General features: G+C 45.8%; 43 protein-coding genes (2 of these 43 running past the window's edge). 28 read left to right on the forward strand and 15 right to left on the reverse strand.

Translation table 11 applies throughout. The features are described from left to right. The 3 genes from B0I27_RS01455 to B0I27_RS01465 form a co-directional block, all read right to left on the reverse strand. Window positions 1-313: the 5' portion of an HAD family hydrolase gene (locus B0I27_RS01455; RefSeq protein ID WP_106290656.1), read on the reverse strand. 1,673 nt of this gene lie to the left of the window's left edge; only the first 313 of its 1,986 coding nucleotides appear in the window; it begins with the start codon at window positions 311-313; its stop codon lies off the left edge, out of view. A 318-nt stretch (window positions 314-631) separates the two neighbouring features. Next, a complete protein-coding gene (locus B0I27_RS01460) occupies window positions 632-1,120 on the reverse strand; it encodes a hypothetical protein (RefSeq protein ID WP_106290658.1) in 489 nt (162 codons plus the stop codon). Between the two features lie 12 nt (window positions 1,121-1,132). Beyond that, the gene (locus B0I27_RS01465; RefSeq protein ID WP_106290660.1) at window positions 1,133-2,287 is read right to left on the reverse strand and encodes a zinc-dependent alcohol dehydrogenase; all 1,155 of its coding nucleotides are present in this window, start codon (window positions 2,285-2,287) and stop codon (window positions 1,133-1,135) included. A gap of 183 nt (window positions 2,288-2,470) precedes the next feature. Between B0I27_RS01465 and B0I27_RS01470 the strand changes: the two genes are divergently transcribed. From B0I27_RS01470 to B0I27_RS01480, 3 genes are all read left to right on the forward strand, one after another. Then, window positions 2,471-3,646: a baeRF7 domain-containing protein gene (locus B0I27_RS01470; protein ID WP_106290662.1), complete on the forward strand. Its 1,176-nt coding sequence runs from the start codon at window positions 2,471-2,473 to the stop codon at window positions 3,644-3,646. A gap of 134 nt (window positions 3,647-3,780) precedes the next feature. Continuing rightward, window positions 3,781-4,539: an OBAP family protein gene (locus B0I27_RS01475; protein WP_106291209.1), complete on the forward strand. Its 759-nt coding sequence runs from the start codon at window positions 3,781-3,783 to the stop codon at window positions 4,537-4,539. A 13-nt stretch (window positions 4,540-4,552) separates the two neighbouring features. Next, the gene (locus B0I27_RS01480) at window positions 4,553-5,428 is read left to right on the forward strand and encodes a cyanophycinase (RefSeq protein ID WP_106290664.1); all 876 of its coding nucleotides are present in this window, start codon (window positions 4,553-4,555) and stop codon (window positions 5,426-5,428) included. Between the two features lie 4 nt (window positions 5,429-5,432). On the opposite strand, the gene B0I27_RS01485 is transcribed toward B0I27_RS01480, so the two are convergent. Next, complete coding sequence (locus tag B0I27_RS01485) at window positions 5,433-7,316, reverse strand: family 1 glycosylhydrolase (protein ID WP_106290666.1); 1,884 nt, start codon at window positions 7,314-7,316, stop codon at window positions 5,433-5,435. Between the two features lie 72 nt (window positions 7,317-7,388). Continuing rightward, complete coding sequence (locus B0I27_RS01490) at window positions 7,389-8,522, reverse strand: glycosyltransferase family 1 protein (RefSeq protein ID WP_106290668.1); 1,134 nt, start codon at window positions 8,520-8,522, stop codon at window positions 7,389-7,391. Between the two features lie 28 nt (window positions 8,523-8,550). Between B0I27_RS01490 and B0I27_RS01495 the strand changes: the two genes are divergently transcribed. The 11 genes from B0I27_RS01495 (at window position 8,551) to rhaM (ending at window position 28,500) form a co-directional block, all read left to right on the forward strand. After that, window positions 8,551-9,849: a family 1 glycosylhydrolase gene (locus B0I27_RS01495; RefSeq protein WP_219904959.1), complete on the forward strand. Its 1,299-nt coding sequence runs from the start codon at window positions 8,551-8,553 to the stop codon at window positions 9,847-9,849. Between the two features lie 598 nt (window positions 9,850-10,447). Continuing rightward, window positions 10,448-12,898, forward strand: coding sequence for a hypothetical protein (locus B0I27_RS01500; RefSeq protein ID WP_106290670.1), 2,451 nt, complete (start codon window positions 10,448-10,450; stop codon window positions 12,896-12,898). Window positions 12,899-12,956: 58 nt separating this feature from the next. Continuing rightward, window positions 12,957-14,072, forward strand: a complete 1,116-nt coding sequence (locus tag B0I27_RS01505; RefSeq protein ID WP_106290672.1) for a metallophosphoesterase — start codon at window positions 12,957-12,959, stop codon at window positions 14,070-14,072. Between the two features lie 143 nt (window positions 14,073-14,215). Further along, window positions 14,216-15,559: a glycoside hydrolase family 88/105 protein gene (locus B0I27_RS01510; protein WP_106290673.1), complete on the forward strand. Its 1,344-nt coding sequence runs from the start codon at window positions 14,216-14,218 to the stop codon at window positions 15,557-15,559. Window positions 15,560-15,569: 10 nt separating this feature from the next. Next, complete coding sequence (locus tag B0I27_RS01515) at window positions 15,570-17,987, forward strand: glycoside hydrolase family 95 protein (RefSeq protein WP_106290675.1); 2,418 nt, start codon at window positions 15,570-15,572, stop codon at window positions 17,985-17,987. 8 nt (window positions 17,988-17,995) lie between these two features. Next, window positions 17,996-19,312, forward strand: coding sequence for a rhamnogalacturonan acetylesterase (locus B0I27_RS01520; protein WP_106290677.1), 1,317 nt, complete (start codon window positions 17,996-17,998; stop codon window positions 19,310-19,312). A gap of 82 nt (window positions 19,313-19,394) precedes the next feature. Further along, a complete protein-coding gene (locus B0I27_RS01525) occupies window positions 19,395-22,268 on the forward strand; it encodes a glycoside hydrolase family 2 protein (RefSeq protein ID WP_106291213.1) in 2,874 nt (957 codons plus the stop codon). A 140-nt stretch (window positions 22,269-22,408) separates the two neighbouring features. Then, entirely contained in the window at window positions 22,409-24,322 is a 1,914-nt protein-coding gene (locus tag B0I27_RS01530; RefSeq protein WP_106290679.1) for a rhamnogalacturonan lyase, read from the forward strand. A gap of 47 nt (window positions 24,323-24,369) precedes the next feature. Next, window positions 24,370-25,134, forward strand: coding sequence for a rhamnogalacturonan acetylesterase (locus tag B0I27_RS01535; RefSeq protein WP_106291215.1), 765 nt, complete (start codon window positions 24,370-24,372; stop codon window positions 25,132-25,134). A 26-nt stretch (window positions 25,135-25,160) separates the two neighbouring features. Continuing rightward, window positions 25,161-28,178 (forward strand): glycoside hydrolase family 2 protein, encoded by a 3,018-nt coding sequence (locus B0I27_RS01540; RefSeq protein ID WP_106290681.1) that lies wholly within the window; start codon window positions 25,161-25,163, stop codon window positions 28,176-28,178. 7 nt (window positions 28,179-28,185) lie between these two features. Beyond that, window positions 28,186-28,500 carry an L-rhamnose mutarotase gene (rhaM, locus tag B0I27_RS01545; protein ID WP_106290683.1) on the forward strand — a complete coding sequence of 105 codons (315 nt, stop codon included), beginning with the start codon at window positions 28,186-28,188 and terminating at the stop codon, window positions 28,498-28,500. Here the strand turns inward: rhaM and B0I27_RS01550 are convergent. Both B0I27_RS01550 and B0I27_RS01555 read right to left on the reverse strand, forming a co-directional pair. After that, window positions 28,497-30,152 carry a M1 family metallopeptidase gene (locus tag B0I27_RS01550; protein WP_106290685.1) on the reverse strand — a complete coding sequence of 552 codons (1,656 nt, stop codon included), beginning with the start codon at window positions 30,150-30,152 and terminating at the stop codon, window positions 28,497-28,499. The two genes, rhaM and B0I27_RS01550, sit on opposite strands and share 4 nt — an antisense overlap. 31 nt (window positions 30,153-30,183) lie before the next feature. Further along, a complete protein-coding gene (locus B0I27_RS01555; protein ID WP_106290687.1) occupies window positions 30,184-31,311 on the reverse strand; it encodes a metallophosphoesterase family protein in 1,128 nt (375 codons plus the stop codon). A 125-nt stretch (window positions 31,312-31,436) separates the two neighbouring features. Here B0I27_RS01555 and B0I27_RS01560 point away from each other — a divergent pair, with 125 nt between their 5' ends. Continuing rightward, window positions 31,437-32,213 carry a trypsin-like serine peptidase gene (locus tag B0I27_RS01560; RefSeq protein ID WP_106290689.1) on the forward strand — a complete coding sequence of 259 codons (777 nt, stop codon included), beginning with the start codon at window positions 31,437-31,439 and terminating at the stop codon, window positions 32,211-32,213. 1 nt (window position 32,214) lies between these two features. Here the strand turns inward: B0I27_RS01560 and B0I27_RS01565 are convergent, their stop codons facing one another. Next, the gene (locus B0I27_RS01565; protein ID WP_106290691.1) at window positions 32,215-33,015 is read right to left on the reverse strand and encodes a DUF3298 and DUF4163 domain-containing protein; all 801 of its coding nucleotides are present in this window, start codon (window positions 33,013-33,015) and stop codon (window positions 32,215-32,217) included. Between the two features lies 1 nt (window position 33,016). Continuing rightward, the gene (locus B0I27_RS01570) at window positions 33,017-34,429 is read right to left on the reverse strand and encodes a PQQ-dependent sugar dehydrogenase (protein WP_106291217.1); all 1,413 of its coding nucleotides are present in this window, start codon (window positions 34,427-34,429) and stop codon (window positions 33,017-33,019) included. Between the two features lie 204 nt (window positions 34,430-34,633). On the opposite strand from B0I27_RS01570, the gene B0I27_RS01575 reads away from it, so the two are divergent. Both B0I27_RS01575 and B0I27_RS01580 read left to right on the forward strand, forming a co-directional pair. Beyond that, window positions 34,634-35,650 (forward strand): aldo/keto reductase, encoded by a 1,017-nt coding sequence (locus B0I27_RS01575; RefSeq protein ID WP_106290693.1) that lies wholly within the window; start codon window positions 34,634-34,636, stop codon window positions 35,648-35,650. A gap of 112 nt (window positions 35,651-35,762) precedes the next feature. Further along, window positions 35,763-36,740: a c-type cytochrome gene (locus B0I27_RS01580; RefSeq protein ID WP_106290695.1), complete on the forward strand. Its 978-nt coding sequence runs from the start codon at window positions 35,763-35,765 to the stop codon at window positions 36,738-36,740. On the opposite strand, the gene B0I27_RS01585 is transcribed toward B0I27_RS01580, so the two are convergent. From B0I27_RS01585 to B0I27_RS01600, 4 genes are all read right to left on the reverse strand, one after another. Next, window positions 36,730-38,070 carry a pectate lyase family protein gene (locus B0I27_RS01585; RefSeq protein WP_219904960.1) on the reverse strand — a complete coding sequence of 447 codons (1,341 nt, stop codon included), beginning with the start codon at window positions 38,068-38,070 and terminating at the stop codon, window positions 36,730-36,732. The two genes, B0I27_RS01580 and B0I27_RS01585, sit on opposite strands and share 11 nt — an antisense overlap. A gap of 111 nt (window positions 38,071-38,181) precedes the next feature. Then, on the reverse strand, window positions 38,182-39,738 hold the full coding sequence (locus tag B0I27_RS01590; RefSeq protein ID WP_106290697.1) for a DUF4957 domain-containing protein: 1,557 nt from the start codon (window positions 39,736-39,738) through the stop codon (window positions 38,182-38,184). A 10-nt stretch (window positions 39,739-39,748) separates the two neighbouring features. Next, window positions 39,749-41,527: a RagB/SusD family nutrient uptake outer membrane protein gene (locus B0I27_RS01595; protein WP_106290699.1), complete on the reverse strand. Its 1,779-nt coding sequence runs from the start codon at window positions 41,525-41,527 to the stop codon at window positions 39,749-39,751. Window positions 41,528-41,548: 21 nt separating this feature from the next. Continuing rightward, window positions 41,549-44,725 (reverse strand): SusC/RagA family TonB-linked outer membrane protein, encoded by a 3,177-nt coding sequence (locus B0I27_RS01600; protein ID WP_106290701.1) that lies wholly within the window; start codon window positions 44,723-44,725, stop codon window positions 41,549-41,551. A gap of 433 nt (window positions 44,726-45,158) precedes the next feature. Here B0I27_RS01600 and B0I27_RS01605 point away from each other — a divergent pair, with 433 nt between their 5' ends. The 4 genes from B0I27_RS01605 (at window position 45,159) to B0I27_RS01620 (ending at window position 48,971) form a co-directional block, all read left to right on the forward strand. Beyond that, window positions 45,159-47,285: a type IA DNA topoisomerase gene (locus B0I27_RS01605; RefSeq protein ID WP_106290703.1), complete on the forward strand. Its 2,127-nt coding sequence runs from the start codon at window positions 45,159-45,161 to the stop codon at window positions 47,283-47,285. Next, entirely contained in the window at window positions 47,285-47,827 is a 543-nt protein-coding gene (locus tag B0I27_RS01610) for a hypothetical protein (protein ID WP_106290705.1), read from the forward strand. The genes B0I27_RS01605 and B0I27_RS01610 overlap by 1 nt, the downstream gene beginning before the upstream one ends. 221 nt (window positions 47,828-48,048) lie before the next feature. Next, on the forward strand, window positions 48,049-48,279 hold the full coding sequence (locus B0I27_RS01615) for a hypothetical protein (RefSeq protein WP_106290707.1): 231 nt from the start codon (window positions 48,049-48,051) through the stop codon (window positions 48,277-48,279). A 71-nt stretch (window positions 48,280-48,350) separates the two neighbouring features. Beyond that, window positions 48,351-48,971, forward strand: coding sequence for a hypothetical protein (locus tag B0I27_RS01620; protein ID WP_106290709.1), 621 nt, complete (start codon window positions 48,351-48,353; stop codon window positions 48,969-48,971). 87 nt (window positions 48,972-49,058) lie between these two features. Here B0I27_RS01620 and B0I27_RS17360 read toward each other — a convergent pair whose 3' ends face one another. Then, a complete protein-coding gene (locus B0I27_RS17360) occupies window positions 49,059-49,250 on the reverse strand; it encodes a hypothetical protein (protein ID WP_146133074.1) in 192 nt (63 codons plus the stop codon). 209 nt (window positions 49,251-49,459) lie between these two features. Between B0I27_RS17360 and B0I27_RS01625 the strand changes: the two genes are divergently transcribed. Beyond that, window positions 49,460-50,761 carry a DEAD/DEAH box helicase gene (locus tag B0I27_RS01625; RefSeq protein WP_106290711.1) on the forward strand — a complete coding sequence of 434 codons (1,302 nt, stop codon included), beginning with the start codon at window positions 49,460-49,462 and terminating at the stop codon, window positions 50,759-50,761. 44 nt (window positions 50,762-50,805) lie between these two features. On the opposite strand, the gene B0I27_RS01630 is transcribed toward B0I27_RS01625, so the two are convergent. After that, on the reverse strand, window positions 50,806-51,021 hold the full coding sequence (locus B0I27_RS01630) for a hypothetical protein (protein WP_106290713.1): 216 nt from the start codon (window positions 51,019-51,021) through the stop codon (window positions 50,806-50,808). A 116-nt stretch (window positions 51,022-51,137) separates the two neighbouring features. Between B0I27_RS01630 and gap the strand changes: the two genes are divergently transcribed. From gap to B0I27_RS01660, 6 genes are all read left to right on the forward strand, one after another. Then, window positions 51,138-52,139 carry a type I glyceraldehyde-3-phosphate dehydrogenase gene (gene gap, locus B0I27_RS01635; RefSeq protein WP_106290715.1) on the forward strand — a complete coding sequence of 334 codons (1,002 nt, stop codon included), beginning with the start codon at window positions 51,138-51,140 and terminating at the stop codon, window positions 52,137-52,139. A 45-nt stretch (window positions 52,140-52,184) separates the two neighbouring features. Continuing rightward, entirely contained in the window at window positions 52,185-53,375 is a 1,191-nt protein-coding gene (locus B0I27_RS01640) for a phosphoglycerate kinase (RefSeq protein WP_106290717.1), read from the forward strand. A 558-nt stretch (window positions 53,376-53,933) separates the two neighbouring features. Further along, window positions 53,934-54,398, forward strand: coding sequence for a division/cell wall cluster transcriptional repressor MraZ (mraZ, locus tag B0I27_RS01645; RefSeq protein WP_106290720.1), 465 nt, complete (start codon window positions 53,934-53,936; stop codon window positions 54,396-54,398). After that, window positions 54,391-55,293: a 16S rRNA (cytosine(1402)-N(4))-methyltransferase RsmH gene (gene rsmH, locus B0I27_RS01650; protein WP_106291221.1), complete on the forward strand. Its 903-nt coding sequence runs from the start codon at window positions 54,391-54,393 to the stop codon at window positions 55,291-55,293. The genes mraZ and rsmH overlap by 8 nt, the downstream gene beginning before the upstream one ends. Window positions 55,294-55,319: 26 nt before the next feature. After that, the gene (locus B0I27_RS01655; protein WP_106290722.1) at window positions 55,320-55,730 is read left to right on the forward strand and encodes an FtsL-like putative cell division protein; all 411 of its coding nucleotides are present in this window, start codon (window positions 55,320-55,322) and stop codon (window positions 55,728-55,730) included. Between the two features lie 59 nt (window positions 55,731-55,789). After that, window positions 55,790-57,671, forward strand: partial view of a penicillin-binding protein gene (locus B0I27_RS01660; protein ID WP_106290724.1) — the 5' portion only. It continues 215 nt past the right edge of the window; the window shows 1,882 of its 2,097 coding nt (coding positions 1-1,882); its start codon is at window positions 55,790-55,792; the stop codon falls past the right edge of the window.

Genomic DNA, 57,671 nt, shown 5'->3' on the forward strand with positions numbered 1-57,671 from the left:
GCTTGATACTCTTCAGACTTGAAAGTTCCCATTTGATTTCAATCTGCTCCATTTGTTCGCGGAAATCTTCGGAGATCCGGAGCCTTCGACATATAAGCCGGTATATATCTGATAAGGAGATCTCTTCGGTTGTGGTCGCGGTGCGGGCTTCTGATTCTGCCGAAATTCGGAGTTGAATCCACTTCTCCGGTGGCATCGTTATAATATTTTTGCTATTCAGCTCTTGAGCCACTGAGTGAAACAGGTCGACAGGCTTGGAGTAACATCGTGTAAGTAGCGTATCAAAGATGTCGAACGAATAAATTTTCTTCATAGGGTGCACATAGAACAGTCCCAAAAATACTTTTTGATTTTCTTACGTTCTTACTGTTCCTGACGCTTGTATAACTATGTGTAAAGATTAAGGTAAATGTGAACGGGTCTTTGCATCATCTAAAAGTGTCATCAAGATCATTTTTCTATCAGCTTTTCCTGCGGATATTTGATTCAAAACGAAATACTTATGGAAACTCTAAGAAAAATATTTGAATACTTACACGGGGTTCTGACAAACCTTGATTAAGAAGCAGACGGTCAGCGGCCGTTGTCAGAACGATAGAGAAAAAGGCGGGAGGTTTCAACCCCCGCTTTTCTATTTAGACTTTTTGCTGATCTTCAGCACCAGGACCGCAGTGAGTGCAAGCCCTACCGCAATCTTCGTTAAAGCCGCTTTGCGGTTATACTTCCATTCAGCGTTCCATCCCCGCTCGGCGAAGATGTTGGGAATATGTCCTCTTTTTAAATCGTCAACGATCCCTTCGACTACGTTTATGCGGTCGGCGAGGATAAGCGGAAGCCAGTGTCCGTAGTGATTTTCGCTATATTCAAAGGCCTTCCTGCGGATCATTCCACTCAGTCCGGAAGGTGGCGTAGACGTTCCGAAGACAGCAGTAATGTTGGGGCGCTCATTCGAGTGCAGCACCTCCACGTCGACGAACTGCTGGGTTGGGCGCTCCCAGGTATAGCCTTTATGTTCTTCATTGCTGCGTTTTTTCATTGGATATGTGGGATCATTCTTAGGATCGGCATCAATCGCCCAGCCGTTCTTGTCCCTGTGCTTTTCTTCTAGTGAATTTTCCATTGTTCGTTTGTTTTAAAGCCGGGCTGCCGGCGGAATAAGGATTGGCTTTATACAGTTGTCGAGCTTCGCTGAGAATATATGGTATGCGTCAGCAGCTTCTTCCAGCGGAATGCGGTGTGTAATAATTCCCTTTGGATTAAGACGTCCGGCCTGCACATGTTCAATCATCTTAGGTAACAGCCTTTTGACGGAAGCCTGGTTTGCACGGATGGTAATACCCTTGTTGACGACATTTCCAATCGGTACCAGATTATCCGTCGGTCCGTACACCCCGACAATGGAAACAATTCCACCCTTCTTTACAGCGTTGATAGCCCAGTGAAGAGCAGTGGCAGATCCTGCCTGAAGGAGCATTTTTCGTCCGGTTATGGTCTGCATGGTATTACCGGCGGCATCGCCACCCACAGCGTCAATACATACGTCGGCCCCCATCCAGTCGGTGGTTTTCTTGATAAATACCACAGGATCTTCCAGAGATCTGAAATTATACGCTTCGCAGTCGGCGTAGTTTCGTGCAAACTCCAGTCTGTATTCCAGATGATCTATGACGATCACTCTGCCAGCACCAAATAACCAGGAGCATTTTGCTGCCATGATGCCAATGGGGCCCGCCCCAAAAATAACTACCGTATCGCCTTTTTGAATGCCGGCCATTTCTGCGGCCTGGTAGGCGGTCGGCACCACGTCAGTCAGCAATACCGCATCATCCGGGTCCATTCCATCCGGAATAACGGTTGGTCCGACATTGGCGTAAGGAACGCGGACATACTCGGCCTGGCCGCCGTCATAACCTCCGGCCGTATGGGAATATCCGAAGATACCACCCACCGCTGTTGCCTGCGGATTTGATTCGTGGCAATTGCCATAAAGCTCTTGCTTGCAGAACGCGCATTTGCCACAGGCAATGTTAAAGGGAACCATGACATGATCGCCCACTTTAAGTTTGGTTACTCCCGGACCAATATCCTCAACCACGCCAATGAATTCATGGCCAAAGGTCATACCGACACGGGTATCGGGTACCAGTCCGCCGTAGAGGTGAAGGTCGGATCCGCATATGCAGGATCGGGTCACACGAACGATAGCGTCGTCCGGATGCAGGATTTCCGGATATGGTTTCTGGTCAACGCGGATTCTAAAGGGACCGCGATAATTCGTCGCTAACATAGAAGTCCTTTCTTCCTTAAAAATTGCATGTTTTTCATCTTTTGATTGTTAGGTAAGTAGATGAATAGAAAACGCATTACATCCGATGATGTTTTCCGCATTATGAATTAGCGTGAGTTGGAAAATAAAAATAATTAAAGCAGGCTAATGGAATTTTTGTTGCTATTGAAAACATCTATTACTATGGGAAAAACTAAAAAAGAAGATTTAATAAAAGAAGAATTTACAGAACTCACTAATTATAAGGCTTCGACCTGTATATCTGTTTATTTGCCGACACATAAATCCGGCGCGGAGATCAACGAAAAACAGGATCTGATCGTATTTAAGAATAATTTACAGGAGTGCGCGAGACAGTTGGCTGCCCAGGGGAAGGAGAAGCCGGAAATAGACCAGTTGCTGCAACCGGCGTATGAGCTTCTGAAGCACGAAACTTTCTGGTATCAGCTTTCCGAAGGCCTGGCCGTTTTCATTGCCGACGGCTTTTTTAAGACGTATTGCGTACCGATGAAGGTAAAGGAAGAGCTTCATGTGAACAGTTCATTTTATTTGAGCCCCTTGATTCCTTATATCACCCATACCGCGTACTTCTACCTCCTGGTGTTCAGCAAGGATGCCTGCAGTTTTTATAAAGGAAATGGATATGGCATGCAGAAGGTTGAAGTGGAGGGTCTCCCTCTCGGTATGAATGACGTGATCCACTTCGAAGAAAAGGATGAACGTAAGCTATTCCGCGGCGGCGGCAATGCTCCTGGTGCAGAGGCGAATTTCCACGGTCATGGAAGTGGGCTTGCCGACGAAAAGGAGTATATAGCTCAATATCTTAAAGAGGTAGATCAGACCTTGTGGACCGAGGTACTGGCTAATGAGAAGGCGCCCCTGATCCTTTCATCGGTGGAGTATATGGTTGGCTATTACCGGCAGAACTCACGCTATAAGCATATCGCGGAAGAAAGCATTACGGGCAATTACGATCATGAAGGCCTGAATGCGCTCTACGAAAGAGCCAGGAAAATCGCTGAGCCGCTTTTAAAAGAAGACGTGAAGAAGGCGCTGCTTAATTATTATAATCAGGTGGCGACAGATCTTACTACTTCTATGCCTGAGAAGATCATCCCGGCAAGCTACTATGCCCAGATTTCTGACCTCTTCGTACTGGAGAACTTCCATGTATGGGGTACGTTCAATGAAGCTGATAACAAACTTGTTGTTCATCCGGAAAAGCAGGAGGGAGATGAATGTCTGGTTAACAGGGCCATAGTAAATACCTTGTCAAATGGAGGGGCAGTTTATGTTCTTCCACAGGAAAAGATGCCAAAAGAAAGTTCGATGGCTGCTTTCCTGAGATTTAAGGCTTAGTTTGTCACATAGAGAACAGGTATTTATCGCCCTGCGGTGTGTTTTACGCAGCAGTCGGTGATAAATACCTCTTTCTTTGCTTTAATAAACCATTGAGAGCTGAGGGTGTTAATTTTCTGATTTACCTGCTCACTATGAAGAATGTACCTATCCTGCTTTGTGCAGCTGTTTACCTTGCTTCCTGCGGAGGAAATAACACTCCATCGAATGTACAGGCACCGGGTGATGAAAAAACGGCTAAAGACCGGCTGTTAGAAACCGGCGCTGACCTGTTACAGAACAAGAATCCTCTCAGGCATTTTAATACCTATCTGGATGGTTTTCACTTCTACAATGGTAACCCTGAAGCCCAGATGGAAGCTCATCATTATGTGCAACAGCTTAATGAGGATGTTCATCAGGCCATCATTTTTGATGGCAATGGTAAAGATGCCAAGATCATGGGCATCGAATACATTATTTCGGAAGCCTTATTCAAAAAGCTTCCGGAAGAGGAGAAAAAGTTATGGCACAGCCACCAGTACGAGGTAAAGTCGGGTACTCTCATAGCACCCGGCATTCCGCAGGCTGCTGAGCATGAATTGATGGAGAAGCTCGTATCCACTTATGGCAAGACAATCCATACCTGGCATACCGATCAGGAGCGATCTCTACCCCTGGGATCGCCCATGCTGATGATGGGCTTCACGAAGGATGGTCAAATACACCCGCATCTTGTCGAAGAAAGAGATAAGCGTTTCGGAGTATCAACAGCTGAGATCCGCGAGCAGCGCAAGGATATCGTCGCTCCACCCGTAGCGAAAGGAGCGAATGCCTGGGAAAGGGCTGAGATCAGACAATTTATGATCAGCAATAAGGCCGATTCGGCGCAGCATAAACATCAGATCAAATAAAAGCTTATTATCCATGAGAAGAGAGAATAATCAGTTTTCGGCCCCTGTGCCAAACGGGATTCTATATCTCGTAGGCGGACACGAAGACAAGGGGGACCAGGAACAAGAGAAGGCAGGTGCTACACAGCCCCTGGAGGTTCTAAAAGCATTTATCGGACTGATAGAGAACGAGGACCCCATCGTTGAACTGGTTACTACAGGAAGTGCTGAGGGAGACGCTTCTTTTGCCGACTATAAAAGTGCTTTTGACAAGCTGGGTTTAAGTCGGGTAGGCCATATACATCATGATATCAGGTCAGAAATTCTGGGAGATGAGCTTAAAAACGACATCGTCGAACGCGTCTCCAAAGCTGATGCAGTTTACTTTAGCGGTGGCGACCAGTTGAAGCTTACCTCCATATACGGCGGGACGAGATTTTTAAGCACACTTAAAGAACGATATATTTCCGATCGTTTGATTGTGGGGGGTACAAGCGCCGGTGCGATGGCCCTATCCACTCCGATGATCTATGCAGGGAATAAGGAAGTGCAGCAGATTGCGGGGGGTATCAAGGTCACGACCGGACTGGAGTTCCTGAAAGATGTGTGTATTGACACTCACTTTATAGACCGCAGCCGATTCGTTCGGATGGCCCAGGTGATTGCCAGTAATCCTGCATGTATAGGCATGGGGATCGAGGAAGATACTGCAGTCATTGTTCGCGAAGGACGCAGGGCTGAAGTTGTTGGCAGCGGAATTGTTATCCTGATTGAAGGTTTTGGTATAAGCGATTCAAATATCATGGATCACGGCTCAACTGAAAAGATATACATCCATGATTTAAATGTAAGCATGTTGTCTGCCGGTTGCCATTATAAAATACCGCGGAACAATCCCCCTCACTGGTAACTTCTTAAAGATACACCCGTACATTGGTATCCCTTTCTATTGATGCCGGCAATTCCTGCTGTTTCGGATTTACCAAATGCCAAATCCCCCTCTCATCGTCAAGAAGCAGGTCAAGGGTGCTGTTGACCAGCTCCCTTACGTCGGTAGATGTGAAGGAGACCCACTGCACCCGCTTAGACGATAGCTTTGGGCTTTGGTGCCATTCAGAACTTAAAAATACGCCTGTACGGATCATAAGCGCATCCTGATTCTGCAGCATTACATAATGCTCGGTCAGTAGATCCAGAGAGAATGTAACCATTCTTATGTTGTGCGCTTTAGTGAAGGCGGCCAGGGCTCCCGACTTCCTTGCTGTATTAAGATCGGGTCCGGCCCCAGCGTTTTTTCGGTATTGTGGATGACTGTCGGCCACATCAACGACCGCCCAGATCTCCCTCGGGCACAGGTCTTTGGGATTTATTTCCGCTGAGAGCCTAAGTTGCGTTCGGCTAATCAGCATATACGGTATATTTCGAAGCTCACACAAGCGGACGAATGTACTACCCATTACACCTGATTTCGCGACGATGAGCAGGGCCGGTCCTGCTGACACCGGTTTGGTTGATCTTAAGGGAATGGTCTTATGGTACAATACCCGAACATCGCGTTCCCACCATCCCTTTTGCTTCAGCAAAGGATGCTTTGGAAGGATACCTGCAGCGGCCTCCCGAATCAGAGTGCTCATAGCTGTGGGCCTTGGTGTTCCCGATGAAACGTCGAAAACGCCTGCTTCGTAGTCGCCACATTCTTGCCTGAGGAGGCAATTCCACCCGAAGGAGCCGAGCAGCGCCCATGCGGTCACTGCCCGGATATCCGCTTGTTCTTTCTCGAGCCGGCGGGCATCCTCAAGTACACGGCTAAACCATCTCATCTGTTCTTCGCGTGTGCAATGAAGATGCACTTCAGTGACAGCGATCGGAAGCCTGTATCTGTTCCAAACCTCCTTTAATATTCGATAGGGGCCGTACGCTTTTTTACAGCCTACCCTGACTAGCTCTACATCCGCATACCGATGTTTTCCATTCCCTCCGTGTGTATGTTCAGGATATATAGCGAGCTTTTCGTCTATATATCTTTCTGAGGTGAGATAGTGGTTAATGCCGACAATATCTGGCGGGCAGGGATTGTTGAGAAAGAAACTCAGATCTTCGCTCGTGATGCCATTGTCAGTCAGATGTTTATATAGTGCATGGTTCTCATCAACTTTGCCGCAAAGAAGGTCCAGGCTTAGCCATCTCCTGTGATTCTCAAAATCAGCCTGATAACGTAATGCCCGGGTGCTATGTGTTCTGCCCATATCTTCGGTTTGAACAAGCATTGCTTCGGGATTCACCTCCTTTATCGTCTGCATGGCCAGAACGGTGGCCTTGCATTCGTTGATGAGAATCCGCAGAAATGTCTCAGCACTCGAGCCATGAGGATGCCAGATTCCGTAAAGCCCGCAAAATCGGGCGGTTGTCAATGGTTCGTTTACGGGAGTGTAATATTTAATCCAGGGAAATTTTTTGGCGACCTTGCCCGCGTAGTCGGCGAGTCCTGTTGCAAAAGATTCATCGGCTATACTTACGTATGCCGGACCGCTGCCGTGATGAACCAGGCCAACAATAGGTTCAACATCTAATTCCAGCAATCGTGACAACCTTATTGACGTGGCCGTCCAGTCGATCTCTTGTCCGCTCTCAGGCTGATGTTTTTCCCAAAGAACGGGATACCTTAATTTTTTTATGCCGAGGCCGGCAAGCAGATCCAGATCCTCAAGGCGATTATAGTGACCTGAATACTCCAGCTGGTCCATGTACTTGTCTCCAACGCGGTTGATCGTACATTCAATTCCTCCCCAAATCTCCATGTCTTAAAAAAATTATGTCGCCCCTTTTCAGGTGCGACAGGCTTGTGTCTTGTCCTTCAAAAAGCAGCGGGCTTAGCTTGCGAGCGAAATCTTTCCCTTATTTTTCAACGTACACTGTATCTTGTCCGTCATTGATGCGTAGGTGTTATCCCAGCAATTGTCGGCAAGGAACGCATCAGATCTGCTGAGCCATTGAGATTTGTTGCTTATCGCCAGTTCCTGCGTAGCATATGCAATAAACTCCTCTGCCGTACTGCCTATATGAACAAGCTTGTTAACGCCGTATGGATGAACGACGTCTCTGATAGGAGTTGAAATTACAGGGCGACCGGCACTCATGTATTCGGGAGTCTTGGTCGGACTGATAAATCGCGTAGATTCGTTCAATAAGAAGGGAATAAGGGCAATATCCCATCCCGAGAGATATGCAGGTAATTCGTCATAGCTTTTTTGTCCCAGATAGTGAATGTTTGCATTTCTCGGCAAAATGTCCGGAGAAATCTTCACAACCGGACCAATCAGCACGAGTTGCCAATCCGGGCGTGCGTCGGCCATTTGCCTGATCAGTTCGATATCGAACCTCTCGTCAATCACTCCATAAAAACCCAGTTTAACGCCTTTGATCTTCGCCTGATCCTCGGGTTCAGCAATTTTTCCCCTGGCTGCGGCAAAGTGATCCTTATCGATACTGCTTGGGAAGGGGAAGATGTTTGCGTGCTGATTTTTCTTGGCTTCGTACAAGGCGTGGCCACCCGTGAATACGATATCAGCTTTATTCATCAGTTGTTTTTCGAGGTCTTTTAGCTTCGCCGGCGCATTCTTGAATGCAGAAAGCTCATCCATGCAATCGAATATGGTGATTTTCGGATTGTACTTCGACGTGAAGTTCAGGGCCATAGGGGTATAGTACCAGAAGGCAAAGTCTTCTACTGTTTTCGTTGCGAAAAATTTGTCGAGCAATTGGGTTAAAACAGTGTCAACAGCGGCTTCTTCGGAGTTTGAAATCAAGGGAACTCCCACCCATAGATTAGGGAGCTTCCTGGTAAACTGAATCGTTGACTCAGGTTCATCTGTGAACATAGGCTCCTCCAGAAAATAGACAATGCAGTCGTTTGCAAAACGACTCAGCAGATGTTGCGGACGTTGGTATACAAAGTCCCATCTCAAGTGCGAAAAGCACATTAAATAAGGCGGTATGTTTTTCATAGTTGTAGTAATTAATTAATTAACGCAAATGATTGAGAATGGTTTTAGTGAGAAAATCAAAACGCAAAGCACTGAAAGATTGTTAGATATCGATAATCAGCTGCTTATGAATGTTAAAAATAAATTTATGTTTGCCACAGGGATAGAGAATAGCTATCCCATGATTACGCTTCCAGACGGTACAAGAAAGCGCGTCGATGAAATGGAGAAATGCGGTCATTATAAATACTGGAGGGAAGATTTTAATCTGGTAAAAGAAATGGGAATTGAGTTTTTGCGCTATGGTCCGCCATATTTCAGCGTGAACACTGGTCCCGGGCAATATGACTGGAGCTTTGTCGATGAGACGTTCAGGTATCTGGAAGAACTGGGGATCACGCCTATTGTAGATCTGTGTCATTTCGGCCTACCCGATTGGCTCGAGAATTTTCAGAATCCTGACTTTCCCGTTCATTTCGAAGAGTATGCACTTGCCTTTGCCAAACGATATCCATACATACAGTTTTATACCCCGGTAAATGAGATCTTCGTGACCGCTGCTTTCTCAGGGCAGTATGGCTGGTGGAATGAAAAAGGGACGTCTGATCTAACGTTTGTAACTGCGCTTAAGCACCTCTGTAAGGCGAACGTGCTGGCGATGAATGCGATTCTCACCGTTCAGCCCGACGCAATTTTCGTCCAGAGCGAGTCGTCTGAGTATTTCCATCCGGAGACTCCCGACTGCGATCGTCTGGCAACTTTTTTAAATCAACGTCGCTTCCTTTCGCTGGATCTCAGTTATGGTTATCCCATCAGCGTGTCCATGTATGAGTATCTACTTGAAAACGGTATGACGAAGGAGGAATATCAGTGGTTTGAAAGTAGTGTGATAAAGGGGAGTTGTGTGATGGGGAACGACTATTACGTAACCAATGAACATATGGTTCATGAAGACGGATCGACCTCTGCAGCAGGGGAGATTTTTGGGTACTATGTAATTACGCACCAGTATTACAGCCGGTACAAGCTTCCTATTATGCACACGGAGACTAATATTGCTGAGCCTAATGCGGTACGGTGGCTTCAAACGCAATGGGCAAATGTTAGAAGATTAAAGCGTGATGGCATACCCATATACGGTTTTACATGGTATAGCCTTACGGATCAGGTCGACTGGGACTCAGCTCTGCGAGATGACGCCGGAAGAGTGAACAGTCTTGGATTATATGATCTCGACAGGAAAATAAGACCCGTAGGACAGGCTTATAAGGAACTCATCAGGCAATGGCGACCAGCCCTTGAGGACGAGAAATATGTTCTGCACTTTAAGTCGGGGATATATCGATAAACAGGGCGGAAAAAGAGATTAGGACAATTTCTTTTTCCGCTTTTTTCTAAAATTTAACTTTAATTTACTTTCTACTATTTCATTGGTAGAGATGATTTCTTTAGTGCAATACCATGACCCACGAGAGACATAACTTGCCTCCGGTTGGTTATGCTGATTAAGTTCTGGCAACATCTTCATCAGGTGATCACTCGCTCCATATCCGCTTTTCATAACTTTCTGTATTTGATTGTCTTAACAACTGTACTAGTCCATTGTTTCAAAAGAAATCTTTTTTGTTGATAAATGAGCATGACTGCAGTTATCGTTACCATAATTACTCAATGGTTGTGTATTCGCGTTAGGAAATTTGCGTTTAAGAACCGCTATTGTCGTATAGCGATACGCGCATCATCTCTTAATTAGGGATCTCGGAATAAACGCGTTAAGGATTTAAGGAAAGCTCGACAGGCTCTGAGAGTACTCCAAACCAATCACTTTATGCACTCTCGTTCTTTCACGGGGATTCTCATTATGGTTCTCATAATTGTAATGTACTGATAATCATGTGCAATCTTTGGTAGTTTTACCCTAATGAATTACATGAATTATTCACAGTATGAAGCATAAGACAAGAGGATACTATTCGATTTTTACCTTATCAGCTATTTGTGGTTTTGTATGGATTGCGCCTGAGGGCTTGAACGCACAGAGCGCGTATACGGCTCCCCAGGATACAGTTCGAATAAGGCGTACTGCCGATGAACCCATTACAACCTATCGTGAATCGACAACACCATTTTCTGATTCGCGACTTGTTGGTGCAGCAGTCAAGGCAGCCGCTATTCTTGCCGACACCCTTAAATATGATACTGAAAAAGGTGCGCCTGTAGAGTCAGTATTTTCAAAGGGAGATCTGGAATACGTTGCACAACAGGGCATGAATGGCACGATTGCGCTATTTGAGCTAGTAAACAGCCACTTGCCTAAGGGTAAATTTCTGGCTTTCAGAACCGATTCGCAGCGAGTGGTAACGGCCGAAAATCCGCTTGCGCTGAAGGATTTAAAAGTCCTGATATCAGCGAACCCTGTCAATAAGCAGGCTAACGGGTCACAATGGCGGGAACATGTGTATCAGGCTTATATGGCCAGAGATTATGCGACCAGTTTACATAATACCATAACGATAACGTCTGCCACGAGGGAAATACGTGAGACCCCTGAGCTGCAACTGATCGACTTCGATGGTGGGCCGATCTCCCTGGCGGAAATACTCAGAAGGGAGCAGGCCAAAACGAAAGATAAGATAAAAGCAGAAAAGGCTGCGGTTGCAGAATTCCGTTCAAGAACATATCCAGGAAACAGGATGTCCAAGGAGCACGCGAATGAAAACTACAAGCGGGCATTGTTCGAGCTTATGCGGTTGCAAGAAGGTGATATGAATCGCCACCCTGAAACCAGAGCGTTAATTGCCGCATTAAAGGGGGACCTCAGCAAAGGAGCCGGGAGTCGGGTAGTTCAGGCGCTGAAGGGAAGCAGCTTCTTTGATAGCAATGTTCCGGGGAATCTAGGTCCGGTCCTGCTGACCGAAACAGAGGTTATAAATCCAGACAAAATGCAGGAAGAATCAGAATCCAAAGCCATGGAGCTCATGATGCTGACTTCGCTGCATTATGGTGAACGGGATGCTGTAAAGCTTTTCAAGCGTTTGCTGGAGGGTAAAGGTGCAGTTCCGGCAAGTCAGACAGGCGATTTCTCAGTAAAACGACTCGGACAGTTGAGAGATCACGGAACCGAAAAACTTAAGTCGCTTGGTTATGGTGAAGACAAGTCTGCAGGTATTACCAGCTCAGACCTCGTGTTATTGGCAGTAGCAGCTCCGCAACCGCCTGTAGCTCTTGCTACTCCGGGGTATTTAAGTCTTCAGACCGCAGGGGAAAGCATCATCAACTATTATTCAGTTGTTGAGATTCATGAGAATAAGCTTGCGATCGCGTTTAATCCGAGGATCAGGCTCGGCAGCCGTCATATTGAGCACAGGAGTTCTTACGATCCGGTTGACTTTGTGCCGGAAGTAATTAATGGTGCAGATATTGGTCAGACCGGTTCACGCATCGTCTTGAATGGTGTGGAAATGAGGCTGGAGTCGGATATTTATCTCTCCAACCTCCGCAAATTAACTGAGAAAGGCGTAAAGCCTTTTGTCTACCCACAGTTTGGCATCATCGCCGGCTTTGGTAACCGAAAAGTAGGATACGACGACAGAACCCTTATTGGTCCGCATGGACGAGTTCCTCAGTTTAGCACAAACTATTGGAATTGGGGAGGGCATATCGGTTTAAATGTAGGTCCTTTTCTTTTATCAGCAGACGCGACCGTCTTATCGACACCTGAACGAACAGATGCATACGAAAGGTTTTTCGATCTTTCGAATGGAATGACCTATTACCGCTATGGCGTGCTTCTGCACGTGTTTAACAGACCTTTGGGTAAGATTAGCCAAACCGAGCGTTTCCGCTTTTTAGTGGACGCAGAGTTTGCAGGGGAAACCAACAACGAGGGTACTCCTAATCGTACGCACACCCAAAGCGGTGCCGCACAAACGGGAAGCGGTGAGTGGAGACGTGATTATGATCGTGCCCATCCGGGTGGAATATATAATCATGAAGTGGCTACACAAATGATTCTGAATGGAGATGTTAAGGGTTCTTATGCCGCAAGTAACTTTGCTGCCATCCATTTGGGCATCCAAAAACAGGGTTTCCTGTTAAAGGGTACTTTGGGATTGTATAATACCAGAGCAATCGAAGGATACAGTGAAGGCGGCGGTGAGTGGGCCAACAAGCTATTTCAAAATACTATCAAAGGTCATCTGTTTGGCGGAGCAAGCCTGACCTACTCGTTCGACTCACGAAGCTGGTCGGAAAGCAGGAAGAAAACATCCTCGTACAAGTCAACCAGGGAAGGGAAGTCTGATGAGGTAAATGAAGAGTCTTCTTCATCTTCAAGGTCTGTATCCAGAATAAGGGACCATGCTATTTTTACCGGCAGGAAATCGGCAGGAAAATAAGTAGATTCTTAAGTCACTGGTGCCGTAAACACTCTCTGTGCTGATGTGTTCATAAGGCATGCGCAAATTCTTACAGCGAGTTCTGTCGGGACCAGTGATTAGACTGGCAAACAAATATTCTTCAAGGCCAGATAAGAGGCGGGTGCATGACGCCTTAACGGCTCTCTATGAAAAGATCCTGGAAGATCCGGGGCATCGGGGATTGGTGATAGATTTTCACCAATCCTCAAAAATGATTGTGTTTTCCGATCAGCACAAAGGGAGCCGGAATTTCCGTGATGATTTCTTATTGGCCGAAAAGAATTATCTCGCGGCCTTGCAATACTACAATGAACATGAGTTTACATACTGCAACCTGGGTGATAGCGAAGAACTTTGGGAAAATACGGTTGAAGGTATTCTGAAACACAATAAACATACCTTTCATGCCGAAAGTATGTTTCTCAAGCGAAATGCGTTCATTAAGGTATTTGGGAATCATGACCTTTACTGGGACAACGACCCCTTGGCATCGCTTAACCTTTACCGTGCATACGGACAAAGAGTCAAGGTCTACGAAGGTGTCATCATTCGAATGGAAATCAAAGGGAGAAAGCTAGATGTTTTTCTTACCCATGGGCATCAGGGTGATCTTCAGAGTGACGGTAACTGGTTCAGTAAGTGGTTTGTTTCAATGGTCTGGGGGCCACTTCAGGCTTTTCTTAGAATAAATCCTAACACACCAGCCTACGACAATAAGCTCAAATCAGAACACAATCAGATCATGTACGACTGGACTGCGATGCAGCAAAATCTTGTTCTCATAACAGGACATACCCATCAGCCGGTGTTTAATTCCCTGACTCACCTGGAACGCATGTACATTCGCTTACAAGAAGCAAGGAGGGACGGGAAGATGGAGCAGGCAAGAGAGATAGAAGCGCAGATGTCGGCCGGAAAAATCAGTGGAGATGCTTCCCCCAGGCTGGACTACTCGAAAAATACCTACTTCAATACGGGTTGCGGATGTTTTGATGACGGTGACATCACCGGAATAGAACTTGACAGCGGTATGATCAGACTTGTTGAGTGGAAGACGATCGAAGGACAATCTAAACGTGTGGTTCTGGAAGAATCTCCACTGGAAGCGTTGCTGGATTCCACGGTTGTGCCGACAATAGCGGGAGAAAATTAGCTGATTTTCGATTGCTATCAAGTGTAACAACTGTGTTTCAATCGATGCGGTGTCTCGATTTTGTAATGATGACAGGATGCAACAGGACGGAAGCCAACTAAAAACTTTTTAGTTTAGATTACGATTATAAACCAGCTAAACCAATGAAGGTAATTTGTATTGCTTGCATTCTGCAGATAGTCAGTACTGTGGCTTTCGGCCAGGTACAACCTACCGGCAACGATGTTACTACTCCTCTGCATTTGTTAAAACCCGATTATCCTGTAAAATATGGTGAAACCAAGCCTCAGGACATTAAAATTGTGCTAGACAGGTTATACACTTATGTCGATGCTGCAACACCCATGCAATTAATAAATAAGGCTTCAGGCGAAGTAGTGCACAATCTTAAAAAGGCTGATCAGAACTCTATTTTTAAGCAGGGCGATTTTCGTTTGATCAGCTATGAATGGGGGGTAACTTACACAGGGATGCTTCTGGCCGGACAGGTTACCGGCGACAAAAAGTTCAGCGAATACACGGCAAAGCGAGTTGATTTCATTTCTGAGGTAGCGTCAAATTACCGTCCGCTTTTTAAAACGAACCCAAAGGCTGAAACACCGGTACGATCGGTTCTTGATCCACATGCCCTCGATGATGCGGGTTCCATGTGTGCTGCCATTATTAAAACTTCAATGTCCGGTTCGTTAAAATCAGAGGTCCGCCCGCTGATAGACAATTATATAAACTATATTATGACCAGGGAGTTTCGCCTGACAGACGGAACTCTGGCACGCAACCGGCCGCAGCCCAATACACTATGGTTAGACGATCTTTACATGAGCCTTCCCGCTTTAGTACAGATGGGAAAACTGACCGGAGAAACGAAGTACTTTGACGAAGCTGTCAAACAGTTTGAGTTGTTTTCCGGACGGATGTACAATAAGGAGAATGGGCTTTATATGCATGGCTGGGTTCAGGATATGAATCCGCATCCACAGTTTCACTGGGCTAGAGCGAATGGTTGGGCGCTGCTTACTAAAATTGAATTACTGGATGCTCTCCCTGATGGATATGCAGGAAGAGAGAAAATATCAGGCCAGTTAAAAACACATATTAAAGCGCTCGCGTCTCTCCAGCACGGAACCGGGTTCTGGCACCAGCTGCTGGATAAAAATGATTCTTATCTCGAAACGTCTGCTACCGCTATTTATGCCTACTGCATCGCTCATGCGGTGAACAAGGGGTGGTTGGATGTAAAAGCATATGGGCCGATGGCCTTGTTGGCCTGGAATGCAGTGAGTTCAAAGGTGAATGCCAGGGGTCAGGTTGAGGGTACCTGCGTAGGTACGGGTATGGGCTTTGACCCGGCGTTTTACTATTATCGACCGGTGAACAATTATGCTGCTCATGGTTACGGCCCTGTTTTGCTGGCTGGTGCCGAGATGATCCGCCTTTTGCAAAACCATCCTTACGAGGTTAACGACAGTTCTATACAAATTTATTAAATAATAGCCGATGAAGCGGTCTTCAATGTCCTTCTTTCTGATGCTGGTAATCCATGCCAGTTTAGCACAAGACAAAGACTTGGTTCTTTGGTATGATAAGCCTGCGAAAGAGTGGAACGAAGCACTGCCAGTGGGCAACGGCCGTCTGGGCGCGATGATCTTCGGCAGACCCGGGGAGGAATTAATTCAGCTTAACGAGGAGACCTTGTGGACGGGTGGTCCTGTCGATCTGAATCCTAATCCAGACGCTCCAAAGTACCTGGAGCCATTGAGAAAGGCGCTGTTTAGCGACAGTATTGACAAAGCCGTTTCGCTTCTAAAGAAAATGCAGGGCCCCGATACGGAAATGTATCAGCCACTTGGCGACATTCTTATCAAACACCATTTTAAAGGTGCTCCCGGCAATTATTACAGAGACCTAAACATCACAAAAGCTACCTCAGCAACCCGCTTCACAGCAGAGGGTGTGAACTATTCACGTGAGGTATTCGCTTCTGCGCCTGATCAAATCATAGTTATTCATTTAAAAGCCGACAGAAAGAAGGCGCTTAACTTCTCTGTCGGGGTGCAGCATGAGCTTAAATATCAAACAACGGTTTCCAATGATAAGCACTTGGTGTTGGCAGGAAAGGCGAGGGTTGATAGTTATGGTAAAAAAGTGTCAGGATCGTTTAGCTATGAAGATAGTCAACGGCAAAATGGTATGCGCTATCAGTTCAGGATTAAGGCAATATCCCCCGATGGTAAAATTAACAGTACTGATTCTTCTCTGGTTATCTCAGAGGCATCAGAAGTTACATTATACGTTTCGGCAGCAACCAGTTTTAACGGATTTGATAAATCCCCCGACAGAGATGGCATAGACGAGCAGAGGCGGGCATCAGACTATTTGAACGCCGCGTCGAAGAAGAGTTACAGTCAACTGTTACATGCACATATTGCAGATTATCAACGTTACTTTAACCGAGTAAGTCTTGATTTAGCATCTGGAAAAGCTAAAGAACTGCCCATTGACCAGCGATTGGTTCGATACAGAGAGGGGGAAGCTGACCTCGCGCTTGAGGAGCTTTATTTTCAGTTCGGCAGATATTTGTTAATCTCAAGCTCCAGACCAGGTGGTATTCCTGCCAACCTTCAAGGGATCTGGAATAATTCCATAAGCCCACCCTGGAGAAGTAATTTTACAACCAATATCAATCTGCAGATGAATTACTGGCCGGCGGAAATGACTAACCTCTCCGAGTTGACGGAACCTCTGACCGCTCACATAAAGAGGATGGCAAAGAACGGAGCGCATACGGCCAGGTATTATTATAATGCGCGCGGTTGGGCAGCTCATCATAATTCGGATATCTGGGCGCAGACCAATCCGGTAGGAGAGGGCTCGGGCGATCCGAAGTGGGCCAACTGGTCCCTTGCAAGCCCCTGGCTTAGTCAGCATCTGTTTGAACACTATCGGTTTACAGCAGATAAAGATTACCTCAAAAATACAGCATATCCCCTGATGAAAGGCGCAGCAGACTTTTGTCTGGACTGGCTGGTAGAAAAGGACGGTATTCTGGTTACAGCACCCTCCACGTCTCCGGAAAATGTTTATATCATGCCAAATGGAACAAAAGGAACAGTAACAGTAGCCTCAGCGATGGATATGGAGATCATCTGGGATCTTTTTACAAACGTTATAGAGGCTTCTGAAGTTCTTGGAACCGACCGTGAATACGCTTCATTGTTGAAACAAAAAAGAGCGATGTTAAGTCCTCTGAAGGTCGGGAAAAAGGGTAACCTGGTTGAATGGTTTGGCGATTGGGAAGACGAAGATCCACAGCACAGACATATATCACACTTGTTTGGCCTGCATCCGGGAAGGCAAATATCGCCGCTCATTGACAAGAAATTTGCTGAAGCCAGTCGTAAAACCCTTGAAGTTAGAGGGGATGAAGGAACTGGCTGGAGCAAAGCATGGAAGATCAATTTTTGGGCAAGAATGCTCGACGGCAATCATGCCTATAAAATGTATCAGGAGCTGCTGAAAGTTTCCACGCTGAATAACCTATTTGACACACATCCGCCATTTCAGATAGACGGTAATTTCGGCGCTACAGCCGGTATTACTGAGATGCTTCTGCAGAGCCATCTGAATGAGATCCAGTTGCTGCCTGCCCTGCCTGAAAAATGGGCAGAGGGGCACGTTAAGGGTCTGATTGCGCGCGGTGCCTTCGAGCTGGAGATGGTTTGGAAAGGCGGTAAACTTAGGAAGGCCTTTGTAATTTCCAAAGCGGGTGGGCAGTGCAGGCTTCGTACCAATCAGAAAATTGTCGTTAAGGGCTTAAAGGCAAACTTCCGGCTGGCTAACGAACTCGTTACTCCTCAATATATCACAACGTTCGATACCAGGAAGGGCAATGTTTACGAAATAACAGTCAATTGATATTATACATGAACAAATTCGATAGGTTTCTGATTGTTTTCTCTCTGATTGCTTTTCAAGGGTACGCTCAATATCGCGATGACCTGCAGAATGGCAAATCCTGGAAATTTGATACCGGATCAAAAAATGTCGGCCCCGGATATACAGGGGTCAGTACGACTGATGTTTACTCCGATGGCAGAGGCTATGGATTTGACTTTTCTTCTCAACCGAAATCCGTCTTCAGAAAAGGGAAAAATCCGTTAAAAAGCGACTTTGTAACATCTGATAAACCATTTTATTTCTCGGTCAGGGTTCCTGAGGGGAACTACAAAGTCACCCTTACGCTCGGTGATACCAAGTCTCCTGCCAAAGCTACCGTGAAAGCGGAGTCCAGGAGACTAATGCTGGAGCACCTGGAAACGAAGGCTGGCGGGCATATAAGAAAAAGCTTCATCGTCAATGTGAAAGACAGGAAGATAGCCGCTAATCGGGAAGTGCATTTAAAACCCAGGGAGCTAACTAAGCTGGATTGGGATGATAAACTCACTCTCGAATTCGATGCTAACACTGCTCTGAACGCGATCGAAATTGAAAAAACAGATAGCCAGATTACTGTCTACCTTGCGGGAAACTCCACGGTGGTTAATCAGGAGGAAGAGCCCTGGGCTTCGTGGGGACAAATGATTCCGCGTTTTTTCAGACCCGGCGTCGCAATTGCTAACCACGCGGAGTCAGGTTTGTCTTTGGGTAGCTTTATTGGGAGCAGGCGTCTGGAAAAGGTACTGAGTGTCATTAAACCGGGTGATTATGTTTTTGTAGAGTTCGGACATAACGATGAAAAAGAAAAAGGTCCGAATGACGGACCCTATAAGTCTTACACAGAACGATTAAAAATATTCTCCAGGGAAGTGAGAGCAGCTAAGGCGAATCTGGTGATCTTAACGCCGACAGCGCGCCGATCTTTTGATGCCTCGGGAAAGATGGTTAATTCCCATGGCGAATACCCCGATGCTGCACGAAAGGTAGCTTCGGAAGAAGGGGTTCCCTTGATCGATCTTACCGCCCTGACCACGCGGATGTATGAAGCCCTTGGGCCTGAAGGGTCAAAAAGTGCTTTTGTAATTTATCCGGAAAGGAATTTGAATGACAACACCCATTTCAACCCGTATGGGGCCTATCAGATTGCAAAGATTGTAGCTCAGGAGATCAAAGGACAAAATCTCAAGCTCGCTGAATTTCTGGTCGATATGCCGGCGTTTGACAGTGCTTCTCCTGATCATGTTGCGTCTTTCAAATGGCCCCCAAGTCCCCATGTGAGTATTGTTAAGCCCGATGGTAATTAAGCGGCTCTTATTGGATCATAATATATTTAGCTTACCGTGCCTTTTTAGAATGCATGGTTTTATCGAAACAAACATTAACAAAATGGTAAAAGGTTTTAGAAAGAACATCCTGACAGTATTTTTAAGTATCTCCTTTGCATTGCAAGGCATGGCTCAGGTGAGCGATAGGAAGGAAATACAGTACATTTCCGGTGTAGATAACAAGAACACGGTGACCTGGGATTTTTGGGTTACGGGCGGTAGGAAAAGTGGTGTCTGGTCAAAGATTGAAGTTCCTTCGCATTGGGAACAACAGGGCTTCGGATCATATAATTACGGGCGCGACTATGTTACCTATGGTAAGAATTTCCGTTTTGCTGATGAAAAAGGGATCTATAAACACCAGTTCACGGTTCCCTCCAACTGGCAGGGGAAGGACGTCTTCATCGTCTTCGAGGGGTCTATGACCGATACCGAAGTGAAGATCAACGGAAAGCTGGCAGGTCCGGTTCATCAGGGCTCCTTCTATCGATTTAAGTACAATATCTCTGATAAGCTAAGTTTCGGCAAGGCTAATCAGATCGAAGTGATGGTAAGCAAGATGTCTGCAGACAACTCTGTAAATAATGCCGAGCGCCTGGCTGACTATTGGATATTTGGGGGGATCTTCCGGCCCGTTTATCTGGAGGCAGTTCCGAAAGAACATATCGAGTATACGGCTATTGACGCAAAGGCGGATGGGTCTTTTGCTATGAATGTGTTTCTGAAAAATGCGGAAGCCGGGCGTAATATCGTCGCGGAAATTAAAGATGCTGCAGGAAAAGTTGTAGCTACTGCCAGTGCCAGAACACAGGAAAGAGATTCGGTGCTTATGTTGAAAACAAAGCTCAGCAAACCACTGCAGTGGACGGCTGAAACACCGCATCTTTATCGTGCTGATGTCAGCATTCGTAACGCGGGCAATGTGCTCTACAAAACGACTGAAAAGTTTGGATTCCGGACAATCGAAATACGTAAAGGAGACGGTATCTATGTAAACGGAACCAAGATCAAGATGAAGGGTGTTAATCGTCATGTCTGGTGGCCGGAAACGGGACGCTCCATCAACAAGGAGATCGATCTTAATGATGTTAAGCTGATCAAGGAGATGAATATGAACGCTGTTCGTTGTTCTCATTATCCTCCTGACAAGTCTTTTCTTGAGTATTGCGATTCCTTAGGCTTGTATGTTTTGGATGAGCTTGCGGGCTGGCAAAAAGCGTACAGCACCAAGGCCGGTAAGCCCCTGGTGAAGCAGATGGTTATCAGAGATGTTAACCACCCCTCAATTATCTTCTGGAGCAACGGCAACGAGGGTGGCCATAACTTTGATCTCATAAAAGAATATGCTAAGTATGATCTTTCTAGCCGTCCGGTTATCCATGGTCACCACAGACCAGGAAATGCTCTCAATGGCATAGACTGTAACCATTACGAAGATTATTATAGCACTCAAAAAATTCTCGCCGACACCAATATATACATGCCTACAGAGTTTCTGCATTCTCAGGATGACGGTGGCGGGGCAGTGGCTTTGAACGAGTTCTGGGATCTCCACTGGTATGCTAAGAAGGGTGCAGGCGGATTTATATGGGATCTCGCTGACGAGGGAATTGTACGTACCGATCAGAATGGTATAATCGATGTAAATGGAGTAAATGCACCCGACGGATTAGTAGGGCCATACCGCGAAAAGGAAGGGAGCGTGAATGCCATCAGAGAAATTTATTCACCCGTTAAAATCACCTTGAAAGAACTTCCTGACAACTTCAAAGGCGAGATACCGGTAGAAAACAGGTTCCACTTTACAAATATAAACCAGTGCACCTTTAAATGGGAGCTGGTGAATTTTAAGAAGAGAGATGATCAGACCTCGGGATACACGGTTGCTAAGGAGGGATCGGCAACAGCTCCTTCTATTGCACCGGTGGCCAGGGGCGTGCTTAAGCTGAAGCTGCCAGGAGACTGGAAGAGCTATGATGCGCTTACATTGTCTGCTTATGATCCATCAAAAAATGAAGTGTATAAATGGGTGTGGAAAGTGAAGAAGAACAGCCAACTGCTTGACGGATTATTAGTTACTACGGGGTCTGAACAGGTCGCTGTTTCTGAAGCTGATAGTTTGATAACCTTAAAGGCTAGCGGTATATCAGTTTCTATAAATAAGAAAAATGGAAGGCTCGCTGATCTGGCAAACGATTTTTCCGCTAAGCTATCATTCAATAACGGACCGGTATTGGTGAGCGGAAATGCTGTATTCTCGTCCATCAGGCATTTTAAAGAAGGTGATGGTCACGTTGTCGAGGCTAGCTATACCGGCGATATGAAATATGTACGCTGGAAGATGTACGGTAGCGGCTGGCTCGAAATGACGTATGAATATACTCTGAACGGAACGTATCCTTTCACGGGTGTTTCTTTCAATTATCCGGAAAACTTTGTGCTGGGTGCAAAATGGTTGGGTAAAGGACCTTACCGCGTTTGGAAAAACAGAATGCAGGGCGTCACACACAACGTTTGGGAGAACCGATATAACAACACGCATACAGGAAGCGCACCCTGGATTTACCCGGAGTTTAAAGGGTACTATGGTGATATCGCCTGGATGGAGTTGAATACGGTGCAAGGGAAATTTACAGTCGCTAGTCGGGATAACGATTTGTTTGTCCGCTTATTCGACTTTTACGCGGTATCAGGGGCCAGGCCGGCTCCTGAATTGCCAAGTGGTGATATCTCTTTCCTCGACGGCATTCCGCCAGCCGGAAGCAAGCTTGCGTTGAATGTCAGCTATAATACCTCGGCACTCGGCCCCGAGAGCGAGCCTAATAAGGTCGCAGGGACTACGAAGCGGACATTGTATTTCTACTTTGGCTTGCCGAAGCCAACTACTGAGAATAAGCAGTTTGTTATGCCAAAAGAAAATATCCTGACGGATTAGCAGGTCAGAGAAAAGAAATCAGGCAAGGGTCTAAGAATAAGATCCTTGCCTGTAAATATTAACCATAGATCTGTAAGATACAAACCTCAGCAGATATCAAAAACCGTACTACAAACAAGTAAGTCATTTATAAGCCAGTTATGAAACTAAAAGCCCTGATTTTAACCGGATTATTGGTTAGCTCCTGCCTGATTTCCAGCGCCCAACGTCTGATGGAGAATCTGGGGCGTGGGCTGGTAGCGATAAACAAGGGGAATGGTGTTGTATACCTGGGATGGCGCTTGCTGGGGACGGATTCTGAGGATATTGCTTTTAATCTTTACCGCTCAACCAACGGAAGCAAGCCCCTGAAGTTAAACTCGCTGCCGCTCACTCTAACCACTGATTTCGAAGATAGCAGGGCGGACCTTTCGAAACACAATTCTTATTTCGTCAAGACAGTTATTAAGGGAAAGGAGACCGAGACAAGTGATCCCTTCTTGCTTGCAGCTAATCCTCCAGCTGTCCCTTATCTTTCGGTGCCCTTACAAACGCCGGCCGGCTATACTCCTAACGATGCGTCGGTGGGTGATCTCGACGGTGATGGCGAATATGAGATTATTATCCATCAGGTAGGGGTTGGCCGGGATAATTCCCATGCTGGTATTACCTCAGCTCCGATACTGGAGGCTTACAAACTGGACGGCACTTTCCTCTGGAGGATTAATCTGGGTAGGAATATCCGGGAAGGCGCACACTATACTCAGTTTATGGTGTACGACCTGGACGGAGATGGAAAAGCAGAGATCGCATGCAAGACCGCTGATGGAACAATTGACGGACAGGGTAACTGCATCGGCGACTCTACCAAAGATTGGAGGAATAGCCGTGGCTATATTTTAAAAGGGCCTGAATACCTCACTGTTTTCGATGGTCTTACCGGTGCTGCAGTCAGCACAGTGAAATACCTGCCGGGAAGGCATCCTGATAAGGAAGATCCTGATCAGGAAGAGATGGCGGCAGTCTGGGGCGATGGTAATGGAAACCGCATGGACCGATTCCTGGGAGGGGTCGCTTACCTGGATGGCAGGAACGCCAGCCTGATTATGTGCCGAGGTTACTACACTCGTTCGGTCATTGCCGCTTGGGACTTTAAAGATAAAAAGCTTACAAGCCGTTGGATTTTTGACAGTGATGCCTCGGCCGAAAATCGCAAGTATCGCGGACAGGGGAACCACAGTCTGACTATAGCAGATGTAGACGCGGATGGAAAGGATGAGATCGTGTATGGAGCGATGACCCTGGATGATGATGGGCGAGGGCTCTATAGTACCGGCATAGGTCACGGAGATGCACTGCATGTTTCAGATCTTGACCCCTCAAGGCCCGGGCTTGAGGTCTTCGATATTCAGGAGCGCTTTGGAGACGCAGGTGCGAGCTTCAGAGACGCAAGAACCGGAGAGGTGATATGGAAAAAAGCCTCAATTAAAGCGGGTGATGATGGCGAGGGGCCGGGTCGCGGCCTATCCCTGGATGTAGATCCGCGATATGAGGGCTTCGAATCATGGGTGGCGGGAGCTGGTATCACCGGAATGTTTGACGTCAGGGGAAATAAGATTTCAGAGGGGAATCCTTCTGTGAACTTCGGAATCTTCTGGGATGAAGACATGTTGAGTGAACTTTTAAATTCAACTACCGTTAGCAAGTGGGACTATCTCGCCGGAAAATCAAACGTCTTGTTTGACGCTGCGTCTTATGATTGTGTCAGCAACAACGGCACAAAGTCTACACCCGCGCTAAGCGCAGATTTGTTTGGCGACTGGCGTGAAGAAGTGATGTTCAGAACACGAGACGGAAAGGAACTTAGAATCTTTACCACCACGATTCCAGCTAAAAACAGACTATTCACCTTCATGCACGATCCGCAATATCGTCAGAGCATAGCCTGGCAAAACGTAGCATACAATCAGCCGCCTCATACGGGTTTTTACATCGGTCCGAACATGAAACCACCTAAACGACCCAATATAGAGGTCACGAAACGGCATAAGCAAGCAAAAATATCTCAAAAATAGTCTTATCGATATTTCAAGAACTAATGAAGAAGCTAAGCAAAAGCATAATGCCATTATACTGGAGGCTCCCATTTATGTTGGTAGTCGTCCTGACGAGTCTGGCCTTTACCTTTTCTCAACGACCCGCCCTTTATATAATCGGCGATTCGACTGTAAGAAATACGAATGACTCCTTTATGGGCTGGGGCACTGCAATTCAATCGTTGTTTGATACCACCAGAATCGATTTGCGCAACCAGGCGATGGCTGGGAGAAGTACGCGAACCTTCGTTAAGGAGGGTCGTTGGTCTGCCGTGTCTTCTCAATTGAAGCCAGGAGATTATGTGATGATGCAGTTCGGACATAACGAGGGTAGTAAGCCCGATACCACTAGAGGCGGATACCGAGGAGTATTAAGAGGTATTGGTGAAGAAACCAAAGAACTTATCTGGCCAGATGGAACGCCTGAGACCGTGCATACCTATGGCTGGTATATTCGTCAGTTTATACGTGATACGAAATCCAAAGGCGCCACCCCGATTGTTCTGTCTATGATCCCCAGAAACAGCTGGAAGGAGGGTATGATCGTGCGGGCAGATCAGGATTTCGGTCTATGGGCCAGTCAGGTGGCAGAGCAAGAGGGCGCTTACTTCATCGATTTGAATAAGATTACGGCAGACCGATATCAGAAAATGGGTCCTGACAAGGTCAAGCAGCTCTTTCCAACTGACCATACCCACACGAATTCAAAAGGCGCGCTGATTAATGCCGAGTCGGTGATGAAAGGCCTGAAAAAGCAGAAGCAAATAGGGCTTCACTCTTTCCTGAAGTAAGATCCTCAATACACGACATACTATCTATGGTTTCGATAATTAAAATTCCTATCCTTTTTCTCCTGTTTTGCTTCTTCGTGCTTGCAGAAAGTGTATTCGCTCAACGAAGTAAGTATAACTTCAACTCCGGCTGGAAGTATAAGGTCGCTGACCTCCAAGGTGCCCAAGGTCCAGGGTTCGACGACTCCGGCTGGAAGGCAGTTACCCTGCCCCATGCTTTCAATGAAGATGAAGCGTTCAGAGTCGCTATTGACAAGCATAGTACAGGGATCGTATGGTATAGAAAGGGGTTCAGATTACCTGCCGGGCAAGATGATCGTAAGGTGTTTCTCGAATTTGAGGGTATACGTCAGGCGGGTGACTTTTATTTAAACGGTCAATATATAGGCAAGCATGAGAATGGAGCCATGGCTTTTGGCCTCGATATTACCAACCAGGTCAAGTATAATGGAGCGGAGAATATCCTTGCCGTTCGGATTGATAACTCCTGGGAATATAAAGAAGTGGCTACGCAGACCAAGTTTCAATGGATCGACAAGAATTTTAATGCAAACTACGGAGGGATCCCTAAGAACGTCTTTTTGCATATAACAGACAGGCTATACCAAACGCTACCTCTATATTCCAATTTGAAGACACAAGGCGTTTATATTTTCGCCAGGGACTTTGATATAGCAGGCAAATCGGCTACAATCACTGCAGAATCGGAGGTCCGCAATGAGTTTCCAACAGCGAAGAGCTTCCACTTCGAAGTCGAGGTGACCGACTTGCAGGGGAAGTCAGTTAAAGTGTTTCATGGCGGTATTACGCAGATCGAGGCGGGTGAGACCAGTAAGGTCAGCGCATCTGCAAGACTAGAACAACTTGAATTCTGGAGTTGGGGTTATGGCTACCTGTATACGGTGACCACCCGCCTGAAATCTGATGGAAAGGTTATTGATGCCGTTAACACCAAAACCGGGTTCAGAAAGACAGATTTTTCCGACGGGATGGTTCGTTTGAACGACCGGGTTCTTCAGATGAAAGGATATGCCCAGCGCACCAGTAATGAGTGGCCTGCAATAGGGATGTCCGTGCCTGCATGGGTGTCTGACTTCAGTAATCGGTTAATGGTCAAAAGCAATGCCAACCTCGTGAGATGGATGCATATCACCCCCTGGAAGCAGGATGTTGAATCTTGCGATAGGGTGGGCCTGATACAGGCCATGCAGGCCGGTGACGCAGAAAGGGACGTCGAAGGCATCCGATGGACGCAGCGTACAGCGCTGATGCGTGATGCGATTATCTACAACAGAAACAGTCCGAGCATACTGTTCTACGAATCAGGTAATGAATCTATCAGCGAAGCGCATATGCAGGAAATGAAGGCTATTCGCGACCAATATGATCCTCAGGGTGGGAGGGCAGCCGGATCCAGAGAGATGCTTGATAGCAAGGTTGCCGAATATGGGGGCGAAATGCTGTATATTAATAAAAGTGCCCGGATTCCTATGTGGGCAATGGAATATTCGAGGGATGAAGGGTTACGCAAGTATTGGGACGAATATTCTCCCCCCTATCACAAGGACGGAGACGGGCCGCTTCATAAGGGACAAGACGCTAGTATCTATAATCGTAATCAGGACTCACACGCAATAGAGAACGTCGCCCGATGGTTCGACTACTGGCTTGAGCGTCCGGGCACGGGAGAGCGCTCCAGTGCCGGTGGTGTAAATATTATTTTTTCTGATTCCAACACGCATTACAGAGGAGCGGAAAATTACCGCCGGAGCGGCGAGGTCGATGCCATGCGTTTACCTAAAGACGGCTACTTCGCACATCAGGTAATGTGGGACGGCTGGGTTGACATAGAACAACCACGCATTCACATCATCGGACACTGGAACTATGCGCCCGGTACAAAGAAAGATGTTCAGGTTATATCGGGTGCAGAGAAGGTAGAACTGTTCATCAATGGCTCATCGCAAGGTTTCGGAAAGCAAAGTAAACGGTTCTTGTACACATTTAATGATGTTGCCTGGGTGTCCGGTACGGTGACGGCGGTTGGGTATGATGAAGCCGGAAAGGAGCTCTGCAGGAAAGAAATCAGTACAGCGGCGAAGCCTCATTCTGTTCGATTGACACTGCAACAGGGTCCGGGGGGCTTCAAGGCAGATGGTGCGGACCTTTCATTCGTTGATGTAGAAGTAGTGGACGCAAAAGGTAATCGCTGCCCTACTGCTCTTAATCTGATCAGGTTTGAACTTGAAGGACCTGCGGAGTGGCGTGGTGGAATAGCCCAGGGTCCGGGTAACTATATTCTCTCCAAAACGCTGCCTGTGGAATGCGGCGTAAACAGGGTGCTTATCCGTTCTACAACACAGCCGGGAAAGATCAAACTAAGAGCATCGGCGGAAGGTTTGAAGCCGGACGCTATAAGCTTTGTTTCAAAGGCAGTTAAGGAAAGGAATGGCTTGTCAGATGAATTGCCTGGTTCGGAATTACCCGTATATCTCGACCGGGGGCCGACCCCATCAAGTCCTTCATACATCGTTTCGCGTAAAGCACTTCAAATTGTCAGCGCAAAGGCTGGGTCCAATCAGAATAAGGCGGCTATGAGTTATGATGACAATGAATTGTCCGACTGGTTTAATGATGGAAACTTGTCTACAGCATGGATCAACTACGAGCTTGATCGCCCGGCTCCAATTAGCGAGGTGACGTTAAAAATGAATAATTTCCGCACGAGAAGCTACCCGCTACGTATCACCATAGACGGTAAGGAAGTATACCGGGATTCTACGCAACGAAGCCTGGGATACTTCACCGCGAAGTTCAAACCTACTTCAGGTAAAAGTCTCAGGATTGAGCTTCTTGATTCAAAAGCGGAGGCCAGAGACTTTTTTGGGATGGTCGAAGTGACGGGTAAGAAACTGGATGATGGGGTTGTTCGTGATGACAAAAATGCGCGCGGAAGAATCAGCATCGTCGAAATTGAGATCTACGAACGCATAACAGAAAGTTCTGGTCTTTTGAAGAATAAAACCATACATACCCCCAAATAAACCAACTATGCAAACCATCGCATTTAAAATGAAACTGAAGCCCGGGTTTAAAGAAGAATACCGCAAAAGACATAACGCAATATGGCCTGAACTAACAGAACTGCTGAAAAATAATGGGATCTATGATTATTCCATTTTTCTCGATGAGGAGACCGACATACTTTTCGCCGTCCAAAAGCAGAAGTCGGGACAATCGTCCCAGGATCTGGGAGATACAGAGATTGTAAAGCGCTGGTGGGCCTATATGGCAGATATCATGGACACCAACTCCGATAATTCTCCCCTCAGCGTCCCATTAACGCCGGTATTCCGTATGGACTAATTTGTCCGTTCGATATAGAAGTTTGCGGTGTCCACTTCGATATTCTGAAGCGTCAGGCCGCTAATCTTCAGCGGAACATAAGCATTCGAGGTGAGTGTCACGAAACGATATTCACCTCCCTTTTTACGGATCCGTATCGGCATTGAGAATCCCTTAACATCGCTTTTCCAGCGAGCCTCGATACGGTCTCCATTCTTCTTTATCTCCAGCCTGGGCAGATTGGAATAATAGAGATATTGCCTGAATATTGGCTGGAGATCTATTCCCGAGGTCTTGCTCATATATTTGACGATCTCTTCCGTGGTTACCGTCTTATGATAAAACGTTTTGTTTAGCCCACGTAAAATCATCCGCCACTTACTGTCGTCGTTAATCATCGTACGTATGGTGTGAAGAATATTGCTCCCCTTAGAATACATATCACCGGAGCCTTCCTTATTGACGTGATAGTGTCCAATAATGGGACTTTTATTTTCGATATTCTTTCGGGTGCCTGCTATGTATTCCTGACCGGCTTTCTTCCCAAACTGGCTCTCAACATAGAGCCCTTCAGAGTAGCTTGTAAAGCCTTCATGAATCCACATATCTGCAATGTCGCGGCACGTTATATTATTACCAAACCACTCATGACCCGTTTCATGAATGATTATAAAATCCCACTTCTTTCCCCATCCACTGTCTGACAGGTCGTTTCCAAGGTATCCGTTCTGGTAGCCATTGCCATAAGCAACAGCGCTTTGATGTTCCATTCCCAGATACGGTGTTTCAATTAGTTTATATCCATCCCGGTAAAAAGGATAAGGCCCAAACCAATGCTCAAAGCTCTTCATCATCGGCTTTACATTCCGAGGGAAGTGCACCTTAGCTTTTTCCAGACTGGCAGGCAATACCCAATAATCCAGACTCAACAATCCTTCTTCGCCCTGATAAGAATCACTGAAATGCACATAGTCGCCCACGTTCATCGCTACGCTGTAGTTGTTGATGGGATTGCTGACGAACCAGTCGAATCGCGTGGATCCATCAGGTTCTTCTTCAATCTGTCTCAGACGGCCATTTGAAATGTTTTTAAGACCCCGGGGGACACTTACACTGATCAGCATACTGTCTGGCTCATCCGAAAGATGATCCTTGGTTGGCCACCACGAACTGGCACCCAGCCCCTGTACAGCGGTAGATACCCAAGGCTTTCCTGCCGGGTCGGTAGAAAAGATGAATCCACCATCCCAGGGAGCCTTTTTCGCAACAATAGGATTGCCGGAATAAAAGACAGTGAATGAATCACGGGTCCCGTTTTTTATCACTTCGGGGAAATCAATAAATACCGCATTTAATTCCCTGGTGAACGGCAGTGTGAGGCCTTTGTACACTATCTTTTCGATCTTAAGGTTGTCGAAGAGATCAATTTGCAGCTTCGCGAAGTCCTCTTTTGCCGTAAATCTAAACTCATTGGAGCCACTGATGAAACGCTTTTCTATATTCAGCTTAACAGTAAGGTGGTAGTAGTTTACGTCATAACACGACCTTAGCGTCGTGAGCTTTCCCCGAAGCGAATCCGCACGGCTGAATGATTTTTTTCCAATCATCAGCTGTGCTGTACCGCGAGAAGGCGCGATCAGAAGGGTGAATAAAAAGATATATATGAACTTCATTAATACGATACGACAGCGTGTAAGATAGGCATTACCGGACGATTTTCACCTCGAATGTCTCAAAGAGCGAGGCTTTTCCATCGCTGCTTTTCGACGTATTGTGTGGTATAGTATAGTAATTTCCGCGAACGAACAGTTCCATGCCCTGCCGTTCTACAGAAAGTTTTAAAAATCCATGCTGTTTGAAGCAGTAATTCTGAAGCACGATATTATCAAAAAGCGGACTTTGATCGCTGAACGCCTTATCCGCAGGGTCTGCAATAGGGTGAAGTTCGTCGTATCCTCCCGCGCCCGCTACCACATAGGTAACCGGTTTCCGGTCATAGGTTTTTATAAAGCGCTGGTAATTATGAACGTGTCCGCTAAATACCATGTCCGGTAACACACCAGCTTCATTGAAGGCACTTTCGAGAAATTCGATCATCGGATAACTGGATCCATGATTGATGTCGGCTGAGTATGGCGCGTGATGCAGACACACAAATAACGCTTTATCGGGAAACTTCGCAGCATGGACTAACTCTTTGATGAACCAGTCTCTCTGTTCTTTGCTGATCACCCCATATTTGGGCACATTACTATGTAAACCAATGATGGTCGCCAGAGGTGATTCCAGGGTCCAGTACACGTGTGGTTGAACAGAACTGACCCTTTTATCATTCTGGCAAAACGATATCTCTCTGGATTCTGTATCGCAAAAGACGCTGCTAAATGCCTGAAGACTCGGGTAAGGATCCTTCGCTAGCGGATTGACATCGCTGTCGTGGTTACCTGCAATAGCGAATATTGGCGCCGGGTACTTAGAGTAGGCTTTGAAGAACTGCTTAGGATATTCAGATTGTTCGCCGTAGTTATAAACGATGTCGCCCAGATGATACAGAAACATAGGCTTATCCTCGTGATCATCCGCATCAACAAACTGATCTATCATCCTGGCGACAACGACTTTTTGGAAATCCGTGTTCCGGACAGAGCCTGTGTCCCCAACCATATGCATAACCAGTTTATCTTCGCCCTGATCCGCCAGAGCCGAAGGTAGGCTCAGTCTGTATGGGTAAGGACCTGAAGGTGCAGGAAGAGCCTGGAACTTGTCACTGTCGTCCGGTTGATTCAGTTTAAAAACAGGCCTGGTGCGGATAAGGGAGCCGTATGTAAGCATATCAAGTTTATTTAGACCCAGCAAAATTACCGCAATTTAACAGCGTTTACATCACGCAATTGTTAAGTATTAGCTATAATTTGAAAACCGACTTCCATAAACGGTGTTAAGGGGGATACTGTACTATGAAGAAAATTAAGTTTGTTGCCACATTATTTTTAAGTCTTTTAGTGGGTTCGGGAATTGCTCAGGAATGTAATAAGGAGTTTAGCAAGGACCGAAGAGTTCGTGTCAACTCGAATCAGCTGAAAGGAGATCTGTTGAAGGTTGTTCAACTCGATATTCGCAGGAAGGTCTGGCTCTGGAACGAGAAATACAATGCCACCGCGGCCTTTATTCACCCAAGGGTGCTCATTACCGCGGGTCATAATCTGACTGATCGTTTCGATCCTGTCTCGAAGATCCGCATAACTGTCGGGTTTACTAACAATAGCAGTTATTTGAAGCAGCAGGATGTTTTGACCGAAATGAACCGGAACATCTACGTCCTACCCTCATACAGGGATAATCCAACTTATGAAGACGACTTCGGAATCATAATTCTGCCCGATTCTTCATTGTATAAAAGCGCAAGGGGGCACTTTGTTCTCACGCCTTATGTACCTTCCCGTCCGCCCAAAGCTCTCTTTCTGAGCGGTTACCCCGATCCCGTAACAGGCATTAAGTTATGGACCGACAAAACCTCTAACTTCTTCTACACACCTGATCTTTTGCGGTACGACTTCTTCACCGTCGAAGGTTCGAGTGGATCTCCCGTGTACACAGGGATGAATCAGCTTGTAGCCATCCATACAGGTGGTTTCGAAGAGCAGAACGTTTGTAATATCGGCACACCCATAACGGCGAAAATGAAAAGCCAGATCAGTCAGTGGTGCCGCCGGCATGGAATCATTCTCCAGTAATTCAATCGGCTTTAAATAAATGGCTGATTGCTGATTCTGGTTTAAGCAAATTCCGGATAGAATCGTAAGGGATAAGTAATTCTGTTCGTCCTGAGGAGTAAGGCTTGATTTCGTACTCGTTGTAAAGATATTTTATGCCTTCTTTAGTGAAAAGGTAGTTTTCGTTTAGAACGAACTTATTGTCCTCAAAGAAATATTGCTTTAGTGCGTCTGTTGGGGAAATACCTTCATTCTTTCTGAATATGTTCTCCGCAACGACCTGCAGGGAGTCGTACATATCTGGTTTCAATACATCGTTTATGGAAATCTGCTTTCTACCCTGGGTATCCCAGTTAATAAAACCATGAAACGTCCCTCCATGTGCCCCCCCTGTGTAAATGTAGCTCTCAATCGTCAGTCCGAGTAGCTTATCGTTGGTTATTACTTTCGTCTTGCTTATCAACGAATATATCCTGTTATTGAAATTGGGGTCAGACCTGAATGTCCGATAATCAGCCATAAATCCCTGCACCATATCGCTCACTGACTCGTATGAAGTTTCTGTGGTATAGATTTTTTGAATCCTGCTGTTCACCGAGTCATTTAAGGCAGGTTGATTTTCGAATTCAGGATATGTGATGTCAACGATTCTGCAGTCCCTGCTTAATGTACTGTCACAGTCTTCATCGTTTTCGATAATCGACTTTAAAGAATAGACGGCGGTATCTGTACTCACGCTGTCTTGAGACAACTGGGTGGGATTACTGTTATTGCAGCTGGCGAAAAAACCAGCTGCAATAAGAAAAAGAAAAAATTTGTACATGTTATTTTAATAGTGGAACCAGTTTGTAAATTGTACCAGGGGATTCAACCGCAATATAAAGGTAGCCGTCGGGTCCCATTCTGACGTCTCTTACTCTGCCGATATTTTTAAAAAGTATTTCTTCGTGGATAACTTTGTTGCCCTTCATTTCACTGCGGTTCAAATACTTAAACCGTAAAGCTCCCGAAAGAATATTGTTTTCCCAGCCAGGATAGCGATTGCCGTTTACGAAAGCCAGACCACTCGTTCCAATAGATGGAAGCCAATAGTGTTCAGGCTGCTCCATGCCTTGCTTGGCAGAGATATCACTGATGATTTTCCCGTTGTAATTAATGCCATAGGTAATCACCGGCCAACCATAGTTTCGTCCGGGTTTGACAATGTTCAACTCATCGCCACCTCGTGGTCCGTGTTCGTTAGACCATAATACTTTCGTACGGGAATTGAAAGCCAGGCCCTGTGGATTACGGTGCCCATAGGAATAAATGGTCGCTTGCGCACCTTTAAATTTCATCAACGGATTATCCGCCACTGCGCTCCCATCCGTTTTAACCCTGTGGATTTTTCCCAGATCATTGCCTTTTATCTCCTGAGGGTTCTGCTTCTCATTGCCCCGATCACCGACGGAGAAATAGAGGTAACCTTTGTCGTCAAATGCAATTCTTGAACCATAATGATGACGCGTCCTCGAGTATGGCTCGGCCACAAAAATGTCCTTTTGCTCTGTAAGCTTATTTTCCACTAATTTAGCCTGCATGATGGCGGTGGTTGAAAGTATATTTCCGTTCTCATTTTTGGCTTTAGAATAAGAGAGATAGATGAGCCTGTTAGACGCGAAAGATGGGTCTGTGACCACATCCATGAGGCCTCCCTGCCCCTGCGCAACCACTTCAGGCGCACCGCCGATCTCTGTTTTCGACTTGTCGCTTTTAACCCTGTAGAGTTTTCCGTTCCGGTCAGTTACTAAGAACTCATTGCCTGGTAGAAAAGCTATGCCCCAGGGAACGTCCATTCCTTCAGCTACCGCATCCAGTCTGATTGTTAATTTCTCTGTCTTGAAAGTATTCGATTTCGGTTTATCCTCGATCATATACCGGTCCACATTTTTAATACCGGTGAGGATGTAGTTTGCCAGACTTGTTATCTCTTCATCGCTGAAAGCGGCTGTGAAAGCTGGCATGCCTTCATCCGGATATCCATGCTTAATTGCTTTAATAAGATCTTTTTGCGTGCTTCCGTGCTTCCATTTTCTATCTACAAAAGCGTTCATTTGTTCTCCATGACAGCCGCTGCAGTTAGCCATATAAAGATTGGCGACTTTGTTTCTTTTTGCAAGACTGTCCTGGTTTATCTTGACTTCCGGCCTGACGATTTCCTTGTTGGTTCCGCCATTATTGAAGCTTAGACAAATCATAAGAAAAAATATTACCACGGTTGCGGCGCTGAAGTATTTTAACATATTGTGGGAAATGAATGGTTTAGTTCTGTGGCTAATTTAATAATTTGTAAGCAATCATAAAGCCTCAGAAGCAACCAAATAATATTTAATTATAATGGATGACTTCTTTATAATTGCAGGAAGTACGTTTTGTTTTTCTTAAAACACAAATTCTTCATAATGACAGATATACACGAGAGTAAAATTCAGCTACCAAGAGTAATTTTTGGAACGAGCGCCCTGGGAAACCTTTACACCGCGCTTGATTATTCCGTTAAGCTTGAGATAGTCGAGGAATGTATAAAGCATTCTCCAAAACCGGTCGTGTTCGATTCGGCAGGAAAATATGGCGCGGGGCTGGCGCTTGAGGCACTCGGCAAGAGCTTAAAAGATCTCGGTGTTCATCCCGATGATGTAATCATTAGCAATAAGCTCGGATGGATGAGGACGGAGTTGGTAGGGCCAGAGCCTACATTTGAACAAGGTGTATGGAAAGACCTCGAGTATGACGCTGTTCAAAACATCAGCTACGACGGAATCATCGCCTGCTTTGAGCAAGGCAATGATTTGCTGGGCGAATATATTCCGCAGATGGTATCGGTCCATGATCCGGATGAATATCTTTTAGCTGCAAACAACGAGGAAGAGGCGGCTAAGAGATATCAGGACATTTTGGATGCTTACCGCGCCTTGTCTGATTTGAAGGAGATGGGCAAAGTAAAAGCGGTTGGTGTAGGAGCGAAAGACTGGCGTATCATCGAGCGTATATCAAAAGATGTAAAGCTGGATTGGGTAATGATCGCGAACAGCATGACCGTACATAGCCACCCGGCTAATTTGCTGGTCTTCATGACTACACTAAAGGAGCAAGGCATTACCATCATAAACTCGGCGGTGTTCAATGCCGGTTTCCTGATAGGTTCCGATTACTATAATTACCGTTTGGTTGACAGGGAGGCCGACGCTCAGCTTTTTAATTGGCGCGAAATGTTTTTCACAATTTGCGAGAAGTATGATGTGAAGCCTGCCGAAGCCTGCGTTCAGTTCGGGCTCTCTGCGCCTGGCGTCGAGGCCATCGCCTTGAATACCAGCAGCGCAAAAAGAGTCAAAGGTAATATAGAAATGGCTAATGTGAAGATTCCGGCCGCATTCTGGGATGAGCTGCGAGAAAAAAGGCTGGTTAGCACGATCTTTTAGATCAGCTTTCCACTTGCGCACTCGATTGGCACGGTTGAACAAACGTCTTCACAGCAGTTTGTAAAAGCAAAGAATTTTGCACCTTAGATGTTCATAATCAATTGGATATCTAATGAAAGTACTTAAAGTCGTCGGTATAGTCCTTGGTCTGGTTCTCATCCTCGCATTAGCGGGTGGTATATATTTGAAAGCAGCACTGCCTGACATTGAACCTGCTCCTGAACTGACGATAGACAAAAGTGCTTCGCGCGTGGAAAGAGGCCGCTATCTGGCAAGCCATGTCGCTGTATGCATGGACTGCCATTCTACCCGCGAATGGAAATATTACTCGGGACCTATGGTCCATGAGACGAGGGGTGCAGGAGGGGAGAAGTTCTCCCGGGAGATGGGCTTCCCCGGAGTCTTCTACGCCCCCAACCTGACGCCTTATGCATTGAAAGACTGGACAGATGGAGAGATCTTTCGTGCGGTTACATCCGGTGTCAATAAAGACGGTAAGGCGCTGTTTCCTTTAATGGCATCTCATCGGTTTGGGCGAATGGATAAGGAAGATATTTATAGCATTATCGCTTATATCCGCACCTTAAATCCAGTCAAAAGCGACATCCCGGAACGTGAAATTGACTTCCCTGTTAATTTCATTATTAACACCATGCCTCAAGAACCCTCCTTTAGCAAAATTCCTTCTGAAAATAACCAGATAGGCTACGGTCGGTATCTGGTCAATGCGGCCGGATGTGTTGATTGTCACAGCCAGGTGGACCAGGGGAGCGTAATCAAAGGCACAGAATTCGGCGGAGGCATGGAGTTCAAACAGGCGGCCGGAACCGTCCGGTCGCCCAATATTACCCCGGATAAAGAAACAGGCATTGGCAACTGGTCAGAAGCGATGTTCATGACTCGCTTCGCCGCCTACGCGGACTCCAATTTCGTCAAACAGGAGCTGGCTCCCGATGAGCTGAATACGCCGATGCCATGGACCATGTATGCCGGTATGAAACCCTCTGATCTCAAAGCGATACATGCATATCTTAAAAGTTTAAAGCCGATAAGCAATCGGGTGGAGCGGTCATTGAATGCTAAGTTTTAGCATTCTCAGCTGCAACAATTGCGTTAAGATAGACTTCAATATTCGTATATTCTTTGTCGATTGAATATTTGGATGAGTCTTCAGCGCTCTTTGGATTCAAGCCATGTTTACGTTCCCAGTCATCAGGCATTCCGTCCAGATCCGAGTCTATAATTTCATTATAGGTCTTGAGATCTGGCCATGATCCTACGTCAGCCGGAGAGTCTATGAGTCCTTTTCCCAATTTTCCGCTCGTGGATTTTCCGGTACGTACCTCGTTTACAATCCTCGAGTCTACCTGATCTCTCTTGTAGCTGGCTCCGGCATGTTTTAAAACAATATGGTAAGCATCCTCTGCCGACTGTAAGGACGTTTTCTGCACAGGAAAAGCCGTATCCATCCTGATAGAATCACAACCCTCGCATCGCACCCCGCCCGACCAGTTATCCCGACTGATGGAAACATTGTTATGCAAAACATTGCCTTTTACAAAGAAACGACCAAAGGGAGCCCAGGGATTAAGCAATGTGGTAGCCCTTTGTTTCGCTGTTGCCGGTCCGGCTTTGTAATAGTTGTTGACCACATTATAGCGACCTTTTTCACCTCCATAAGTACTATTGCTGCCCCAATTATAAATCACATTATTGCTAAAATCTACCAGCTCGTCTTTGCTGTTGGGAGTGGTGGATGATCCGCTGAATCTTGGGGTTCTGCTGCTATGGCTGGCAATAAGATTGTGATGAAAAGACGCCCCCATACCTCCCCATATTCCGCCGTAGCCATGATCTCCCTTGGCATGTACAGACGCATTCAGGCTTTCGGTGATCATGCACCACTGCAGGGTGAAATCTTTGTTTCGGTAAAAGGATGCGCATTCATCGGTTGCCCAGCTCATCGAACAATGATCAATGATGATGTTATTGTTCGAGCTGTTGGCTCCTAATGCGTCTCCCTCAACTTTCTTTTCATCGCCCATGCGAAAGCGGATGTACCGGATGATCACGTTGTTTGCTTTGATACTGACCGGATAATTTTTTATGCAGATACCATCCCCCGGGGCCGACTGACCTGCTATCGTGATGTCGCCTTTGTTAATATCCAGCGGACTTTCGAGGGAAATATTACCTGAAACTGCGAAGACAATAACTCTTGGTCCGCTCGCCTGTATTGCCTTTCTTAGGCTGCCTTCGCCGCCGTCATTTAGATTACTTACGACCAGAGTTCTGCCCCCTCGTCCTCCGGACGTGTATTTTCCGAATCCTTCCGCACTGGGAAATGCGATTGGTTGTGCTTTTACGGTTATGCCCAGTACTGCCAGGCTTAAAAACAATAACGTCTTAATGGATATCATGATGGTTGGAATGTTATGGAAAATGCTCGTAAAGCACTTCGGCCTTCATTGTGACAGGATAATACTGTCATTATGAAGGCCGAAGCAATTAATAGTTTATTAGAGAAACGCTTACTGTCTCCATCTTGGATCACCAATTCCGTTAGCTTTTAGATCAAGGTCGGAAATAGTAAAGTTTCCGGTTGAAGGACTTGCGAACTTTGGATCCTTTGTTGTGAAAGTTCCTTTATCGTTCGTTGCCCCAGCAGTGGCACTTGCAGTGAAGTTAGGTGCCTCAAAATAATTATTATTCGCCATCGTAGCGATAGTCGGAGACTCTTTCGAATAATAGCCTACAGATTTTGCTATTATGTTCTTGGTGAAATTAATCTCATGTGACGCTAAACGAATGTATAACATTCTGCCAGCCGCAGTATTGATCACGTTATAGAAAGTGTTCGTCCTGATAGTAATGATACTTTTTACCCCTGAGAAAGCTGTTGAGCCTCCTGAATCCATGCGGAAAAAGTCCCTTTGTGGATCTGTTGTATTATAGACTGTGTTATTCTCGAAAAGGAAAGTGTCTGCTATGCTATTCCGGAAATCGAAAATATCATTCGTTCCTTTAATTTCGCTGAAGATATTGCCGCGAATCGTTACCGAAGCTACTCGCGCCTTTACGCTACCATAAAGTACTCCTTTTACATATTTAGTGATCTCACAGTCCTGTACCAGCAAAGATTCGTAGCTAGCATTTGTATTATCCTGGTCGTATATGATCGCTTGATTACCATCTGGCGCATCGGCACCATCAAGAACCAAATCTCTCAAAGTTAAACCGGCCAGCTCTCTGATCCTGAAAATAGCACCGTTCACAACAGGCTTATTCGCCGGGTTTGTTCCTCTGATAGATATCGATTTACTTACCGTCACATTTGCTTTAATGTTGTAAGTGCCGGGAAACAACGCTATCGTCGCTCCAGGATTTGCGTTGGCAACTATCGCGGCAAGATCATCACCGGGGCTTACAGTAGTTACTTTGCTCAAATCCATTAAAGTCGTGAATGTTCGCGTGCCTCGGGTCTTTGTTCCACTGGTTAATTTCGCAGTATAATCAGTTTCTGGTGACAATCCTTCGATAACAGCCTGACCTGCAGCAAGCTCTCCGCTGGTCAGGGTGTGAGTTATGTTACCTGGTGAAATGGAAATGGCTGTTGCTGTGGCACCGGCGGGCCAGTCAAGCGTAACGGATGTCGATGTTAACACCTTTAGATTGACATTTTGGAAAATCTGCTCCGCATCCGTTTTAAATGTTGTAGAAATCCATTTCGATTCGTCTACACCTTCACCAATAGCCTTAACGCGGACCCAATATGGTGTTTCTCCCGACAACCCTGGCACCGTATAGGGAAGCTGGGCAAACATCACTTTTTCAATTGTTCTGACAGCTGTTCCAGTGAATTCAGCATTTTCGAATATCTCTATGCTGTAGGAACTGGCATTGCTTACCGCTCTCCAGTTCAGCCTTACTCCTGTTTTTTCGACTACGATAGCTTCTAAGTCAGTAGGAGAGAAGGCTCTCGGTACATCTAAAGTAGTTATTTCTGTAAAAAGGTCATCTTTACACCCTGTGAAGCCGATGGAGCTTGCCAGGAGTAAACCAGCCAATAATATTTTATTTGTATTCATAAAACTATGATTATAAGCCAAGGTTAGTATTGTTTAATGTTCCGTTTGACGAGTCAATGAAGACTTGCCATATTGGCCAAAACTGTTGGCTATTCGGATCTTTCGTATAAAGAGCGTCCCAGAAGGTGATCTTGTCGCTGGTTGAAGACATTGTCCAGGCTTTATTAGCTGTATAGCCAAGTGAAGCACCTATTGCATCAGTATCTCCGAAGTTTAAACCATAAATTTCTACGGTTTCTTTATCATCCCGGGTTTTGTAATAGATCTTACTTGGTAAATCAGCATATCTTCCTTGTCTGTTTTCCAGTTGCTGAAGTTTTACCTTCGCTTCATCCAGCTTAGTCTTCAACAAATTCCAGCGAATGAGGTCAGCTTTTCGGAGCATTTCTCCAGTGAATTCTAAAGCTCTTTCGTCTACGATAGCGTTAAAGAAACTAGTTTTCGAAGCTGTAACCTGAGCCATATAAGCCGTAACTTTGCCAGCGTTATTCGGGAAAGCTCTCTTGCGGATCATCTCCAGATATGGTGCTGCAGCTGCCGGACCGTCTAGTTCATTGATGGCCTCTGCAGCCATTAGTACTACGTCAGCATAGCGCATGTAAAGCCAGTTTAAACCGTCATCGTTAGTTGAAGTTACCACCCTTTTCATCCACTCGTAGCGATACTTTCCAAAGTAGGTACGACCTAAGTTTGAAGGTACCTGAATTCCTCCGGTCCACTCGTAAGGAACGATTGATACATCTCTTCTTACATCCTCTTTGTCGTATTCATACAGCATAATAGGGTTCGGCACGTTGGTTCCGCCCCGGTTTTGGCCAGTATATTTGTCGGTCGTCGTATGGCGTACCCCCAGGTCGAAGATTACTCTTCCGCGTCCTTCGCTAAAAGGTATTTCCCACATAGATTCTAAGCCCGCACGTCCGGTTTCCTCATTCAGCGTACGAAAAACTTCTTCAAAACCTTGCAGCTTTAAGGTTCCGCTGTTAATAATATCCAGACATTCGTTTTTCGCAATCGTGTACATCTTCTCGCGGGATAGCTCCGGGTCTGTGCTCAAGCGGATTGTTCCATCCAGACGTTGTGCGTATCCACCGGCGGCTAACGCTAAACGCGCCCTTAACCCCTTTGCAAACGCTTTGCTGACACGTTCAACGGACTGAGTTCTGGCTGAAGCATTAGGCCATGGCAACAATGTAGCGGCCTCTTCCAGATCTGCAAGCAGTTGCTTGTAAATAACATCTCTGTCGCTTCTCGGCAAATAAGTTGTTTCAGAAGTGATCGGCTCAAAGCGTGCAGGAACATCACCCCAACCTTTGATCAAATCACTATACACAACGGCTCTTAGCGTTAATATCTCTCCCAGTATCTGTCCAAGCTGAGCATTATTTTGAATATCCCCGTAGGTTCTTAAACCTCTGATAGCCAGGTTAGCCCTTTCGATGCCTTCGTAGAACTTCGCCCAGGCGTTGTTGTCAGTGTTCATCTGTGTATTGGCCACATTGGTATTGAAGTTAGACAGTCTGGACTGCTCACTATCTGTGGTCTTTAATCCATTGTACACTTCCGTATCTGTATTGATGCCGTAGAATACAAGATATCTTCCTCTGTAGGAGTTTGTCTCCCCAAATGACTGGATGATCCCTGCTATCGATCCCTCGGCCAGGGCCGGGGTTGAGAAAATAACGGATTCGTCCAGAGATGATTTTGTAGGAGCGTCGAGAGCGTCCTTGCAGCTGCTTATACAAGTAAGCCCCGCAAGAAGTAAACATATATTGACAATTTTTTTCATTTTCTTTAATTTATAGTCCGTCTAGAAACCAACATTCAAACCGAATACATAAGATTTGCTTTTTGGATACGCTGAATAATCTACTCCTGGAGTAAGAGCGGTTCTGCGCCTTGTCGAAACCTCAGGATCGAATCCAGAGTAGTTTGTCCATAAGAACAAGTTGTAGCCGGATGCGTATACACGCAGGCTCTTCATCTTTAATTTTGAAGCAACCGCTTTTGGTAAGGAGTAGCCCAGTGTAACCGTTCCCAATCTCAGGAACGAACCATCTTCAACCGCCCAGTCACTCAATACATATCTGCTCATATATGGAGACCAAAGGGTAGTGTTGGCATTCATTGCCTGTAGTTCGGCTCCATCGTTGCTGATGGTTCCGTCAGGTCGTAGATTTGTCCATCTTTGTCCTGATGCCATAGTCGCGATCATGTTCCTTGAGCTATATTTACTGGTAGATGTGTACTCTATCTTGTTGGCATTGTAGATGTCATTTCCATAGCTCCAGTTGAAGTATGCAGCCAAGTCAAAATTGTATATTCTTGACATTATCGAGAATCCACCTGTATGCTTCGGATTGGTGTTTCCAATAACCGCTCTGTCAGTTGCGTCAATTTTACCGTCGCCGTTAAGATCTTTCAGTTTCATTGAACCAGGACGTATTGTTCCAACAGTTGATGCCGCGTTAGCCACATCCGTATTCAAGGTCCAGCTTCCTTTGGCAGCATCGTAGCCTGAAAAGTCAGAAACTTCGTACCGGCCGTCACTTACATATCCGTAAATCCGCCCGATTGATGCTCCTTCCTGCACCAGGTAGTCATAGCCTACTTCTGTTGATGCCCAACCCGAGGTTCCTCTTACATCGAGACCACCTAAGGAAACAACTTCGTTCTTATTGGTTGCAATATTAGCGTTCAAAGTCAGATCAAAGTTTTTCTTTCTCACTGCGCTCCAGTTTAAAGAAAATTCGATCCCTTTGTTCTTCGTTTCACCCAGGTTACGATATTGAAAATCATAGCCCGTACCCGATACAGGGTATTCGATAAGTAGATCCTTTGTGTTATTCAGGTAAAAATCCAATGTACCATTCAGTCGCGTGTTGAATAAAGAGATATCCAACCCGGCGTTCTTGGTAACCGTTGTTTCCCATTTCAAATCAGGATTTGCCATGGTTTTAGATGGGGCCCAATAGTTGTTACTTCCATTCACCCATGTGGTAGTAGTATTCAGGAATGATTGGACCATTTGACCTGAAGGGATGCCATTATTACCGGCCTCACCATAACTTAATCTTAGTTTCAAGTCGGTAAGCCATGATTTAGCTTCTTCCATGAAAGCTTCATCTGATACACGCCATGCTGCCGATACTGATGGGAAATATCCCCATTGATTTCCTTCTTTGAATTTGGAAGAACCATCTGCTCTGAACGTTCCTGTCAGCAAGTATTTGCCTTTGAAATTGTAATTTACCCTTCCGAAAAACGACAACAAATTATCATTTACTAAAAAGTTATTGTCAATTGAATTGGCCTGACCTTGTGTAGACAGAGCACGTGAGTCTTCAAACGAAAAGGTATTGGGTAATCCATGCACAGTTGCGGTCAGAATTCCCTCTTCTGTCTTGATATACTCCTGTCCCAAAAGCGCATTCAACGAATGATCTTTGTTCAGTAGCTTACCAAAATCATAGTTTAATGTGTTGGTATTTCTAAAGCTGTTTCTGTTTGTATTAGTGAAAATGATGGCCGGATCTCCTTGATTCTCGCTTGACGGTACATTTTGTACATAATACGTTGATGTTCCATAGAATCGATCCTGGTCATTCCGGTATCCATCGTAGCCAATCTCCGTTCTGAATCGCAAATCTTTGATGACATCCCAGTTCAGTGCGCCATTGAAGTTATAGGTCTTTCTCTGAACGTACTGATCGTTGTCTGTGAGTGCTACAATAGGGCTGAATAGGTTGAAATCAGGATCTGTCTCTGTGCTGTTTGTTAAGCCATTCACCGGAATTGACGGATAAATCATGGCAAACTTCAATCTGGAGTCAGCAGAAGATATTTCCCGTTGCTCATTAGCGCCACCACCTTCGATTTTGGTGTTCGAATATCTTGCTCCAAAATCTATAGATAACTTGTCGTAGAGCTTATGGTTTAGTTTAAAGTTTAGGTTCTGTCTTTCGAACCCTGACAGCAACATGATAGCTTTATCTTTAACAAAGCTATGGCTTACGCTGAATTTAGTTTTCTCACCTCCGCCGCTGATGTTCAGGTTTTGGTTGTAAGTTGTTCCGGTGCGTCCGAAAACGATATCCTGCCAGTCGTTTGCGTCTAAGTTAGCGTACATGTCGATATCCTGGAAGTTTCCAAAATACTTGGTGTAATCTTTTACCTCTCCGTCAAGCAATGCCCTTTCATACTGAAAATATGCATAATCCTGTGGCGTTAATACATCCAGTTTATTGGCAAGATTTCGTACGCCTGAGAATACATTATAGCTGATGCTCGTGGTACCTGTCTTACTGTTCTTCGTTGTAATCAGGATTACCCCGTTAGCCCCTCTCGAACCGTAGATTGCGGTAGATGAGGCATCTTTTAGGATGTCGATTGTCTCGATGTCCGATGGAGCGATATCTGATATTGAATTGACAGGGAACCCGTCAACGATATATAGAGGTGCGTTGCTTCCCGTGATCGAACCTCCACCTCTTACCCGGACAGTCATTTCCGCATCAGGAGATCCTTCAGTCGTAGAAATCTGAACTCCGGCAACTCGTCCGGTGATCGCTTCTATAGCCGAAGAAACCGGAGCAGCTGTGATAACGTCAGCACTAACGGATGCAACAGCACCTGTCAGGTCTTTCTTTTTCACTGTACCATAGCCAATTACGACGACTTCATCCAGGGAGGTCACATCTTCTTCTAGCGTAACATTGATTTTTGACTGACCTCCAACATTTACTTCTTTGGCTTTAAATCCTACGTAATTAAGAACCAAAATTGTATTTGTGGAGGGAACGTTTAATTTGAAGTTACCATTTACGTCGGTACTCGCTCCTTGTTTTGTGCCTTTCACTGTGACACTCACGCCGATAAGAGCTTCTCCGCCCTTATCTGTGACATTACCCGTTACTTGTCTTGTTTGTGCAGACGCAACAAACAAAATTGAACACAGGAAAGTCACTACTAGTAGAACTTTTTTCATGCAATAATTATTTAGGTTAAAGAAATCCCTGTAGGCAATTGGGTTAGTACTCTTAATTTATATTGGTTGAACTGCCTATGCGGCCAAATCTATATACTTTAATTTTAAACAAAATGACCAGAGACATAATTATTTGTGCAATCGTTCCCGTAAATAGAAAACAATGCGTTTGATTTATTTAAACTGTACACAGACAATGATTTGATTGTATCTATTGCCCCTCAGATAAAATTTCAGAATACACAGCGCCTGGGTAGGACTTTGGCTTTAACCGTGGAAAGAAATCTGGTCACTCAACAAAATTCTGGGTTATATTTGCAACTTAGAATTTGTTAGAAACCATGTCCAGAGCTCGCCTTTACAACGCATCTTTTTCTTCCTTTCACTGTATAACTTCACTTCAATCAGTTGACTGCTCTATCCTTGCCGCGGTATGAAGGTCGTTATAGCAGAGAAACCATCCGTCGCCCGGGAGCTTGCCAAAGTATTCGGAGCAACGATGAAAAAGGAAGGTTACGTTGAAGGGAAAGGCTATTCTTTCACCTGGGCTTTTGGTCACCTCATTCAACTCGCCGCCCCGGAGGCTTACGGCTTCAAAGGCTGGCGACTGGAAAACCTTCCTATGCTTCCCGAGCGTTTTAAACTTGCGGTTAAGCAAAATAAAGTAAACGGCGTTTTGAAGGACGATCCGGGAGTCGTGAAACAGCTCAATGTCATTCGCAAGCTGTTTGAAGAAGCCTCCGAGATTATTGTGGCAACAGACGCCGGAAGGGAAGGGGAGTTGATCTTTAGGTACATTTATTATCATCTCAAATGTAAAAAGCCTTTCAGAAGGCTGTGGATATCATCGCAAACCGACGAAGCCATCAAACAAGGATTTCGCAATCTAAAGCCCGGGTCGGAATACGATACCCTTTTTTATTCTGCCCAATGTCGTTCAGAATCTGACTGGATCGTTGGCCTCAATGCTACCCAGGCCCTGAGTATAGCCGCCGGGAACCACTCGGTGCTATCGCTCGGCAGGGTTCAGACGCCGACACTTGCGATGATCTGTGCACGATATCTGGAAAATAAGAATTTCAAAGCTCAGATCTACTATCAGATTGCTATTTGGGTAAATAAAGACGGACAGCTTTTCAAAGCACTGTCGGTTAAGAATTTTGATAAACTGGATGCTGCGCAGAAGATTCTGGAAGCTGTAAAGGACGCTGCGTCCGGGTTCCCTCAGGGAGCTGAAATTCTTAACGTAGACGTGAAGCCACGAAAGGAACAGCCGCCGCTGTTGCATGATCTGAGCAGTTTACAGCAGGAAGCGAATAAGCGTAAGGGCTTTACCGCCGACCAAACGCTGACCCTGGCGCAAACCTTGTATGAATCTAAGCTAATTACCTACCCCCGGACGGGAAGCCGGTATATAGGCGATGATATTTTTGCTGAAATCCCTGCCCTGATAGCGAATCAGACAGGGCATCCAGCATTTGGTAAACAGGCCGTTGAATTGCTAACGGCCAAACTGAATAAACGCAGTGTGAACGCGAAGAAGGTCACGGATCACCATGCACTTCTGCCTACAAACAACAAACCTCAGTTCCTTCCTGAGGATCAGCAGGTGATCTATGACCTGATCAGTGGAAGAATGCTGGAAGCCTTTCATCACGAGTGTGTTAAGGAGCTTACGAAAATATCGCTGGAGTCTGGCTCTATGTTTGTCGCGAACGGAACCGTTATCCAGTCCCCGGGTTGGCGTGCTGTATTCAATCAAGCCGATACAGAAAAAGAAGACGAGGAAAATCCGACGCTCCCCAAAGTGGTCAAGGGTGAATTGCTGCAGGTCGGAAAAAAGGAGCTACTCGAGAAGCAGACCAAGCCAAAACCCCTTTACAATGAGGCGAGCCTTCTTAAAGCCATGGAAACGTCGGGAAAAGAAATTGAAGACGATGAACTGCGCCAGGCTATGAAAGACACGGGTCTTGGCACTCCCGCTACCCGCGCGTCGATTATTGAAACGCTGATCAAACGCGAATATATCCGACGTGACAAGAAAAACCTGCTTCCTTCTGAAAAGGGACTGGCGGTGTACGATCTGGTGAAGGATAAGCAGATTGCGCAAGCTGAACTTACCGGTCTGTGGGAGAAGCGGCTGGAAGAAATCAGATCCGGAGCCTCAGTACAAGAATTTAAAAATGAGATTCGCGAATACACCCGCACAATCACCAGGGAACTGCTCGAAGTAGGTGGCGAACTTAACGGAAAGCTTTCTCCTCAGGAGGTAGAGGGTGCTACCGTTTGTCCGCTCTGCAAGAAGGGCATCATCCGCATAACAGAAAAAGCTGCCGGCTGCAGCGGCTATGCCAGTGGCTGCAAGTTCATCATCTGGCGAACAATGTCGGAAAAGAAGCTTACCGAAGAACAGATCATGACCCTTATCGAAAAGGGGAAAACGGATGTTATCAGAGGTTTTAAATCTAAGTCCGGTAAAATATTTGATGCTTCTTTGATTCTTTCCGAGGGAAGGGCTCATTTTGTATTTGAACCCCGCACAATTCAAACTACAGAATAATGGTTACAATTTCTGATATACGTATAGGCAATATTCTTCATCCTGATAGAAATGACCATACCATTGTCGCTACCGTCAGGGCTATCGAAGAGAATAAAATAGGTTTCTACGAACATGCTTCTGTAGCTCCCGCAGAAGTCGCGGCAGTCAGTTTGACCCCCCTGTGGCTGGCGGGATATTCTTTTTCATATTCACAGGAACAGCTCACCTGGAGTAAAGGTAAAATGATCCTGAACAAAGTTGCTGAAGGTTTCGTTTTCTCGCTTGGCGACCATCGCCAGGCCCTGCGCCATGTGCACCAGCTGCAAAACCTCTATTTTGCTTTATTTACCGAAAATCTGGAAGTAGAGCTGGATCAGGAAGCTGCCTATGAAGAGGTCGAACTGGCCGCAGACAGCGTCATGGTGAACTATCTCCCAAAGGATAAACAGTGCGCCTCCTTCTCTTTCAATCTGGCTGCTGAAGGAAAAATATACCAGGTTTTCTACAAAAAAGATCCGCAAGGTTATTGGAACTTCAGTTCTTATTCGGAAATTAACTAACGAATTGGCCCAAGTGCCCATCACAGTTTCGTATCACAGGTTGTTTTTTTTCGCCATAGCCAACTGCCCCCGAAAAATCGGCCAATTCTCAAAAAAATACTTCAGTTCAGCTATATCTTGTACCGTTCTAGATAAGAGTGGGAAATTTTAAAACAAAAAACTTCATATATTGCTTACATTGAACTAAGGTTGACGATGTATTTTTGAATGGAGAATTATTTATGAAACAGGCATTGAACTTAACGTTTAAAGATCTTGACTATAATTTTCAGGTAATTAGATTCCCTACGGTGAGCAAGTCGTGCATAGAAGTGCAGGTTTTGCTTAATCACGTGACCCGGACTTTGGTGAAAAACACAGCCACCTGGCGATTGAAGGGGAATGTGCCGCACGATCAGGAACTCATAGAAGCTATAGGCCAGATAATTGATGAGCGTTACCGGCTATCTTAAGTCTCCAAATTCTGTCCAGCATCTCTTTTGTTCAACGTGGTGTCGGGATTAACAGACCTGCATAAACCTTTATGGAAGAAGCACAATTCGATTACCGGGAAGAGATATTACAGAGCGCGTGCATGATGTGCGTTGTTTACAGGGAGCTGTTTGTGTATGCCTTAAACGCTGCTCTATGTGGCGAACTCAGCGACCTAAGAGAAGTATTTGAAGAAGGAGAGGAATATCCGGGCGATATCTCCCTGCTGGAAGCACTGGAGGACCCTAATATCAAGCTGCTGCTCGAACTGATGTATGACCTGGAAAAAACGGGCGATTCTCTTCTTAATATAAACAATATTGATGACGCGACATTGAAAGAAGCGCTCGCTAAGGGAATGGGCGATGAGTGTGTCTCGGAGCTCAATGAGGATGAAGAGCTCGGATCGTATGAGTTTTGGATGAATGATGCTATGGGCTACGCTCATCTGAGCATTTACTACCTGATGCAGCAATGTTATCGCCTGACGCATAACCAGCATTTTATTTCTGAAGAGGCAGACAAGCTGTTATCGTTTCCGACAGAAGAGTCCCTTAAATTGATTGACGAAGGTGATCAGAATGTGGCCATGTTGTCCAGCTTGTGCTTTCGTATGAGTGATAAGACTCACGCTTTATGTGAGAGCCTTATTAATTATCGAAAGTCCGGATGATAGTTTGCACCCGCTTAACCATAAAAAGAGAAGGAGCCAGACTCTCACACTGGCTCCTTCGATCATCGCTCAAAAGACATGTTTTTTTTATTTGGCTGACGTAGTGTCGCTGCCTGCTGTCGTGGTAGTGTCAGCAGGAGTTGCAGGAGTACTCGTTGCTGTATCAGTTGTATCCTGGGCAAAGCCCGCTCTAACAGTTTGTACTTCGTGATTGCTTGCACTTATTGCCGTAATTCCTGCGAAACTCAATATTGCGGCTGAAAACAGTAATTTTCTCATAACTTTTTTTGTTTAGATGAATTGTACTACCCATAGTCTAATAATCAGGCCAAAACTTATTTTTATCATATATAATTGATTATAAGGTAGATAAAAAATAAAATACCTCAAACGGCGGTATTTCTTTGTTGGTTTATTCTACAGTTTGCTGTATTTGAAAGCTAATTGCCATTCAAGCCTTACCTTTGCAACATAAATTTCTACCACAAATGATCAAGAAAGTACTTGAAAATTTAAAGATTGCCGCTCTTAACCCCATGCAGGAGCATGCACTCAACACATCAGCGAATAAAGACCTCGTTCTTTTCTCCCCTACAGGTTCGGGCAAAACTCTTGGCTTTCTTCTTCCCTTGATTAAATCACTTGATTCGGGTGCATCTCAGATCCAGGCACTCATTCTTGTTCCTTCCAGAGAACTTGCACTGCAAATTGAACAGGTGTTCAAAGCGATGGGAACTTCTTTTAAAATCACTTGCTGTTACGGAGGACATTCTACGCAAATAGAGAAAAATAGTTTGATGCATCCCCCCGCCGTGCTCATCGGGACACCGGGTCGGATCGCCTGGCATCTACGCAGAGAGAGCTTCAAAACCGAAGCTATAAGAACGCTTATTTTGGATGAATTCGATAAATCTCTGGAATTCGGCTTTCAGGAAGATATGTCCTACATTATAGATTGCTTGCCAGCAGTACAGAGGCGTGTACTAACGTCTGCAACCAGAATGGAAGAAATTCCGTCTTTCACCGGTGTGCAGGATCCTGTAGAACTCAACTACCTTAACAGGGCGGACAGTTTGCCGGATTTAACATATAAAGCAGTGATGAGTGGTGCTGAAGATAAGCTTGAAACCCTTTTCTCGCTGGTCTGTATGATCGGTAATAAGTCGACCCTGGTCTTTTGTAATCATCGTGATGCTGTAGGCAGGATAGGTGAGCTGCTGGATCATATGGGAATCGTTCACGGAGAGTTTCACGGCGGAATGGAGCAGGAGGACCGGGAGAGAACTCTCCTAAAGTTCAGAAACGGAACATACCGCCTGCTCATTACTACAGATCTTGCGGCGAGGGGACTTGATATTCCGGAGATTGAATATGTTATTCATTACCAGTTACCACTTACCAGGGAAGCTTTTATTCACCGAAACGGGCGTACCGCACGTATGCATGCTACCGGCACATCCTTCCTCATGCTCACAAAAGAAGAGTTACCGGCCCATCTTGGTGTCGAACCAGAAATTATCACGCTTCCTAAAAGGCCCGTTCTTCCTTCACCAACAGATTGGGATACCCTATATATCGCCGCCGGAAAGAAAGATAAAGTTAACAAGATCGATATTGTCGGCCTGCTCCTCAAGAAAGCTCAGCTCCCCAAAGAAGACCTCGGCCTGATAGAAGTACTTGATCATTCTTCGTATGCCGCTGTAAAGCGTGACCGCATCCACGATGTGGTGCATCAATTGAAAGACGAAAGGATCAAAAATAAAAAAGTGAAGATCCAGATCTCCAGTTAGAGTCTGGTGCGCCCTCGCCCCAGTTTTCATGGCGGGGGCAGGCACTATTTATCCTTGGGAGGGGTCTTGACCGGATTTACGGGTTGTTCAGACGTTTCCTTAGTTTTTGCAGGGTCCTTGAATCCGGCATCTTCTTTCTGATAATTCAGATCCTCCGGGTGTACTACCGCTTTATTATCATCTTTTTTAGGTTTGATATCTTTTTGTTCCGAATCCTGAGGCTCCAGTTTCTCTGGTTTGTTACTTTGATTATTTGTCATAGTAGTTTTACTTTATAAACTCTGTTCCTAAATAAAGGTTTCAAACACCCCGTATTTGGCCGAAAAACCTAACTTTGATCAGGGATACCTGTCCCTTTAAAATAAATTTTATCCGAATGAAAGTAGCTATAAATGGGTTTGGGCGAATTGGAAGGACTGTTTTTCGGACGTTACTGGAGAACGCTGACATAGAGATAGCCGCCATCAATGATCTTGCCGAACCAGCCACTCTTGCGCATCTCGTGAGGTACGATAGTGTGCACAGAGGCTTCAAGGGGACGGTTGAGGCTGGCGAAAATGCGCTGATCGTTAATGGTCGTTCCATTCCTGCTTTTTCGGAGGCTTCTCCTGAAAATCTTCCCTGGGCGGATCTTCAGATCGATGTAGTTATTGAATCAACAGGTCGCTTCCTCAGTCGCGCTGCTGCAGAAGCGCACCTGCGGGCAGGAGCCAGGCAGGTGATCATATCCGCGCCGCCTTCTACAAAAGACGTCCAGGTGGTGGTCCTTGGTGTGAATGATCATCAAGTCGACTTTCGCTCCCCCGTCCTTTCCAACGCATCTTGTACAACGAATAATATTGCACCGATGATTAAGGTGCTGGAAGAAAACTGGGGGATAGTAAACGGTTATATCACCACGGTCCATTCCATGACCGGAGACCAGAATCTTCATGATGCCCCGCATCGCGACCTTCGGCGAGCGCGTGCTGCGTCCTCTTCGATTATTCCAACCACTACGGGGGCGGCAAAAGCGATCACCAGTATCTTTCCCCGCCTGGAAGGAAAGTTGGGCGGCGCCGGCATTCGGGTGCCCGTATTGAACGGGTCGCTAACCGACTTCACCTGCACGCTGGTCAACCAACCAACGGTAGAAGAAATAAACGAGGTCTTCAGGAAGGCTGCCGCAAACGAACTTCAGGGTATTTTACAATATACATCAGATCCGATTGTGTCCGTCGACATTTTAGATAACCCTCATTCTTGTATATTTGACTCGCTCCTTACTTCTGTTGTCGGCGGGATAACCAAAGTGGTAGGTTGGTATGATAACGAGTACGGATATTCCAGCAGGCTGACGGATATGGTGAAAAGGATTGCGCTGGCTAATGCAAAATAATAGCTTAACTTATCGAAGATTTCTTAAACACTATATTCAATAAATATGAAGACAATTGATAATCTGAACTTCTCAGGAAAGAAGGCACTCATCCGCGTTGACTTTAACGTTCCTCTGGACAAGGACTTTAACATTACTGATGATAACCGTATCCAGGGTGCCTTGCCTACGATTAAAAAAATTCTGGCTGATGGAGGTTCGGTGATACTGATGTCGCACCTCGGTCGTCCGAAAGAAGGTCCTACTGAAAAATATTCACTAAAGCATATTGTTAAGCATCTGTCGGAGGTTCTTAACACGGAAGTGCAATTTGCAGACGACTGCGTAGGTGCTCAGGCTGCTGAAAAAGCGGCTGCGTTAAAAGGCGGGGACGTTCTTTTGCTGGAAAACCTTCGTTTCTATAAAGAAGAAGAAAAGGGAGATGAAGCTTTTGCTGAAAAGTTGAGCAAGCTTGGCGATGTGTATGTTAACGACGCGTTCGGTACTGCACACAGAGCACATGCATCTACAGCTGTGATCGCAAAGTTCTTCGCTGATTCAAAGTACTTCGGTTACCTGATGGCTGGAGAGCTGGCAAATGCAGAAAAAGTGCTGAACAATCCGGAGCGTCCGTTTACAGCCATTATGGGTGGAGCGAAAGTTTCTGATAAAATTCTTTTGATTGAACGTCTTTTGGAAAAGGTTGATAACCTGTTAATCGGAGGTGGAATGGCCTATACGTTTGCTAAAGCAAAAGGCGGACAGATCGGAAATTCATTGGTAGAGGAAGATAAACTTGAGCTTGCCCTCAGCCTGATTGAAAAAGCTGAAGCCAAAGGCGTAAAGCTGATTTTGCCTACTGATTCGGTAATAGCCAATAAGTTTGCAGCTGACGCAGATACGGATGTTGCTCAGAATGATGATATCAAAGAAGGTTGGATGGGTCTGGATATCGGTCCGGATGCTATCCAGGTTTACAAACAAGTAGTTGCAGAATCGAAGACAATCCTTTGGAATGGCCCAATGGGTGTATTTGAAATGGAGAAGTTCGAAGCAGGAACAAAGGCTGTGGCCGAAGCTGTGGTAGAAGCAACAGAAAAGGGAGCATTTTCTCTGATAGGAGGGGGCGACTCAGCAGCAGCTGTTGCGAAATTCGGTTTTGAAGAAAAAGTTAGCTATGTATCAACAGGAGGCGGAGCTTTGCTGGAGTACATGGAAGGTAAAGAGTTACCTGGCGTTAAAGCCATTAACGAATAAGGATTATCTAAATATTTTGCGAACCGGCTCATTTAATGGGCCGGTTTTTTTTGTGTTTAACCAGCCGTTGAGTAGTTATTCGCGAGCCGTTTATCAGCTCTTGGTCAGTTAGTGATCAGCTAGTGCTTAGCTTAGGGATGTAACCAGAGTGTAGCCACCTTGCAGCCACAGTGAGGCCACGTTTTATTGGAAAAAGGTGGCCTCACTCTGGCCTCACTCTGGGATCACCCTGGCCTCAGACACTAGCAGACCACAGGCTGACCACTGCTTATCCTCAGGTTTTTCAAGGCGGATTGAGAGTACGTTAAATGCAAGCTTTCGAAAACCTCCAAGTCCCGGGCGCTTTGGTCGATATCTTAAGCGAGCCGGAGCGATTTTGCGTTCATTTTTTCGTATTTCGATCAATTCGGGTACATTGACTAAGCGCTCATTTTCATAGAATTTGCCTTTTTTAGCTTAGAAAGCGACTATTATCTCTTGTTGAAAACTTTTTGTGGGGTTATGTGGTAGAAAGTGGTAAAAGTATGTAATTTTACTCCACTCAAACTAAAGCTGTTAATGTCTCACTTCTTAGGCGAATTTGAATGTAAGCTCGATGCAAAGGGCCGACTGATGATACCAGCCGGACTCAGGAAGCAAATGCCTGAGGCTGAGAAGGAAGGGCTTGTCGTGAATCGCGGTTTCGAGAAGCATCTTGTGATTTATAGCCGGAAGGAATGGGACAAGATAATGGAAGACCTCAGCAAGCTTAATCAGTACGAAGAGAAGAACAGGCAGTTCATTCGGTACTTTACCAGGGGTGCGACTGAGCTTTCTCTGGACGCTGCGGGCAGGATATTGCTTCCAAAATCGCTTTTGGAGTATGCGGGTGCATCTTCGGAAGTGGTGCTGGCTTCACAATTTAACAAAATTGAGCTTTGGTCAAAAGATGCATATGATGCACTGCTTGACAACGAACCCGATAACTTCTCCAAACTGGCAGAAGAGGTAATGGGTGGCGCAGGAAGGAGGGCTGATGTCTGAGTATCACGTGCCTGTTATGCTGAAAGAGTGCATGGAGGGTCTGCATATTATTCCGGACGGGGTGTACGTTGATGTCACCTTTGGCGGTGGTGGACATTCCCGGGAGATTCTGAAGAACCTGGGCGAAGGCGGCAGACTGCTGGCTTTTGATCAGGATGAAGATGCGAAAAAAAATATTCCAAACGATGATCGGTTAACCTTTATAGATCAAAACTTCCGCTTTTTAAAGAATTATTGCCGTTTACATTCGGCGATGCAGGTGGATGGTATTCTGGCTGATCTTGGTGTTTCATCCCACCAATTTGATCAGCCAGAGCGGGGGTTTTCTACAAGGTTTGATGCGGATCTCGATATGCGAATGGATCAGTCAGCACCGATCACGGCGAAAGAAGTTATTGCTTCATACAGTGAGGAGGAGCTCCACCGGATATTTGGTATGTATGGCGAAATTCAGAATGCCAAATCGCTTGCGCGGACGCTTGTTACGGCAAGGTTAAACCGACAGATCGATACGATTGCTGAGTTTAAAGAGGTGATTAAAAAGCTTATCCCGAAGGGAAAAGAAAATAAATACCTGGCACAGGCTTTCCAGGCGCTTCGGATAGAGGTGAACCAGGAGCTGGAGGCTTTGCAGGAGTTCTTATTGCAGGCGGCCGATGTATTGAAGCCGGGCGGAAGGCTGGTGGTGATGTCTTATCACTCACTGGAGGATCGCCTGGTGAAGAATTTTATTGCCAAGGGCAAGTTCAGGGGCGAACTGGAAAAAGATTTTTATGGAAATATACAGCGGCCTCTGGATGCGGTAACGCGCAAAGCAGTAGTGGCTACGGATGAGGAGATCGCCTTAAATAGTCGCGCCAGAAGTGCAAAGCTGCGGGTTGCTGTGAAGTTGTAGGTTGTTAATGATTATTTGGAAGGCATATGAGTAATCGTTTCAGAAGGGATAAAGAAGAAGAGGAAATCGAACAGGAGATTGAAATCAAACCTGTTCAGAAGAAGGTTACGCTGCCCCGAAACTTCTTTACCGTGCTACTTACCGACGGAGTGATCTCCAAAGAAGCAGCATCTGAGATGATGCCCTTTATTATTTTCCTCGCCTTTTTGGGGATGGTGTATATTGGAAACCGGCATTTTACGGAGAAGAATATCCGGAGCATCGATAAGCTTAACAAAGAGGTAAAAGAGATGCGCTGGGATTATAAGACGTTGAAAGCGGATTTGATGTTGCGAAGTACGCAGACAGAGGTAGCCAAGAAAGTGGATACTCTGGGGCTGAGGGAGCCCGTTGAACCGCCGAAGAAACTGATGGTTCCGGCCTTGACAGAAAAATAAAACAGTACACGGTCTGCCTGGGGCAGATTGCAAGAATAGAAGTAAATAAGCAGTGAGTTATGAATATCAGAACTGACATTTTATTGCGTGTTTATATAGCCTTCGGACTGATCGTTCTGCTGGCATTTGCTGTATTGTTTAAACTTTTTCACGTTCAGATTACCGAAGGTGAAAAGTGGAGGGCGATGGCCGACAGCTTGTCGACTAAGTTCGTAAATGTGGAAGCTGTAAGAGGTAATATCCTCTCTCACGACGGGAGTTTGCTGGCGACGTCTGTGCCTGAGTATGAGTTGCGTCTCGATTTGAAGGCCGGCGGCGTGGAGAAAGATCAGGTCTTCTACGAGAAGGTTGATTCTCTGGCGGAGAAACTGTCACGGTTCTTTAACGACAAAAGCCCGCGTCAATATTCCAATATTTTACGCAAGGCCAGGCAAGACGGGGAGCGGTACTTTCTTCTAAAAAGGAACGTAACTCACCAGGAGCTCAAGGTAATTAAGACTTTCCCGATCCTGAATATGGGAAAATATAAAGGGGGCTTAATCGCTGTTCAAAAGAACAAGCGAATTTTGCCGTTCAGGAGTCTGGCTGCCAGAACAATAGGTTATAATAATGAACACGTGCAGCCGGTAGGACTGGAAGGTGCGTTCGGCGAATATGTGGATGGTGAAAGCGGCAGAAGGCTGATGCAGCGTATAGCAGGTGGAATCTGGATGCCGGTAAATAAAGATATTGAAATTGCCCCTAAAGACGGTGCGGATATCGTATCGACGATCGATATCAATATTCAGGACGTCACGCAGAATGCACTACTGAAGCAGTTAATTAAAAGCGATGCTGAACATGGATCAGCTATTGTTATGTCGGTCGAAACAGGTGAGGTTCGGGCAATTGCCAATTATACCCGTACGGGAAAAGGCAGGTACGAAGAGAAATTTAATTATGCCATAGCCGGAAATCAGGATCCGGGATCTACGTTTAAGGTTGCGTCGTATCTGGCTCTTTTCGAAGACAAAGCTGTAGATACGAGTACATTGGTTTCGACGGAGAATTATAAAATCCCGGGACATATTATTAAAGATTCACACGGTAGTATTGGTACTATTTCGGTAAAAAGAGCTTTTAATACATCGTCAAATGCGGCGATTGCAAAGCTCGTTAACCAAACGTATAAGGAGAACCAGTCCAAGTTTACTGACCATCTGTATAACTGGCACCTGCATGAGAAATTAGATTTACAGATTCCAGGGGAGGCTAAACCTGTGGTGAAGAATCCTAACAACAGAAGCTGGAATAAGAATATGTCGTTGCCTCAGATGGCTTATGGTTACGAAATGCAGCTTACACCGTTGAAGATGCTGTCTTTCTATAATGCGATAGCGAACGACGGCAAATATCTGGCGCCTATATTCGTGAAGGAGATAAGAAGACTTGGAAATACGATAGAGCACTTTGATGCCCGGGTCATCAACGATAAAATTGCATCTGATGAGGCTATCAAGACGATGCAGGAGCTGCTGGAGAGTGTGATCACGGAGGGTACGGGACGCAGGATCATCTACAATCCCTTGTATAAAGTAGCTGGGAAGACAGGCACTGCACAGGTAGCTGATGCGAACAGAGGTTACCGCGCGAAGCGTCAGTATCAGGCTTCTTTCTGCGGGTATTTCCCGGCGGATAATCCGAAGTATTCGCTGATTGTTGTGGTTAACGGACCAAAGAATGGATATTATGGAGCCCAGGTTGCCGGTCCACCGTTCCGCGAAATTGCGGATAAGATTTATGCCAACGACAAGGAAATGTATAACCCGGTACCTGAAAGATTAGTGGGCAACACCAAATTGCCTCCTTCTAAGGCCGGCCATAATGAAGCAACGCGTCAGGTATATAAAGCGTTGGGCATAAAAGCATACTATGCGTCGAATAGTGAATTTGTGCATCCGA

This window comes from Arcticibacter pallidicorallinus (assembly GCF_003002875.1).
Taxonomy (GTDB): Bacteria; Bacteroidota; Bacteroidia; order Sphingobacteriales; family Sphingobacteriaceae; genus Arcticibacter; species Arcticibacter pallidicorallinus.

Excerpts from the sequence above, each read along its gene's own strand:
- B0I27_RS01465 (WP_106290660.1), bottom strand. The coding sequence starts at position 2,287 with ATGTTAGCGACGAATTATCGCGGTCCCTTTAGAATCCGCGTTGACCAG.
- B0I27_RS01565 (WP_106290691.1), bottom strand. The coding sequence starts at position 33,015 with ATGTACAAATTTTTTCTTTTTCTTATTGCAGCTGGTTTTTTCGCCAGC.
- B0I27_RS01480 (WP_106290664.1), top strand. The coding sequence starts at position 4,553 with ATGAGAAGAGAGAATAATCAGTTTTCGGCCCCTGTGCCAAACGGGATT.
- B0I27_RS01600 (WP_106290701.1), bottom strand. The coding sequence starts at position 44,725 with ATGAAAAAAGTTCTACTAGTAGTGACTTTCCTGTGTTCAATTTTGTTT.
- B0I27_RS01500 (WP_106290670.1), top strand. The coding sequence starts at position 10,448 with ATGAAGCATAAGACAAGAGGATACTATTCGATTTTTACCTTATCAGCT.
- B0I27_RS01560 (WP_106290689.1), top strand. The coding sequence starts at position 31,437 with ATGAAGAAAATTAAGTTTGTTGCCACATTATTTTTAAGTCTTTTAGTG.
- B0I27_RS01515 (WP_106290675.1), top strand. The coding sequence starts at position 15,570 with ATGAAGCGGTCTTCAATGTCCTTCTTTCTGATGCTGGTAATCCATGCC.
- B0I27_RS01625 (WP_106290711.1), top strand. The coding sequence starts at position 49,460 with ATGATCAAGAAAGTACTTGAAAATTTAAAGATTGCCGCTCTTAACCCC.
- rhaM (WP_106290683.1), top strand. The coding sequence starts at position 28,186 with ATGCAAACCATCGCATTTAAAATGAAACTGAAGCCCGGGTTTAAAGAA.
- B0I27_RS01495 (WP_219904959.1), top strand. The coding sequence starts at position 8,551 with ATGATTGAGAATGGTTTTAGTGAGAAAATCAAAACGCAAAGCACTGAA.
- B0I27_RS01605 (WP_106290703.1), top strand. The coding sequence starts at position 45,159 with ATGAAGGTCGTTATAGCAGAGAAACCATCCGTCGCCCGGGAGCTTGCC.
- B0I27_RS01570 (WP_106291217.1), bottom strand. The coding sequence starts at position 34,429 with ATGATTTGTCTAAGCTTCAATAATGGCGGAACCAACAAGGAAATCGTC.
- B0I27_RS01585 (WP_219904960.1), bottom strand. The coding sequence starts at position 38,070 with ATGATATCCATTAAGACGTTATTGTTTTTAAGCCTGGCAGTACTGGGC.
- rsmH (WP_106291221.1), top strand. The coding sequence starts at position 54,391 with ATGTCTGAGTATCACGTGCCTGTTATGCTGAAAGAGTGCATGGAGGGT.
- B0I27_RS01485 (WP_106290666.1), bottom strand. The coding sequence starts at position 7,316 with ATGGAGATTTGGGGAGGAATTGAATGTACGATCAACCGCGTTGGAGAC.
- B0I27_RS01505 (WP_106290672.1), top strand. The coding sequence starts at position 12,957 with ATGCGCAAATTCTTACAGCGAGTTCTGTCGGGACCAGTGATTAGACTG.
- B0I27_RS01615 (WP_106290707.1), top strand. The coding sequence starts at position 48,049 with ATGAAACAGGCATTGAACTTAACGTTTAAAGATCTTGACTATAATTTT.
- B0I27_RS01535 (WP_106291215.1), top strand. The coding sequence starts at position 24,370 with ATGCCATTATACTGGAGGCTCCCATTTATGTTGGTAGTCGTCCTGACG.
- B0I27_RS01490 (WP_106290668.1), bottom strand. The coding sequence starts at position 8,522 with ATGAAAAACATACCGCCTTATTTAATGTGCTTTTCGCACTTGAGATGG.
- B0I27_RS01595 (WP_106290699.1), bottom strand. The coding sequence starts at position 41,527 with ATGAAAAAAATTGTCAATATATGTTTACTTCTTGCGGGGCTTACTTGT.
- B0I27_RS01530 (WP_106290679.1), top strand. The coding sequence starts at position 22,409 with ATGAAACTAAAAGCCCTGATTTTAACCGGATTATTGGTTAGCTCCTGC.
- B0I27_RS01640 (WP_106290717.1), top strand. The coding sequence starts at position 52,185 with ATGAAGACAATTGATAATCTGAACTTCTCAGGAAAGAAGGCACTCATC.
- B0I27_RS01520 (WP_106290677.1), top strand. The coding sequence starts at position 17,996 with ATGAACAAATTCGATAGGTTTCTGATTGTTTTCTCTCTGATTGCTTTT.
- B0I27_RS01610 (WP_106290705.1), top strand. The coding sequence starts at position 47,285 with ATGGTTACAATTTCTGATATACGTATAGGCAATATTCTTCATCCTGAT.
- B0I27_RS01460 (WP_106290658.1), bottom strand. The coding sequence starts at position 1,120 with ATGGAAAATTCACTAGAAGAAAAGCACAGGGACAAGAACGGCTGGGCG.
- B0I27_RS01575 (WP_106290693.1), top strand. The coding sequence starts at position 34,634 with ATGACAGATATACACGAGAGTAAAATTCAGCTACCAAGAGTAATTTTT.
- B0I27_RS01510 (WP_106290673.1), top strand. The coding sequence starts at position 14,216 with ATGAAGGTAATTTGTATTGCTTGCATTCTGCAGATAGTCAGTACTGTG.
- B0I27_RS17360 (WP_146133074.1), bottom strand. The coding sequence starts at position 49,250 with ATGAGAAAATTACTGTTTTCAGCCGCAATATTGAGTTTCGCAGGAATT.
- B0I27_RS01655 (WP_106290722.1), top strand. The coding sequence starts at position 55,320 with ATGAGTAATCGTTTCAGAAGGGATAAAGAAGAAGAGGAAATCGAACAG.
- B0I27_RS01580 (WP_106290695.1), top strand. The coding sequence starts at position 35,763 with ATGAAAGTACTTAAAGTCGTCGGTATAGTCCTTGGTCTGGTTCTCATC.
- gap (WP_106290715.1), top strand. The coding sequence starts at position 51,138 with ATGAAAGTAGCTATAAATGGGTTTGGGCGAATTGGAAGGACTGTTTTT.
- B0I27_RS01540 (WP_106290681.1), top strand. The coding sequence starts at position 25,161 with ATGGTTTCGATAATTAAAATTCCTATCCTTTTTCTCCTGTTTTGCTTC.
- B0I27_RS01555 (WP_106290687.1), bottom strand. The coding sequence starts at position 31,311 with ATGCTTACATACGGCTCCCTTATCCGCACCAGGCCTGTTTTTAAACTG.
- B0I27_RS01525 (WP_106291213.1), top strand. The coding sequence starts at position 19,395 with ATGGTAAAAGGTTTTAGAAAGAACATCCTGACAGTATTTTTAAGTATC.
- B0I27_RS01620 (WP_106290709.1), top strand. The coding sequence starts at position 48,351 with ATGGAAGAAGCACAATTCGATTACCGGGAAGAGATATTACAGAGCGCG.
- B0I27_RS01630 (WP_106290713.1), bottom strand. The coding sequence starts at position 51,021 with ATGACAAATAATCAAAGTAACAAACCAGAGAAACTGGAGCCTCAGGAT.
- mraZ (WP_106290720.1), top strand. The coding sequence starts at position 53,934 with ATGTCTCACTTCTTAGGCGAATTTGAATGTAAGCTCGATGCAAAGGGC.
- B0I27_RS01550 (WP_106290685.1), bottom strand. The coding sequence starts at position 30,152 with ATGAAGTTCATATATATCTTTTTATTCACCCTTCTGATCGCGCCTTCT.
- B0I27_RS01470 (WP_106290662.1), top strand. The coding sequence starts at position 2,471 with ATGGGAAAAACTAAAAAAGAAGATTTAATAAAAGAAGAATTTACAGAA.
- B0I27_RS01475 (WP_106291209.1), top strand. The coding sequence starts at position 3,781 with ATGAAGAATGTACCTATCCTGCTTTGTGCAGCTGTTTACCTTGCTTCC.
- B0I27_RS01590 (WP_106290697.1), bottom strand. The coding sequence starts at position 39,738 with ATGAATACAAATAAAATATTATTGGCTGGTTTACTCCTGGCAAGCTCC.